Source organism: Rheinheimera pleomorphica, assembly GCF_011634895.1.
Classification (GTDB): domain Bacteria; phylum Pseudomonadota; class Gammaproteobacteria; order Enterobacterales; family Alteromonadaceae; genus Alishewanella; species Alishewanella pleomorphica.
Genome location: NZ_SIRR01000025.1, coordinates 171,688 through 229,358, shown reverse-complemented (window position 1 = coordinate 229,358; position 57,671 = coordinate 171,688). Strand labels below are relative to the sequence as shown.

At 50.3% G+C, this 57,671-nt stretch carries 52 protein-coding genes and 1 pseudogene (1 of these 53 running past the window's edge); 39 read left to right on the top strand and 14 right to left on the bottom strand.

Translation table 11 applies throughout. The annotated features are described in order from the left end of the window. Positions 1 to 1,796, bottom strand: partial view of a S41 family peptidase gene (locus EYB30_RS16040; RefSeq protein WP_166840059.1) — the 5' portion only. The gene continues 1,456 nt to the left of window position 1, outside the view; 1,796 of the gene's 3,252 nt are visible here — the first part of the coding sequence; it begins with the start codon at positions 1,794 to 1,796; the stop codon falls past the left edge of the window. Between the two features lie 152 nt (positions 1,797 to 1,948). Between EYB30_RS16040 and EYB30_RS16035 the strand changes: the two genes are divergently transcribed. The 4 genes from EYB30_RS16035 (at position 1,949) to secF (ending at position 6,041) form a co-directional block, all read left to right on the top strand. Beyond that, a complete protein-coding gene (locus tag EYB30_RS16035; RefSeq protein ID WP_166840056.1) occupies positions 1,949 to 2,629 on the top strand; it encodes a tellurite resistance TerB family protein in 681 nt (226 codons plus the stop codon). A 144-nt stretch (positions 2,630 to 2,773) separates the two neighbouring features. Beyond that, positions 2,774 to 3,082, top strand: coding sequence for a hypothetical protein (locus EYB30_RS16030; RefSeq protein WP_166840053.1), 309 nt, complete (start codon positions 2,774 to 2,776; stop codon positions 3,080 to 3,082). 161 nt (positions 3,083 to 3,243) lie between these two features. Beyond that, positions 3,244 to 5,091, top strand: coding sequence for a protein translocase subunit SecD (gene secD, locus EYB30_RS16025; protein WP_166840049.1), 1,848 nt, complete (start codon positions 3,244 to 3,246; stop codon positions 5,089 to 5,091). 11 nt (positions 5,092 to 5,102) lie between these two features. Next, complete coding sequence (gene secF, locus EYB30_RS16020; RefSeq protein WP_166840047.1) at positions 5,103 to 6,041, top strand: protein translocase subunit SecF; 939 nt, start codon at positions 5,103 to 5,105, stop codon at positions 6,039 to 6,041. A gap of 52 nt (positions 6,042 to 6,093) precedes the next feature. On the opposite strand, the gene EYB30_RS16015 is transcribed toward secF, so the two are convergent. Together EYB30_RS16015 and EYB30_RS16010 are read right to left on the bottom strand one after the other, a co-directional pair. Further along, complete coding sequence (locus EYB30_RS16015) at positions 6,094 to 6,588, bottom strand: GNAT family N-acetyltransferase (RefSeq protein WP_458411342.1); 495 nt, start codon at positions 6,586 to 6,588, stop codon at positions 6,094 to 6,096. Next, the gene (locus EYB30_RS16010) at positions 6,588 to 6,860 is read right to left on the bottom strand and encodes a type II toxin-antitoxin system TacA family antitoxin (RefSeq protein WP_166840043.1); all 273 of its coding nucleotides are present in this window, start codon (positions 6,858 to 6,860) and stop codon (positions 6,588 to 6,590) included. Before EYB30_RS16010 ends, EYB30_RS16015 begins: the two co-directional genes overlap by 1 nt. A 248-nt stretch (positions 6,861 to 7,108) precedes the next feature. Here EYB30_RS16010 and EYB30_RS16005 point away from each other — a divergent pair, with 248 nt between their 5' ends. The 3 genes from EYB30_RS16005 (at position 7,109) to EYB30_RS15995 (ending at position 12,801) form a co-directional block, all read left to right on the top strand. Next, complete coding sequence (locus EYB30_RS16005; protein WP_166840041.1) at positions 7,109 to 8,287, top strand: efflux RND transporter periplasmic adaptor subunit; 1,179 nt, start codon at positions 7,109 to 7,111, stop codon at positions 8,285 to 8,287. A gap of 17 nt (positions 8,288 to 8,304) precedes the next feature. Further along, positions 8,305 to 11,478: an efflux RND transporter permease subunit gene (locus tag EYB30_RS16000; protein WP_166840037.1), complete on the top strand. Its 3,174-nt coding sequence runs from the start codon at positions 8,305 to 8,307 to the stop codon at positions 11,476 to 11,478. 69 nt (positions 11,479 to 11,547) lie between these two features. After that, positions 11,548 to 12,801: an Nramp family divalent metal transporter gene (locus EYB30_RS15995; RefSeq protein ID WP_166840033.1), complete on the top strand. Its 1,254-nt coding sequence runs from the start codon at positions 11,548 to 11,550 to the stop codon at positions 12,799 to 12,801. Here EYB30_RS15995 and EYB30_RS15990 read toward each other — a convergent pair whose 3' ends face one another. Together EYB30_RS15990 and EYB30_RS15985 are read right to left on the bottom strand one after the other, a co-directional pair. After that, a complete protein-coding gene (locus EYB30_RS15990) occupies positions 12,802 to 13,782 on the bottom strand; it encodes a sugar phosphate nucleotidyltransferase (RefSeq protein ID WP_166840030.1) in 981 nt (326 codons plus the stop codon). 143 nt (positions 13,783 to 13,925) lie between these two features. Further along, on the bottom strand, positions 13,926 to 14,282 hold the full coding sequence (locus EYB30_RS15985) for a DUF3718 domain-containing protein (protein WP_166840028.1): 357 nt from the start codon (positions 14,280 to 14,282) through the stop codon (positions 13,926 to 13,928). A 179-nt stretch (positions 14,283 to 14,461) separates the two neighbouring features. Here EYB30_RS15985 and paeA point away from each other — a divergent pair, with 179 nt between their 5' ends. Next, a complete protein-coding gene (paeA, locus tag EYB30_RS15980; protein ID WP_166840026.1) occupies positions 14,462 to 15,769 on the top strand; it encodes a polyamine export protein PaeA in 1,308 nt (435 codons plus the stop codon). Positions 15,770 to 15,819: 50 nt separating this feature from the next. On the opposite strand, the gene EYB30_RS15975 is transcribed toward paeA, so the two are convergent. Beyond that, positions 15,820 to 16,449, bottom strand: coding sequence for a DUF5610 domain-containing protein (locus EYB30_RS15975; protein WP_166840024.1), 630 nt, complete (start codon positions 16,447 to 16,449; stop codon positions 15,820 to 15,822). Between the two features lie 233 nt (positions 16,450 to 16,682). Here EYB30_RS15975 and EYB30_RS15970 point away from each other — a divergent pair, with 233 nt between their 5' ends. Both EYB30_RS15970 and EYB30_RS15965 read left to right on the top strand, forming a co-directional pair. After that, entirely contained in the window at positions 16,683 to 18,887 is a 2,205-nt protein-coding gene (locus tag EYB30_RS15970) for a TonB-dependent receptor (RefSeq protein WP_166840022.1), read from the top strand. Between the two features lie 109 nt (positions 18,888 to 18,996). Further along, on the top strand, positions 18,997 to 20,187 hold the full coding sequence (locus EYB30_RS15965) for an MFS transporter (RefSeq protein ID WP_166840020.1): 1,191 nt from the start codon (positions 18,997 to 18,999) through the stop codon (positions 20,185 to 20,187). Here the strand turns inward: EYB30_RS15965 and EYB30_RS15960 are convergent. Continuing rightward, positions 20,137 to 20,946, bottom strand: a complete 810-nt coding sequence (locus EYB30_RS15960; RefSeq protein WP_241698063.1) for a pseudouridine synthase — start codon at positions 20,944 to 20,946, stop codon at positions 20,137 to 20,139. The genes EYB30_RS15965 and EYB30_RS15960 overlap by 51 nt on opposite strands. 372 nt (positions 20,947 to 21,318) lie before the next feature. Here EYB30_RS15960 and EYB30_RS15955 point away from each other — a divergent pair, with 372 nt between their 5' ends. The 5 genes from EYB30_RS15955 to EYB30_RS15935 all read left to right on the top strand — a co-directional run bounded on the left by EYB30_RS15955 (position 21,319) and on the right by EYB30_RS15935 (position 24,646). After that, positions 21,319 to 21,843 carry an RNA polymerase sigma factor gene (locus tag EYB30_RS15955; protein ID WP_166840018.1) on the top strand — a complete coding sequence of 175 codons (525 nt, stop codon included), beginning with the start codon at positions 21,319 to 21,321 and terminating at the stop codon, positions 21,841 to 21,843. Continuing rightward, complete coding sequence (locus EYB30_RS15950) at positions 21,836 to 22,315, top strand: hypothetical protein (protein ID WP_166840016.1); 480 nt, start codon at positions 21,836 to 21,838, stop codon at positions 22,313 to 22,315. Before EYB30_RS15955 ends, EYB30_RS15950 begins: the two co-directional genes overlap by 8 nt. 9 nt (positions 22,316 to 22,324) lie before the next feature. Next, positions 22,325 to 23,314 (top strand): DUF4097 family beta strand repeat-containing protein, encoded by a 990-nt coding sequence (locus EYB30_RS15945; protein WP_166840014.1) that lies wholly within the window; start codon positions 22,325 to 22,327, stop codon positions 23,312 to 23,314. Between the two features lie 100 nt (positions 23,315 to 23,414). Continuing rightward, the gene (locus EYB30_RS15940) at positions 23,415 to 24,167 is read left to right on the top strand and encodes an alpha/beta hydrolase (protein ID WP_166840012.1); all 753 of its coding nucleotides are present in this window, start codon (positions 23,415 to 23,417) and stop codon (positions 24,165 to 24,167) included. A gap of 65 nt (positions 24,168 to 24,232) precedes the next feature. Beyond that, on the top strand, positions 24,233 to 24,646 hold the full coding sequence (locus EYB30_RS15935; RefSeq protein ID WP_166840011.1) for a GNAT family N-acetyltransferase: 414 nt from the start codon (positions 24,233 to 24,235) through the stop codon (positions 24,644 to 24,646). Positions 24,647 to 24,693: 47 nt separating this feature from the next. Here EYB30_RS15935 and EYB30_RS15930 read toward each other — a convergent pair whose 3' ends face one another. Continuing rightward, the gene (locus tag EYB30_RS15930; protein ID WP_241698062.1) at positions 24,694 to 25,803 is read right to left on the bottom strand and encodes a phosphoribosylaminoimidazolesuccinocarboxamide synthase; all 1,110 of its coding nucleotides are present in this window, start codon (positions 25,801 to 25,803) and stop codon (positions 24,694 to 24,696) included. A 238-nt stretch (positions 25,804 to 26,041) separates the two neighbouring features. Here EYB30_RS15930 and EYB30_RS15925 point away from each other — a divergent pair, with 238 nt between their 5' ends. Then, a complete protein-coding gene (locus tag EYB30_RS15925; protein ID WP_166840009.1) occupies positions 26,042 to 27,355 on the top strand; it encodes a DUF4397 domain-containing protein in 1,314 nt (437 codons plus the stop codon). A 155-nt stretch (positions 27,356 to 27,510) separates the two neighbouring features. Here the strand turns inward: EYB30_RS15925 and EYB30_RS15920 are convergent, their stop codons facing one another. Then, positions 27,511 to 28,962, bottom strand: a complete 1,452-nt coding sequence (locus EYB30_RS15920; protein WP_166840007.1) for an OmpP1/FadL family transporter — start codon at positions 28,960 to 28,962, stop codon at positions 27,511 to 27,513. Positions 28,963 to 29,242: 280 nt separating this feature from the next. Here EYB30_RS15920 and EYB30_RS15915 point away from each other — a divergent pair, with 280 nt between their 5' ends. The 5 genes from EYB30_RS15915 (at position 29,243) to EYB30_RS15895 (ending at position 37,961) form a co-directional block, all read left to right on the top strand. Further along, positions 29,243 to 30,316, top strand: a complete 1,074-nt coding sequence (locus EYB30_RS15915) for an efflux RND transporter periplasmic adaptor subunit (RefSeq protein ID WP_241698061.1) — start codon at positions 29,243 to 29,245, stop codon at positions 30,314 to 30,316. A 48-nt stretch (positions 30,317 to 30,364) separates the two neighbouring features. Continuing rightward, positions 30,365 to 33,619, top strand: coding sequence for an efflux RND transporter permease subunit (locus EYB30_RS15910; RefSeq protein ID WP_166840005.1), 3,255 nt, complete (start codon positions 30,365 to 30,367; stop codon positions 33,617 to 33,619). Beyond that, positions 33,616 to 36,669: an efflux RND transporter permease subunit gene (locus EYB30_RS15905; protein ID WP_166840003.1), complete on the top strand. Its 3,054-nt coding sequence runs from the start codon at positions 33,616 to 33,618 to the stop codon at positions 36,667 to 36,669. Before EYB30_RS15910 ends, EYB30_RS15905 begins: the two co-directional genes overlap by 4 nt. Before the next feature lie 224 nt (positions 36,670 to 36,893). Continuing rightward, positions 36,894 to 37,472, top strand: a complete 579-nt coding sequence (locus EYB30_RS15900) for a TMEM165/GDT1 family protein (protein WP_166840000.1) — start codon at positions 36,894 to 36,896, stop codon at positions 37,470 to 37,472. A gap of 138 nt (positions 37,473 to 37,610) precedes the next feature. Next, a complete protein-coding gene (locus EYB30_RS15895; protein ID WP_166839998.1) occupies positions 37,611 to 37,961 on the top strand; it encodes a DUF4870 family protein in 351 nt (116 codons plus the stop codon). A 48-nt stretch (positions 37,962 to 38,009) separates the two neighbouring features. Here EYB30_RS15895 and EYB30_RS15890 read toward each other — a convergent pair whose 3' ends face one another. Both EYB30_RS15890 and EYB30_RS15885 read right to left on the bottom strand, forming a co-directional pair. Further along, the gene (locus tag EYB30_RS15890) at positions 38,010 to 38,657 is read right to left on the bottom strand and encodes an energy-coupling factor ABC transporter permease (protein ID WP_166839996.1); all 648 of its coding nucleotides are present in this window, start codon (positions 38,655 to 38,657) and stop codon (positions 38,010 to 38,012) included. A 53-nt stretch (positions 38,658 to 38,710) separates the two neighbouring features. Next, entirely contained in the window at positions 38,711 to 38,905 is a 195-nt protein-coding gene (locus EYB30_RS15885) for a hypothetical protein (protein WP_166839994.1), read from the bottom strand. A 134-nt stretch (positions 38,906 to 39,039) separates the two neighbouring features. Between EYB30_RS15885 and EYB30_RS15880 the strand changes: the two genes are divergently transcribed. Then, a complete protein-coding gene (locus EYB30_RS15880) occupies positions 39,040 to 40,071 on the top strand; it encodes a GlxA family transcriptional regulator (RefSeq protein ID WP_166839993.1) in 1,032 nt (343 codons plus the stop codon). 36 nt (positions 40,072 to 40,107) lie between these two features. Here EYB30_RS15880 and EYB30_RS15875 read toward each other — a convergent pair whose 3' ends face one another. Next, positions 40,108 to 40,911, bottom strand: a complete 804-nt coding sequence (locus EYB30_RS15875; RefSeq protein WP_166839991.1) for a DODA-type extradiol aromatic ring-opening family dioxygenase — start codon at positions 40,909 to 40,911, stop codon at positions 40,108 to 40,110. Positions 40,912 to 41,044: 133 nt separating this feature from the next. Between EYB30_RS15875 and ybaK the strand changes: the two genes are divergently transcribed. Both ybaK and EYB30_RS15865 read left to right on the top strand, forming a co-directional pair. After that, a complete protein-coding gene (gene ybaK / locus EYB30_RS15870; RefSeq protein ID WP_166839989.1) occupies positions 41,045 to 41,515 on the top strand; it encodes a Cys-tRNA(Pro) deacylase in 471 nt (156 codons plus the stop codon). 61 nt (positions 41,516 to 41,576) lie between these two features. Continuing rightward, positions 41,577 to 42,053: an NYN domain-containing protein gene (locus tag EYB30_RS15865; RefSeq protein ID WP_166839987.1), complete on the top strand. Its 477-nt coding sequence runs from the start codon at positions 41,577 to 41,579 to the stop codon at positions 42,051 to 42,053. A 58-nt stretch (positions 42,054 to 42,111) separates the two neighbouring features. Here the strand turns inward: EYB30_RS15865 and EYB30_RS15860 are convergent, their stop codons facing one another. Continuing rightward, complete coding sequence (locus tag EYB30_RS15860; RefSeq protein WP_166839985.1) at positions 42,112 to 42,735, bottom strand: glutathione S-transferase family protein; 624 nt, start codon at positions 42,733 to 42,735, stop codon at positions 42,112 to 42,114. A 146-nt stretch (positions 42,736 to 42,881) separates the two neighbouring features. Between EYB30_RS15860 and EYB30_RS15855 the strand changes: the two genes are divergently transcribed. Both EYB30_RS15855 and EYB30_RS15850 read left to right on the top strand, forming a co-directional pair. Further along, positions 42,882 to 43,832: a helix-turn-helix transcriptional regulator gene (locus EYB30_RS15855; RefSeq protein WP_166839983.1), complete on the top strand. Its 951-nt coding sequence runs from the start codon at positions 42,882 to 42,884 to the stop codon at positions 43,830 to 43,832. A gap of 46 nt (positions 43,833 to 43,878) precedes the next feature. Continuing rightward, positions 43,879 to 44,694 (top strand): TlpA family protein disulfide reductase, encoded by an 816-nt coding sequence (locus EYB30_RS15850; RefSeq protein ID WP_166839982.1) that lies wholly within the window; start codon positions 43,879 to 43,881, stop codon positions 44,692 to 44,694. A gap of 12 nt (positions 44,695 to 44,706) precedes the next feature. On the opposite strand, the gene EYB30_RS15845 is transcribed toward EYB30_RS15850, so the two are convergent. After that, positions 44,707 to 45,045 carry a YajD family HNH nuclease gene (locus tag EYB30_RS15845; RefSeq protein WP_166839980.1) on the bottom strand — a complete coding sequence of 113 codons (339 nt, stop codon included), beginning with the start codon at positions 45,043 to 45,045 and terminating at the stop codon, positions 44,707 to 44,709. A gap of 402 nt (positions 45,046 to 45,447) precedes the next feature. Between EYB30_RS15845 and EYB30_RS15840 the strand changes: the two genes are divergently transcribed. From EYB30_RS15840 to thpR, 13 genes and pseudogenes are all read left to right on the top strand, one after another. After that, entirely contained in the window at positions 45,448 to 46,152 is a 705-nt protein-coding gene (locus tag EYB30_RS15840) for a hypothetical protein (RefSeq protein ID WP_166839978.1), read from the top strand. A gap of 134 nt (positions 46,153 to 46,286) precedes the next feature. Continuing rightward, positions 46,287 to 47,951, top strand: coding sequence for a hypothetical protein (locus tag EYB30_RS15835; protein ID WP_166839976.1), 1,665 nt, complete (start codon positions 46,287 to 46,289; stop codon positions 47,949 to 47,951). Continuing rightward, positions 47,948 to 49,780 carry a hypothetical protein gene (locus tag EYB30_RS15830; protein ID WP_166839974.1) on the top strand — a complete coding sequence of 611 codons (1,833 nt, stop codon included), beginning with the start codon at positions 47,948 to 47,950 and terminating at the stop codon, positions 49,778 to 49,780. Before EYB30_RS15835 ends, EYB30_RS15830 begins: the two co-directional genes overlap by 4 nt. Positions 49,781 to 49,792: 12 nt before the next feature. After that, entirely contained in the window at positions 49,793 to 50,539 is a 747-nt protein-coding gene (locus EYB30_RS15825) for an SH3 domain-containing protein (protein ID WP_166839972.1), read from the top strand. 119 nt (positions 50,540 to 50,658) lie between these two features. Then, the gene (locus tag EYB30_RS15820; protein ID WP_166839970.1) at positions 50,659 to 51,162 is read left to right on the top strand and encodes a GNAT family N-acetyltransferase; all 504 of its coding nucleotides are present in this window, start codon (positions 50,659 to 50,661) and stop codon (positions 51,160 to 51,162) included. 202 nt (positions 51,163 to 51,364) lie between these two features. After that, positions 51,365 to 52,402, top strand: a complete 1,038-nt coding sequence (locus EYB30_RS15815; RefSeq protein ID WP_166839968.1) for an alpha/beta hydrolase family protein — start codon at positions 51,365 to 51,367, stop codon at positions 52,400 to 52,402. Then, the gene (locus EYB30_RS15810) at positions 52,353 to 52,538 is read left to right on the top strand and encodes a hypothetical protein (protein WP_166839966.1); all 186 of its coding nucleotides are present in this window, start codon (positions 52,353 to 52,355) and stop codon (positions 52,536 to 52,538) included. Before EYB30_RS15815 ends, EYB30_RS15810 begins: the two co-directional genes overlap by 50 nt. 85 nt (positions 52,539 to 52,623) lie before the next feature. Next, positions 52,624 to 52,752, top strand: a pseudogene (locus tag EYB30_RS15805) (helix-turn-helix domain-containing transcriptional regulator); the annotation flags it as partial. A gap of 158 nt (positions 52,753 to 52,910) precedes the next feature. Continuing rightward, a complete protein-coding gene (locus tag EYB30_RS15800; protein ID WP_166839962.1) occupies positions 52,911 to 53,246 on the top strand; it encodes a type II toxin-antitoxin system RelE/ParE family toxin in 336 nt (111 codons plus the stop codon). 1 nt (position 53,247) lies between these two features. Continuing rightward, positions 53,248 to 53,532: a NadS family protein gene (gene nadS, locus EYB30_RS15795; protein WP_166839960.1), complete on the top strand. Its 285-nt coding sequence runs from the start codon at positions 53,248 to 53,250 to the stop codon at positions 53,530 to 53,532. A gap of 203 nt (positions 53,533 to 53,735) precedes the next feature. Next, the gene (locus EYB30_RS15790; protein ID WP_166839958.1) at positions 53,736 to 54,629 is read left to right on the top strand and encodes an RES family NAD+ phosphorylase; all 894 of its coding nucleotides are present in this window, start codon (positions 53,736 to 53,738) and stop codon (positions 54,627 to 54,629) included. Between the two features lie 185 nt (positions 54,630 to 54,814). After that, positions 54,815 to 57,094 (top strand): YgiQ family radical SAM protein, encoded by a 2,280-nt coding sequence (locus EYB30_RS15785; RefSeq protein WP_166840172.1) that lies wholly within the window; start codon positions 54,815 to 54,817, stop codon positions 57,092 to 57,094. Beyond that, complete coding sequence (gene thpR / locus EYB30_RS15780) at positions 57,094 to 57,615, top strand: RNA 2',3'-cyclic phosphodiesterase (protein WP_166839957.1); 522 nt, start codon at positions 57,094 to 57,096, stop codon at positions 57,613 to 57,615. The genes EYB30_RS15785 and thpR overlap by 1 nt, the downstream gene beginning before the upstream one ends. Positions 57,616 to 57,671: the final 56 nt, after the last annotated feature.

Genomic DNA, 57,671 nt, shown 5'->3' with positions numbered 1-57,671 from the left:
TCTAAGTAAAACAGTGCACCATCACTGGCGACGCTTAAGCTGGCGTAATTACGTTCGGCCACCGGCAGGGCGACGATGCGGTTTTGCAGGCCATTAAGGTCAAGTTTGACGGCTTTAACGGCGGCTTTGCTGCTGTCTTTTTTCGCCTCTTTATTGTCGTCTTTACTGTTTAGTGGCTCATCTCCGGCTTTGGGCAGCAGCGGCGATTTACCGTCAGCGGCCAGCACATAAGCGTAAATAGCACTGCGCACTGGCCGCTCGCGGGTGGATAAATCCAGCCCAACCTGCGATGGCCCGGTATTAACCGAGGCGGTAAAAAACAGGTAATCCTGGCTGAAAACCGGATCGCTGGCGTGGCTTAAGCCATCGGTAATTTGTGTGCTGCTGTTGCTGTTAAAATCGAACAGTTTGATCTGGCTAAAGTAGTTCGCACCAGCCACGGTATAGGCCAGATAACGGCTGTCGGGCGAGAATGACACGATAAAGTCTTCGCGCCGCTGTGAGCTATCCAGTTTTTGGCTGCGCTTTTTCTGTAGATCAAAGGCGTATAAATTCAGGTGATTATCCTGATACACAATGCGTTTACCATCGGGGGAAAAGCTTAGCAGGTTAAAATAACCGCTGTCAGACAGTGGAAATACTTGCGGCGCGCTTAAGCCGTCCTGATTTTCCAGCACCAACTGATGTTTATTGCCAGCATCAGAAATATACGCCACTTTGCTACCGTCCGGGCTCCACAAGCCATCAAATTCACGTACGCCGCTGCTTTGTGTCAGGCTACGCGTGCTGCCATCGGTTACCGGCACGGTAAAGATATCACCGCGTGCCGATACCACCAGCCGCTGCCCGGTGCTGGATAACCGCGCACGGGTTAAGGTTTTGCTGGCATCTTTCCACTGCGGCCGTTTTTGTACCGAAGTGGTGTTAATGTTAACGCTAATCGGTGTGCTCTGGCCGCTGGCAACATCGTATTGGTGCAAATAGCCACCGGCCTCATACACTATGCTGTTACCGTGGCCGGCAGCACTGCGCAGGTCCCAGTCCTGGTTTTGCGTTAACTGCTCTACCTGCTGATTCTGATAGCGAAACAGGTTTACTGCCTTGTTGTCGCGGTCAGATAAAAAATACACCGTGTCATTAAGCCAGAACGGGTTAAAGTCATTGGCATTAGGGTGGGGAATTTTTTCCAGCTGCTGTTTTTCCAGATCGATGATCCACACCGGCGGCGTGCTGCCACCGCGATGCAGCCGCCAGCCGCTGGCACCACGATGAGCCATATTGTTCGGCCGGTAAGCCAGCTTGTTGCCATCAGCATGCAAGTCGCCTTCAAAGGCAACGGCCTGCATCAGTTTTTGTGGGTAGCCGCCATCGACGCTGATTTGGTACAGCTGATTGCTGCGGCTATTGGCAATTTCGCGGTTAGAGGCAAACAACACCGTTTTACCATCCGGGCTCCAGCCGTTTACGGTATCTGCGCCCGGGTGATAGGTCAGCCGCCGTGGGCTGCCGCCGCTGACAGGCATAATGTACACATCGGTGTTGTTATCGTAACTGGCAGAAAAGGCAATCCAGTTGCCATCGGGTGAAAACTTGGGTGCAAATTCATCGGCCGGATGGCTGGTTAGCTGGCGCGGGTTCTGGCCGCTTTTATCGCTTAGCCAGATATCGCCGCCATAAACAAAAGCAAGATGAGAGGCGGAAATGTCAGGCTGACGCAGCAAGCGCGTGCCGTCGCTGGCAAAGGCAAAACCACTGGCCAGTGCACAAAACAGGGCGAGATAACGTGGAGTAAACATAAAGTGTCCTTGTTGTTTTTTCTAAAAGCAGTACCAGTAAAGCACAGGCTTGCGTATTGATAAAACAACAGCTTGTAACAGTTAATGTCTGGCCGGAATTATTTGCTGCTGCTAAGGTCAGACAAACAACTTAGGAAAGATGAGACAGATGAATGAATACCAAAGGATTATTAGATCAGTTATTTAAACAGGGCTCTGAATTACTATCAGGTAACAGCAAAACATCAACCTCAGGCAGCAGTGGCTTAGGCGGGCTGTTGTCGGGCAGGGGTGGTGCAGCTTTGGGGGGCGGCGCGCTGGGTTTACTGCTGGGCAGTAAAAAAGGCCGTAAAATGGGCGGTAAAATTTTAACCTATGGCGGCCTGGCGGCGCTTGGCGTGGTAGCGTACAAAGCCTACAGCAATTATCAGCAACAACAGCAAACTGCTGCCTCAAGATCTGAGCCACAAACTATTGACCGTTTACCAGCACCTCAGGCAGAACAGCACAGCCATGCTATTTTGCGCGCTATTATCGGCGCCGCTAAAGCCGATGGCCATATCGATGACAGAGAACGCGAACTTATCGACAATGAAATTGCCCGTTTAACCACGGATGACAGCTTGCAGCAGTGGTTTGACGCTGAGCTTCGAAAACCGCTGGATCCGGCCGATATTGCTAAAAGCGCCAGCACGCCGGAAATGGCGGCTGAAATGTATTTAGCCAGTGTGCTGGTGGTTGATGAAGAAAGCTTTATGGAGCGCAGTTATTTAACCGAGCTGGCGCGGCAATTAAAGCTGGAGCCAGCGTTAAAAGCCGAGCTGGAGCAACAGGCGCGCCAGGCTGCAGCCTAAGTTTGTCATACATAAATAGTATTTTTTTCTTGCCGGCCTTGTACAAAGGCCGTTAAGAGCCCATTATGCCAACAGCTACGCGTTATTTAGCGTGGCGTTTTTTTTGGCAAATTGGATGATACACAGCTATGCGCTGGACGGGTTATGCGCTGGATTAGTGGCGTTGCGATATTATTTTACATAGCGATACTGTGCACGCCGCAAGCCTTTGCCGTGCAGGATGTACGCTTATCGCCGCTTGCCGACAGCCAGCTTTACGCCCTTAGCCAGAGCCAACAGCAAGCGTTGTTAAACATTACGGCTGACAACGACGATACTCCGCCGTTGCTGCCTGCTAACACTGGCGTGGTATTATCGAGCGCGCTATCCACTGTTACCACTGTCGCCACCTTTGCTGATGCCTCTTCGCCAACCAAACAGCCGCAGCAACCCCGCGCACCACCACGTTCTTAATGCACTTATAAACACTGGTTTTGTTACCGGCAGTTTTGCCTGCTGCGCTGTTAAGCCCTTGCTGTCAGTGCTTGCATAAGCTGTCTGTGCTTTGCCAAACAAACAATATTAGCGCCGTTATGCTGCCTCTGAGCATGCGGCTGTGCATTTAAGGATTGATAATGTTGAATAAAAACCCGCTTTGGCGCTACCTGGTAGTGCTGGGCCTGCTGTTACTGGCGCTGGTGTATGCGCTACCGAATTTATACCCCGAACAACCGGCGCTGAATATTAGCGCCAGCCGTGGCGGCGAGCTCACCCCGGGCCTGGTGCAGCAACTGGCGAATGAATTTGACCGCGCTGGTCTTAAACCTCAGGCACTGGATCTCAACAACGGCCAGTTAGTGGTGCGCTTTAACTCGGCTGATGAGCAACTAGCCGGCCGTGAGCTGGCAAGCTTGGTGCTTGGCAATAATTACATTACTGCGCTTAATCTGGCGCCGACCACGCCGGGCTGGCTAAATGCCATTGGCGCCGGCCCAATGAAGTTGGGGCTGGATTTACGTGGCGGCGTACACTTTTTGCTGGCGGTTGATCTGCAGGCAGTGCTGGATAAACAGCTCAATGACAGCGCCCAGCAGCTGCGCGCTTTATTGCGCGAAAACCACATTCGTTATCAAAGCGTCAGCGTCGATACCGCGACACAGCAGCTTAAGCTTGGCCTGCGTGATAGCAACGATGTTGTAGCAAGCGAAAAACTGATTACTCAGCAAATGCCAGAGTTACAACACAGCGCTGATGGCCTAAACCTTACGCTTAAATTAACTGAAGTACGGCAAAAGCAAGTACGCGAAGAAGCGCTGCAACAAAACCTGACCATTATCCGCAACCGCGTTAATGAGATTGGCGTGGCCGAGCCTCTGGTGCAGCGCCAGGGTGCAGATCGCATCGTAGTGCAACTGCCCGGCGTGCAGGATACCGCACTGGCGAAAGAAATTCTTGGTGCTACCGCCTCGTTAGAGTTTCGTCTGGTTGATACCCAGGCCGATATCACTGCTGCCTTAGCTGGCCGCTTGCCGCCCAATGCTGAGCTGTATTACAGCCGCGATGGCCAGCCGCTGCTGCTGGAAAAACGCATTATGCTGACCGGCGATCATATCAACGGCGCCAGCGCCGGCTACGACCAATACGGCCAGCCAAAAGTGACGATTAAGCTGGATGCCCAGGGCGGCACTAAGCTCTCTGCTGCCACTAAAGATGCGGTAGGGCGGCGTATGGCGTCGGTGTTTATTGAGTACAAACCCGGTGAGGCACTCACAGCAGAGGGGACGCCGGTACTGCTAAAACAGCAGGAAGTGATCAACGACGCCACTATCCTGCAGCGGCTGGGCATGACCTTTGACATTACCGGTATTGCCAGCCCGGCAGAGGCACAAAATCTGGCTACTTTGCTGCGCGCAGGCGCTTTAATTGCGCCGGTGCAAATAATCGAAGAGCGCACCATAGGCCCCAGCCTGGGGCAGGAAAATATCGCCTTGGGTGTCAGTGCTATTAAGTGGGGGCTGGCAGCGGTAATGCTGTTTATGCTGGTGTATTACAAAGCTTTTGGCATGGTGGCCAATATTGCGCTGATGGCCAATTTAATGCTGATTGTCGGTGTGCTGTCGATGGTACCGGGCGCGACCCTGACCTTACCCGGTATGGCCGGCATAGTGCTTACGGTGGGCATGGCGGTGGATGCCAATGTGCTGATTTTTGAGCGTATCCGCGAAGAGCTCAGTGATGGCCGCTCGGTGCAGCAGGCCATTCATCAGGGCTACGACAGGGCTTTTGCCACCATTGCCGACTCCAACATTACCACCTTGCTGGTTGCGCTGGTGCTGTTTGGCGTTGGCAGCGGGCCGGTAAAAGGTTTTGCCGTCACGCTGGCGATTGGCATTTTAACCTCCATTTTTACCGCCGTAGTCGGCACCCGCTTATTGGTAAATTTAATCTGGGGTGGCCGCCGTTTGCAGTCACTGCCAGTGTAAGGAGCGTACAAATGCAGGTATTTAATTTTAGTAAACCGCTTAATTTTATGCGCTTAAAATGGCCGGCAGTGCTGCTATCGGTATTGTTGCTGTGTGGCTCGGTAGCGTCTTTTTTTACTAACGGCATCAACTGGGGGCTGGATTTTACCGGCGGCACCGTCATTGAAGTAGGCTTTGCTCAGGCCGCCGACTTACCCAATGTGCGGCAAACACTCGGCGCAGCCGGCTTTGACGATGCCGTGGTGCAGCTGTTTGGCAGCAGTCGCGATGTGCTTATTCGCATACCACTGCGGGCCGATTTAGTGCAGGCGCAAATTGGTGATGCAGTCGTCGCCGCGCTTAACGCCAGTGATGATGGCACGGTAAACGTGCGCCGGGTGGAATTTGTTGGCCCCAGCGTCGGCGCTGAGCTCAAGCAAGACGGCGGCCTGGCGATGCTGGTGGCCTTAGTTGGCATCTTAATCTACGTCGCGCTTAGGTTTGAATGGCGTTTATCGGTGGGGGCCGTTGTCTCATTGTTGCATGATGTAATTTTAACGCTGGGATTATTCTCAGTGCTGGGGCTGGAATTTGACCTTACCGTACTGGCCGCGATACTGGCGCTGATTGGCTATTCGATAAACGACACCATAGTGGTGTTTGACCGTATCCGCGAAAGCTTTCGCAAATTGCGTGATGCCACTGTTGCTGAAACCATTAACGAGGCGATTACGTCCACGTTAAACCGCACGGTGATCACCTCGCTTACCACAGTGTTAGTGCTACTGGTGCTGTTTTACTTAGGTGGTGCGCTCATTCACGGTTTTGCCACCGCGCTGCTGTTTGGTATCGCCGTGGGCACTTACTCGTCTATCTATGTCGCCAGCGCACTGGCTGAACTGTTGGGCCTTAGCCGTGAAGATATGCTAAGCCCGCCGGTAGAGGCCGAAGGCGCTGACCAGCAAGCATAACCCAGACTCAGCCAGACCATCCGGTCTGGCTGGTTTTCATCACCATCCTGAACTAGCTAAAGCTTGCTCTTACATCTGCAATGCTAATAAACAACTTGTGCTCAGCGTGTTGAAACGCCTGAAAGCCAAAGCGCTGGTAAAATTGTTTGGCGCCGTCTTTGGCATCTACGACCACCAGCGGAAATGCTACGGTGTCACTGGCTGCGACTAACTTGCGCAAAGCGTCTATCAGTAACCATTCGCCAAAGCCCCGACCGTGGTAGCGCTTGTCAACCGCTAAGCGGGCAATAAGGCCTGCTGAGGTTGATGACGAGTGCTTTTTTTGTAACTTATCAGGCAAAGCCGTCAGGACAATTGGTACCATGGTTAAGGTATAAAAGCCGATGATGCGGCTATTGTCGTTATGATCCTCTAACACGAAAGTGCGGCTGTTGTCTTTTTTAGCTTGTTGACTTGCCATCAATTTCAGATAGTTATTCAGTGGCTCAATGCCGCAGTTGAAATGCTTTCTATCGAGTCTGTTTTTGTCCAGCAGCACCGTATTCATTATTGCGTTTTGTGCTCGTAGCGTTCTGCTGCGGCTTTCAGCCTGATGTTTACCTCTGCAGGATTATCCAGCGCTTGCATTAGCAAGCTAGTGTCCGCCTGGCTCAGCTTTAACGCCTGCTCGCGTTCAATCACTTGGTTCGCTTTTTCGATAGCTGCACTTAACACAAAAGAATTAATACTAGACATGCCAGCCAGTGCTGCGGCCTTTGTCAGTAAATCCTGAGTGTCGACATCCACTCTGGCAGTGATGCGGGGCAAAGTCGTTGTCATAGTGTTCTTTCCTGTTGTGCCAAACTGTCACAGCGGTATTATGCGGTTAAACTGTGCAACAAGCAATTGATGTGTCATTTTGGCACACTTGTGCTTTTTTACAAATCTTCATACTTATTTCATCCCGATCGGTAAAAAATATGCTATTTTACTGCGGTTTACTCATATCAATTGTGTTTTCAGCTAAAACTACCGCACCTGCCGCTGCCTAAGTTGCAGCAACAGACGGATCTCTTACAGGTACTTTTATGACAACCAGGTCTGCTTTTTTTCGTGTTGCCATCGGAGCAATAGTGTTGTTTCCCGTTGCGCTGTTATCAGGCTGCTCTGAAGCGCCTGTCGCGGCTGAACAAGGTGGCGGTATGCCGCCTGCCGTTGTCGATGTGATAACGGTAACGCCACAAAGCGTGCCACTGTTGCTACAAAGCCCAGCACTGCTGGCCGGCTCGCGCGAGGTGGAAATTCGCGCCCGGGTAGGCGGTATTTTAGAGAAGCGTCATTTTAACGAGGGCGCTAAAGTCAGCGCTGAACAAAGCCTGTTTAGCCTGGATGCGGCGCCGTTTCAGGCGACGGTAAACCGCAATCAGGCGGAACTCAGTGCAGCCAAAGCACGCCAGGCGCAGGCCGAGCGCACGTTAAACCGCTTGCAGCAGCTGCGCAAAGACGGCGCGGTATCGCAGCAGGCGTTAGATGATGCTTTATCGGCGCTGGATGTGGCCAAGGCTGATGTGAAAACCGCTGAGGCGGTATTACAGCAGGCGCAGCTGCAGCTGAATTACACCCAAGTGCGCTCGCCGATTGCCGGTGTGGTCAGCCGCGAGCTGGTATCGGAAGGCACCCTGGTATCTGGCCCGGACATGCTGCTGACTTATGTCACCCAGCTTGACCCCATGTATGTGCGCTTTTCTATTGCCGAGCGCGAGCAGCTAAAACTGCGCGCCGAAGCACAAAGCGGTGCGGTAACATTGCCAGAGCAATGGCAGGTAAAGCTGTTGCTGGCCGATGGATCTGAGTATAACCAAACCGGTGTGGTGGATTTTGCTGATGTGCGGATTAATAGCCAAACCGGCACCAGCGAAATGAAAGCAGAGATCAGTAACCCCGATAATTTGCTGCGCCCCGGCCAGTTTGTCCGTATTGAGTTGATGGGCGCGGTGCGCCACAACGCTATTGTCGTGCCGCAAAATGCGGTGCTTGACGGTGGCACCGGCAAATTTGTGTATCTTTTGGCCGATGGCGAGCAGGGCGGTAAAGTGGCGCTACCGGCGCCGGTAGAAGTGGGCGACTGGGTAAAACTGAACGGCGAGAATGGTTGGGTGATTACATCAGGTTTAAACGCCGGTGATACCGTAATTGTCGAGGGTATGGCGCGTATTTTCTTCCCGGGCATGCCAGTGCAACTGGCACCAGCTAATACTCAGGGCTAACAGGCAGGGATCAGACTATGTTTTCGCGTTATTTTATTGACCGGCCGATTTTTGCCTTTGTCATTGGTATTTTTATCTGTCTGGCCGGTTTAGCGGCTATGCGCAGCTTGCCGGTAGCACAGTACCCGGAAATTGCCCCGCCTGTGGTGCAGGTAATGGCGATGTACCCGGGGGCGTCGGCTGAAGTGCTTGAGCAAACGGTGGCAGCGCCGCTGGAAAACGCCATTACCGGTGTCGAGGGTATGATGTATATGTCATCCACCTCGACCAGCTCGGGCATGACCACCATCTTTATTACCTTTGAAATTGGCACCGATGTTGACCAGGCGGCGGTAAACGTCAATAACCGTGTCAGCAAGGTAGAAGCGCGTTTACCCGAAGAAGTCCGACGGCAGGGCATTACGGTTGAAAAAGGCTCGTCAAGCTTTTTACAGGTACTGGCGTTTTACTCGCCTGATGGCAGCCGTGACGACTTATGGACCTCAAACTACGTTACCTTAAATGTGCTGGACCGGCTAAAACGTATTCCGGGCACGACTAATGTGCAAATCTTTGGTGCGAAAGATTACGCGATGCGCATCTGGCTAAAGCCGGATCAAATGAGCCAGTTAAAAGTAACAGTACCTGAGATAGCAAGCGCGCTGCGCGAGCAAAACGCCCAGTTTGCGGCCGGTAAAATAGGCGCCACGCCTACCGCGGCCGATGCGCAGGAGTTGGTGTACACCGTAACCGCGCAGGGCCGCTTTTCTACGGTGGAAGAGTTTGAAAATGTGATTATCCGCGCCAATGCTGATGGTAGCACGTTGCGGGTTAAAGACATTGCCCGGGTCGAGCTTGGCTCACGCGATTATGATTTTTTAGGCCAGTACAACGGTAAATCGGCCACCTTGGTCGGTATCTTTTTACAGCCGGGTGCCAATGCGCTGGATGTCGCTGCAGAAGTAAACGCCACTGTGGCTGAGCTTAAACAGCGTTTTCCGGCCGGGTTAGATCAGGCCACGCCCTATGACACCACACGCTTTGTTGAGGTGTCTATTCGCGAGGTGGTCAAAACTCTGGCTGAAGCCATGCTGCTGGTGTTTTTAGTGGTGTATCTGTTTTTACAGAACTGGCGCGCCACCTTAATTCCTATTCTTGCCGTGCCGATTTCGTTGCTGGGCACCTTTGCCGGCCTGTATATGCTGGGCTATTCCATTAATACCCTAACGCTGTTTGGTATGGTGTTGTCTATCGGCATCGTGGTGGATGATGCGATCGTGGTGCTGGAAAACGTCGAGCGCATTATGCACGAAGAGCATTTATCGGCGCGCGATGCAGCAATAAAAGCCATGCAGGAAGTGTCTGGCCCGGTGGTCGCTATTGTCATGGTGCTGTGTGCGGTGTTTGTGCCTATCGCCTTTTTAGGCGGTTTAACCGGCGAGCTGTTCCGCCAGTTTGCTGTGACTATCTCGATTTCGGTTAGCTTATCCGGCGTGGTGGCACTGGTGATGACGCCAGCGCTGTGTGTGGCGATATTACGCCACGAGCATAAGCAAACGGCGAAGTTTTTCCTCTGGTTTAATGCGTTGTTCCAGCGCATTACCGGTAAATATGTCGCGACGGTCGGCTTTTTCCTGCGTCGTGGTGTGCTGGCACTGCTGTTAGTCGGCGGTATGATTTTTATTACCGCCGGGCTGTGGCGCGCTACGCCGGGTTCCTTGGTGCCGGATGAAGATCAGGGTTTTTATATCGCAGCGATCTTTTTGCCCGATGGCGCCTCTTTAGAGCGTACCCAGCGCGTTACCGATGAAGTGATCGCGGCTATTCGCTCTAACCCCGCTAATAAAGATATTGTCAGCTTTGCCGGTTTTGACTTTATCGGCGGCGGTTATAAAAACAGCGCCGCTACCATTTTCGTGACCCAACAGGACTGGGACGAGCGCGATATCAGCGCCAGCGATTTAGTTAACGAGCTGTTTATGAAAACCGGCCATATTAATGAAGCCCTGGTGCTGGCGTTTAACCCACCGCCAATTTTTGGCCTGGGCAATACCGGTGGTTTTGAGTTTTATCTGCAAAACCGTGGTGACGGCGGGCCGGAAAAACTGGCCGAAGCCATGGGCATAATGCAAGGCGCTGCGGCGCAAAGCCCGATTTTAGCCGGCGTACAAACGCTGTGGCGGCCCAATACACCGCAGTTAAAAGTTGATTTAGATCGCGAGCGCGCCAAGGCGCTGGGGGTGCCGGTAAGCGATGCTTTTAATACGCTGGCGGGTACCTTGGGTACATACTACGTCAATGATTTTAATAAATATGGCCGGGCCTGGCAGGTGCTGATGTCGGCCGATGCACAGTATCGCATGCAGCCGGATGACATTAAGCATATCTATGTAAAAAGTAGCACTGGCGAGATGGTGCCGCTGTCGGCGATTGCCAATATCCAGTACAGCTCTGGCCCTGACAATATGGAGCGCTACAACAACCTGCCGGCGGTAAAACTGCTGGGTAACGCTGCGCCGGGTTACAGCTCGGGCCAGGCGATTGCTGAAATTGAGCGGCTGGCCAATACGGTGTTGCCGCCTGATATCAGCTACGACTGGACCGGCAGCGCCTTTCAGGAAAAACGCAGTGGCGGCACCACCGGTTTGGCGCTGGGCATGGCGGTAGTGATGGTGTTTTTAATTCTGGCGGCCTTGTATGAAAAATGGTCGCTGCCATTATCGGTGCTGCTGGCGATGCCGTTTGGCATCTTTGGCGCGCTGGTGGCGGTGTGGATCGCCGGCCTGACTAATGATGTGTACTTTCAGATTGGTCTGGTGACCTTGCTTGGTTTGGCGGCGAAAAACGCCATCTTAATCGTCGAATATGCGCTGATGAAGACCCAGCAGGGCTGGAGCACCGGCACAGCGGCGCTGGAAGCGGCGCGTTTAAGGTTTCGGCCCATTATTATGACCTCATTGGCATTTATTTTAGGCGTAGTGCCACTGGCGCTCAGTAGCGGGGCCGGCGCCGGTGCACGGCACAGCGTTGGTACCGGTGTCATGGGCGGTATGATGGCGGCCACCTTTTTAGCGGTGTTTGTGGTACCGCTGTTTTTCTTCTGGTTAACCGAGCGGCGGATCCGCGAAACGCGCACCAAGCAGCAGTTAGCCGAGGAAATTGCCCAGCAGCACCGGCGTGAGCATCTGGATACCAAAGAAGGCTTATTGTAAAAGCCACTTGCCCTGATGGCGCTGCCTTATGCTAAGGTAGCGCCATGTCTGTTTCGCTAACCTCTACTGATGACAACAAAAACTTCCCGTTTTGGCCCGGCAGCGCTGGTAACGGCTGCCTTTATTGGCCCCGGCACCGTGATCACCGCGTCGCTGGCTGGCGCCAACTTTGGCTATGTGCTGTTGTGGGCACTGCTATTTTCGGTATTTGCGACCATGATTTTGCAGGAAATGGCCGCGCGCTTAGGTATTGTTACCGGCCAGGGCCTGGGTGAAAACCTGCGAACTCTGGTGACACAGCCGCTGCTGCGTTGGCCGCTGTTGCTGTTAGTTATCGCCGCTATTGTCATTGGCAATAGCGCTTATCAGGGCGGTAATATCAGCGGTGCGGCACTGGGAGCCGATGCGCTGTTTGGCCATATCAGTGTTATCCGCCACTGGCAGGCAGCCAGCGGCCTTAACCTGTGGGCTCTGCTGCTGGGTATTATTGCGGCAACAGTGCTGTGGTTTGGCCGTTATCAGTGGATAGAGCGCTGTTTAATTGTGCTGGTGCTACTGATGAGCCTGGCCTTTATTGGCACTATGGTGCTGACTAAGCCCGAAGTCGCGGCCTTGCTGCAGGGCATGTTGTGGCCACAGCTGCCCACTGGCGCCACGCTGACAGTAGTGGCATTAATTGGCACAACCGTGGTGCCGTATTCGCTATTTTTGCATGCGGCCAGCGCGGCGCAAAAATGGCCCAAAGCGCAGCTTGATACGACAACGGCACTAAGCGCTGCACGTGCTGATATTGCACTGGCGATACCGCTTGGCGGCCTGATCTCCATTGCAATAGTGTCTACCGCGGCTGCGGCCTTTTTTGGCAGCGGCCAGCAACTGGAGAATGTCAGTCAGCTGGCGCAGAGTTTAACGCCGCTATTTGGCAATGCCGCCACCTGGTGTCTGGCACTGGGGCTGATGGCGGCGGGGTTATCATCGGCCATTACCGCCCCTTTAGCCGCCGCCTATGCGTTGGCAGGCATTTTAGGCAAGCCGCTGGATCTGACCCAGCCTCTGTTTCGCTTGACCTGGCTGGTTATCATTATCTGCGGTGTGCTGCTGGCATCACTGGGCATTCGCCCTGTGCAGGTGATTTGGTTTGCCCAGGTGGCTAATGGCATTTTACTGCCACTGATTTGTTTGTGTTTATTACTGGCGATGAACCACGCAGTGCTTGGCCAATACAAAAACAGCCGCTGGCAGAATGCGCTGGGCGCTATTGTGCTGCTGATAAGCCTGGTATTAAGCGGCCGCAGCCTGGCACTGGCCTTTGCACTTATCTGATTAGCAATACAGCGCGTGTTGGTGTTGTGTCGGTGTCAGTGGCCGGATGGCACTGAGCCAGCTTTTACTGTGCTTGGGTAATAACGCTGAACCGGCCTGGCTTAAACGTTCACTGCAGCTGCGTTTGCCCAGTATCGGCCAGGCTTGTTGCTGACCTTGTAACCAGTCAGGGTGGCTTAAAATGTCTAACCGGCTGGCAAAATAGCTGTTTAAGGTGCCGACATCACGCCAGTAATGCGGCAGGCTTTGCTCGCCCGGCAAGCGGTTTTGGCTAAAGTCGTACACACAACAGCGGCCTGTAGCGATTAACGTTGGCAAAATGTGTTGGCCAAAATCCACCTCTGTACCCGGCTGAACCTGACTTAGTGCCTGCTCTAACACCGTGGTGCGAAACAAATAATTTCCCATCGACACCAGCGCATAGCCGGGCCGCCCCGGAATTTGTGGCACAGCTGCTTGAGGTTTTTCAACAAAGCCTTCAATACGCTGGTTTTCACCTACGATAAAGACACCAAATTGGCGGGCATGATCAACCGGTATAGCAATAGCGGCGACGGTTAAATCTGCTTGTTGTTGCTGGTGGCAATGCAACATTTGTTGATAATCCATCTTGTAGATATGATCGGCACTTAGTACCGCCACATGTTGTGGCCGGTAGTCACGGATCAGGCTAAGCTCACGTGCCACGGCACCTGCAGTGCCTGTAGTTAACTGCGCCGGAGCCTGGCGTAAAGTCAGGTCACCATGTTGTTTAAAGCGCGCTTGCCAGTGGCGTTGTAAATGCTGATGCAGGCGCTGCGGTTTATATTGGGTTAGTACCAGCAAATGATAAAAGTGCGAATGCCACAGGTTGCTTAAGACAAAATCGATAATGCGGCGGTGATGAACAAAGTTCAGCGCGGGTTTAGCCTGGTTCAGGGTTAATGGCTGTAACCTTTTGCCGGCACCGCCCGCCAGTATGACACTCAGCACTGTACTCATAACCCCCCCGGATCTTCTTGGCATGGTTGATTAATAATTGTACAGTTTGGTGGTGTGCGGCGCTTGATATGTATCAAATGAAAAGTTGATTTTGCTGCAACATCCTCAGATGTTGCAGCGTGTGTCGTAACTTAGCCGGTTGTTTACTGACCAATGCGGGCGCGGATTTCATTTACCAGTGGCGAGGCGCTAAAGCCATTGCTGTTGGCCCAGGCCGGATAATCAAACTCAGCCAGGGTTTTGGCTGGCATTTGTTTAATAATAAAGGTACCTGATTCATAAGCATCACTACGTACGGCAAACTGCAGCATATTTTCATTGTTACACTTTACGCTGTCATAAATGTTGCGCACGTTTAGCTTGTTATCCGTCAGCGTTTTTCGCAGCTGGTTACGGTTATCATCTTTAATATAACCACACAAGCTGGCGGCTAACTGATCATTGGCCAGGGCTGGCCCACTTAATAATATGGCGGCTAACGGAACTAACAGTTTTTTCATAACCCCTCCCAGGGCAGAGTGTATTACCACTGCTAGTATAGTGTGTTGCTGCACAGTGGGTGCTGAAAAGTCGCCGTTTTCGTTGAATATTTTCAGCTGCTTAGCAAGTTTGCCTGGTTAACAGCGTTATACTAGGCGCTATGTTGGTTAGGGGCGCTTTGCCTGACGCAGGAGATAAGATGTCGACGTTGGAATATATGTTATTGATGTTGTTACTGGTTGCCTGCAGTGCGTTTTTTTCGATATCCGAAATCGCACTGGCGGCATCGCGTAAGATGCGGCTGCGGCTGATGGCGACTGAGGGCAATGTTAATGCAGAAAAGGTGCTGACACTGCAGGAGCACCCGGGCAATTTTTTTACCATAGTGCAGATTGGTTTAAATGCGGTGGCTATTTTAGGCGGTATTTTAGGGGAATCGGCTTTTACGCCTTATTTTAGTGGCATGCTGGCTTTACTGTTTGACGGTAGCTGGGTGCACAGTGCCGGGTTTGCGTTGTCGGTGTTTTTTGTTACCTCGCTGTTTATCCTGTTTGCCGATTTAATGCCCAAGCGGCTGGCGATGATAGCGCCGGAAAAAATTGCCACTAAAGTGGTTGGGCCAATGTTGTTTTTGATTACCTTACTGAAGCCTTTTGTCTGGTTGTTTAATAGCCTGGCTAACTTATTTTTCAGCCTGTTTAATGTGCCGACGATGCGCAAAGACGATATTACACCGGATGATATTATTGCCATGATGGAGGCGGGGGCCCAGGCCGGGGTGCTGCAAGAGCATGAGCATCAGCTGCTGGAAAATGTGTTTGATATGGAGTCACGCACCGTGACGTCGGCGATGACGGCACGGGAAAGTTTAATCTTTTTTACCTTGAATGAATCACAGGACAATATTAAAACCAAGCTGGCAGAGCACCCGCACGCTAAGTTTTTAGTGGTAGATGGTGTTCTGGACAAGGTGGTGGGCTATGTTGATACCCGCGATATTTTAATGCAGGTGCTGCACGACCAGCCTATTTCACTGAAAAAAGAGGGCATAGTACGCTCGCCGCTGATTATTCCAGACACACTGTCCTTGTATGAAGTGCTGGAGCATTTTAAATCAGCCGGGGTCGATTTTGCCATCATTATGAATGAGTACGCACTGGTGGTGGGCATTATTACGTTAAAAGACGTGATGAGCATAGTGATGGGCGAATTAGTAAGCTCGGAGGAAGAGCAGATCGTCGCGCGGGATGCCAACTCCTGGCTGGTAGAGGGCTTAACCCCATTGCAGGATGTGATGCGGGTGCTGGATATCGACAGCTTTCCAAATCCGGAAAACTACGAAACCATTGCCGGTTTTATGATGTACAGCTTACGTAAGATCCCAAAACGGACTGACTTTGTGCTGCACGGCGGTTATAAGTTTGAAGTGGTCGATATCGACAGCTATAAAATAGACCAGCTGTTGGTTACCCGATTGCTAAACAGCGAGACGGCTGACAACAGCTAAACCGACAACACCCCATTCAGGTTTTTTGTTCAACTGTTGTCTTTGATGCCTTAGTTGCTGGCACTGACGTCGGGTTCAGTGCCGTTATCGGCACTGGTATCGCTGTCAGTCTCAGCGGCTTTGGCCAGCTCGAACATTTTTTCGCGGAAGCTGTCCAGGCCCTGCATCACCAGGCTATAGGTGCTGTCGACCCCAGTTTCTACTTCGCCTTCATATACCTTCAGACTTTTCAGGATGTCTTTGGCATCGGCAAAGCCTTTTTCAATACCAGGCGTTATCAGGTCTAAAAACGCCGTTAGATTTTCTGCTTCGGTTTTATCCGGGGTTAACTCTTTATAGCGGCTGTAAAAGCCGGTGGCAAAAGCGAGAATACGATCGGCTGTGGCCTCTGGTGAGGTATCTATGCCGCTGTCATAAATTTTTTGCGCCGCGTTTTCACCCATTACTGGCTCAAGCTCGGCATTAATAGCGTCCAGTGCCGTTTTATACAGCAGACTTAACGAGTCATTGTTACTACGCAATGACACCTGCTCATTGGCTTTCAAAATGGCGACATTTTGTGCCTGTTTTGCCTGCGCCGCCACGTTTTTTATCTCACGGTTATCTTCTGCTTTTATCGCATTAGAATTTTGCCGTGCGATGGCTGTTGCTGAGGCGTTATTACCTGATGTAATGGCCATAATACCGCTCCTGATGTGCGCTAAGTAGACTGCTATTAGTATAGCCTGCAGCTGGCTATCGGCAGTGAATGCTAAAACTGTAGCCAAAAGTGAAAATATTCTTATGGTGCAATATCGCCACTGCGTTAAATCTGTCTAAATGCTGCAGCTATCGCTTAGCGGTTAAATATATTCAGATATACTAATAGCCTGCTGGGGTTTTACCCGGTGCAATATTTTGTGGAGAGATAACATTGAATAACCATAATAAAAACGAGAGAGCTAAACTGACAACCCGACTTAGCTTGCTAAGCCTGACACTGAGCACCGTGCTGTCGGGGACTGTGTTGGCGCAATCTGCTGAAGAGACGGCAGATGACAATAGCCGGATAGAAAAAATTACCGTTACCGCAACTAAACGCGCGCAAGTTATTTATGAGGTGCCGGTGGCTATTAGTGCCTTCAGCGGCGATGCCTTAGCACAGCAGGGCATCACAGATTTAACCGATGTAGGTAAGTTTGTACCAAACCTTAATGTAACGGGCTTCTCTGCCGGTCACACTTCATCAGCTAACCCTTTTATTCGCGGTATTGGCTTGCAGGATCACTTAATTACTACCGATCCTGGGGTAAGCGTGTATGTTGACGGCGTTTATTTGGGGCGTCAGGTAGGTCAGAACTGGAACCTGAATAATATTGAACGTATTGAGGTATTACGTGGCCCACAGGGTACGTTGTATGGCCGTAATTCTATTGGTGGTGCTATCAATATTATCACCAAGCAGCCGGATCAGAACGATTTAACAAAAGTGACGCTGCAAGCCGGTAGCCGTGGCCGGTTAAAAGGCGATGTGTTTGTCAATGCCGGCATAACAGAAGAAGTGTCCTTTAACCTGAACGCCGGGTATAACCAACGCGATGGTCTGGGCAAGTTTATTAACGTACCTGACGCCAAATACGATGTTGGTGAAACCGAAGATAGCTACGGTCGTCTGTCAGTTAAATTTGCGCCAGATAAAGATTTCAGTCTGGTGGTTACCGCAGACGCGAATGATGGTAAGGGCGGTTTACGGCCATACACCACGTTAATTGATGAAGTACCAAACGGTGCCTATTATACCGGTGAGCGCTTTGGTGCGCCGCTGCCGTCAGGCCCGCTGCGTAATACCGATGTTGCCGCTAACCCCTATGATAATGCCACTGGCACCAAAGACGTGACGCAGGTGAGTAATAAAGCCAGTGGTGTATCTGTTACTGCCGACTGGAATTTCAGTGATAACTTCTCTACCCGTGCCATTATCAGCCGCCGTTCTTCCGAATATAAAGCCGGTTTGGACGATGACGCGACCATTTACGCCTTGGATCATTACCCGGAGCATGGTGATGCCGATCAGACGTCGGCAGAGCTACAGTTAAACGGTTACTTGGGCGACGTTGACTTTGTTTCAGGCTTGTACTGGTTTAATGAAAAAGGCAGCAACCGCCAGGGCGAGGATTCCCGTTTCAATGGTGGCCCTAATCTGCTGGCGCTGGATCAGGAAGCAACCAGTCGCGCCGTGTTTGTCAATCTGGGTTACAACCTGACTGACGATTTACGCCTTGCCGGTGGGGTGCGCTACAACAAAGACAAAAAGTCTGCTACCGCTGACGTCGGCATTGGCCCTTTTGCCGCACAGGATGACTGGAGTCAGGTCAGTTTTGATTTATCAGCCAATTACCGCTTAGAAAGCGGTATGAACCTGTACGGCAGTATTCAAAGTGGTTATCAGTCCGGCCAGTTCCCGGCGCGGCCTTATTGCTTGTTTGGCAATCCAGAGTGTTTTGTTGCATCTGACAACATTACGGCAGTCAACTATGAAGTTGGCTTGAAAGGTCAGCTAACGGCCGATATCAGTATGAGTATCGCGCTGTTTAATACCGAATATGATGACTTACCTTATCAGGTCAGCACCACAGCAGAGGGCGGCTTTAATACCACTAATCTGGTGGTGAAACAGCGCTCACGTGGTATAGAGTGGGAAAGCACGATTTATCTGACCAACAATTTTAAATTGCATACCAGTTTAGGTTATATCGATGTTGATGTAGATGAACAGGGCGGTGTTAAACCGGTGGCGCCACTGACACCAGAGCTGACGGCATCTATCAGTCCGTCATATGAGTATGTGCTGGAAAATGGCGACAGCGTAACAACACGGCTTGATTATTCCTACCGTGGCGAAATGTACGGCGAGCCAAGCTCCGATCCTGGCCGTTTGACGCTTATTGATAACCGGGAACTGGTTAATGTCGATATCCGTTATGCACCTGCCGATGCTAACTGGACGGTGGCCTTATATGGTCATAATATTTTCGACAAGCGCTATGATAACGCGCGGTTAAACACCGGCGATTATATTTTGCGCATTATGAGCAATGACGCCAGCGAATTTGGTCTTCGTTATAGCATCCAATTCTGATCGCAACCAGCAAGCGGCCGTCTGGCCGCTTTTTTAGGGCATTGATGCAGTCGTTTTGGTTGAGCATTCGTTTTATAATGCGGCCACTGTTGTTTACGGTTGTCACCTAGTGATCGAGTATAAAAGCCCTGCATTTTACCGTAGCACCTTTGCGCTGTGTTTTGCTGCCGTGGTGGTGTTTGCTAATTTACACCTGCTGCAACCCCTATTGCCGGTGCTTAGCCGGGAGTTTGCGCTAACGCCGTTGCAAACCAGCTGGGCCTATGGCGCGGGTACGTTAGCATTGGGGCTGTCGTTACTGGTGTATGCGGCGTTATCAGATGCCTGGGGCCGCAGAAAACTGCTGTTGTTAACCTTAGTTGGCATGACGCTGTGCACTCTGGCACTGACGCAGGTAGAAAGCTTTGCTGCACTGGTGTTCTGGCGGGCGTTGCAAGGGCTGTTTTTGGGCGGGCTACCCGCGGTAGCCATTGCTTATATGGGGGAGGAATACAGCAAACCAGCCTTAGTAACGGCGGTGGGCTTTTATATCAGCGCTAATTCGCTCGGCGGCATTAGTGGCCGCTTAATGGCTGGCGCGCTGGCAGATATAGGCCACTGGCAATGGGTGTTTTGGCCGGTAACGCTGTTGGGCGCGGTAAGTTGCTATCTGATCTGGCGCTTTTTGCCACGGAGTAAGGGCTTTAGCGTTACGCCATTTCGTTTGCGTCAGGCCCTGGCTGATAACCTGTTTCACCTGCGCCAGCCGTTATTGCTGTTAAGCTATCTGATTGGTGGGCTTAACTTTTTTATTTTTTTAAATCAGTATACTTATATCGCCTTTGTGCTGTCCGGGGCACCTTATTATTTATCCAGTTTTTGGATTGGCTTACTGTTTGTTACCTATTTTACTGGCACGGTGGGCTCTGCTATCTCGGGTAAAGTAGCGCTTAAGCTGCCGGTGCTCTTGGGCATGGCGCTTGGCGTACTGATCCTGATACTGGGTACTGTTATAACCTTAAGCAGTAGTTTGTGGCTGATTGTTTTGGGCTTTTTTATTAATGCTTTTGGCTTCTTTTTAACCCATTCGCTGGCCAGTAGCTGGGTGAATCAACATGCCAGCCGGGCTAAAGCCAGCGCCAGTGCGCTGTATCTGGTGTTTTACTATGTGGGTGCCAGCACTGGCGGTGTGTACTTGCAGCCATTCTGGCAATGGCACGCCTGGAGCGGTGTCGTTTGGGGGGCAGTGCTGATGTACGCTGCTACACTATTACTTTGCTTGTGGCTGTGGCAACGTAGCCGGTTGCAACAAGGTCTCTAGCTCTACCGCAGTAACCGGCCGGTACAGGCCGCTCTGCAGGGTGCCCAGTTCAAAGGCGCCTATTGCTATGCGTTTTAAGCTTACGACGTTATATCCCAGGGCTTTACACATATAACGTATTTGCCGGTGTAACCCCTGGGTTAATACGATACGAAATTGTTGTCGGTCAGTTTGCCATAGCTGACACGGCAATGATTGATAGCGGTTTTCCCCCAGCTGCCAGCTAACCCCACTGGCCATCTGTTGCAAAAAAGCGGTTGTTATTGGCTTATCTGTGTCGACGATATAGGTTTTGCTGTGTTGATACGACGGGTGCAACAAGCGTTGGCACAAAGAGCCGTCATTAGTGAGCAGCAACAAGCCGCTGGAATCTTTGTCCAGCCGGCCAACCGCAAATACGCGCTGTGGTAGCTGTTTAAGCAGCTGATATAAGCTGGCACTGTCATCTGGCCGGTTGTTGCAATCTATCCCTACCGGTTTATGGTAGGCCAGGTAACATAGCGCAGGCGCCCGGGCGAGCGGTTGCTGGTCAATGCTAATAAGATCGTCGTCGCCAACGCTATCGGTATGTTTAGCGGCTTCGCCATTAAGTGTAACCCGGCCCTGGCTAATTAAGCGCTCAGCGGCACGGCGCGAGCAATGGCCGCAACGGGCGATATATTTCGCCAGGCGATGTACAGGCTGACAGGACATATTGATATTTTTACGCCGCAGTAGCAAAGGGTAATGGTAACCGATTTGACGCAGAGAAATCATCATTTTGTCACATAGTTACGGCAATCTTAGTCTGGTCTGTTAGCGCAGATCTGTTCCTCCTAGTGCTTAACTTGGCATTACGTTTCGCCGGACCTTGTCCGGCTTTTTTCTGTCTGCGGTATTTGTAGCCTTTCACAAAAACATCTTGGTCAGGTAACAAAACTGAAACGAAGTCGCGGCATACTGCAGCGCGTTACACCTTCCTTCCTGGATTATTTCACACTATTTAGTGACGGGAGCCTGGCTCCCGGATTTCTGTTTTGCGCCGATAAATGGTTTTTCGGCAATAAAAAGTTTTGTGCGGTTTAAACCTTTCGTTTTACGCTGTCGACTAACCTGACATTACAACATGATATTGGCCAAAAAAGGGCGTTTATGGCAACGGAGCTGGCGCAGGCAGTCGCAGCCGCCAAACAGGGTGATAAGCAGGCATTTTATAGCTTGTATCAGCAGTTTATTGGCCGGGTGTATGCCATTTGCTGGCGGCTGCTGGCGAATAAACAAAAAGCCGAAGATGCCAGCCAGGAAGTGTTCATCAAAGTATGGCAGCAATTGCCACAGTTTCGTGGTGACAGCAGCTTTGCGACCTGGTTGCACAGTATTGCGACCCGTACCGCCATCGATATCTGGCGTCAGGAAAAATATTTGCGCCTGACAGACAGTACTGACGACAACGATAGCCTGAGCGAACCCTGGATGGAATGCAGTGGTAACTCGGCAGCGCTGGAACAGGCGATACAGCGTCTACCGGCACAGGCCAGAGCGGTATTTGTGTTGTTTGCGCTGGAAGGTTATCAGCATCAGGAAATAGCGGCGTTACTTGGCATTGCTGAAGGCACCTCAAAAGCGCAGTACTTTAGGGCCAGACAACTGTTACAGGAGTGGTTAGCCGATGAATGAACAGCAATTAGATCAGGCAATTGCACAGTTAAAGGTTGAGCAGATGCCAGAGCGCGATTTATGGCCTGATATTGCCAGCCGTCTGCCAGAGCGGCAGACAGTTAAGCCGCCGCTAGGCTATTGGGCCAGCGCTGCGGCGCTGCTGCTGGTTGGTTTGATCGGTTGGCAGCTGGCTATTTTACCGCCGCCAAACCAAAGTACAGCCGCTATGCCCAGCGCCGAGTTGATGCTGTTGCAGGTGTATGAGCAGCAAAAAGCACAACAACTGGGCCAGGTAAGTGCCATCGCCGAGGGCTTTGATAACTGGCAACAGCAATTACAGATTTGGGATCAGGCCATTGCTCAGGTGCGCCTGGCCCTGCAATTTTATCCGGATGAACCGCAGCTGTTAGCGCAGTTGCAAAACTTATATCAACAGCAGCTTAGCTATATTCAACAAGCCACGCTGCAACAACCTTTAACTCTTAGTTAGGAGACTGCTATGCAACCTGCAAGCAAATTATCAGTAAACAAAGCCTGGGCCAGTGGCCTGTTTAGTATCATGCTGCTTGGCGTAAGCCAGCTGGCGCTTGCCGATCCGCGTCAGGCAGTGGACGAGAGCGTTAGCGTATCGGGCAATGAAAAAATTTATATTGAAGTAATGAGTGGTGAAATAACCATTAAGGCGATAGCCGGCAACACCTTCAGTGTAAAGGGCAAGCTGGACGAAAAAGCCACGGGTTATGAATTTGACAGCAAAGACGGTTTTACCCGTTTTGAAATGACCATGCCGCGCCAGGTGAATTACAACTGGAACGACAAAACCCATGCGGCTGAACTTAGCTTTGAAGTACCAGTGGGAGCCAGTGTTGAATTTAAAGGCGTTAATGGTAATGTCAATGTCAGTGGTATACACGGTAGCAGCCAGATTGGCACCGTAAACGGTGAAATTACCGCCAATGACTTACGCAACAGCGTAAAACTGAGCACGGTAAATGGTGAAATTAAGCTAAAAGGTGGCAGTGGCACAGTAGAGCTGAACTCCGTTAACGGCAAAATAGACGACGAGGGCTCCAGTGGTCGCCTAAGCTACGAGGTCGTCAACGGTGATATTAAAGCCAAAAGCAGTGCCGATGAAGTAAATGTCAGTACTGTCAATGGCGATGCCAAGCTGGAGCTTACTGGCACCAAACAGCTGAAATTAAGCACAGTAAATGGTGAAGTGGAAGCGACACTGCGTAACAGCACAGCGCCGCGTATTAGCGGCAGCAGCGTTAGCGGCGATATTGAGTTAAAGCTCGACACTAACATCAGCGCCCGCTTTGATATTAAAGCCTCAGCCGGTGGCAGTATCAGCAATAAGCTTAGCAGTGATAAGGCCAGTAAAGCCAAATACGGCCCGGCGCGCAGCCTGCAATTTACCTTAGGAAGCGGTGATGGCAGTGTCGAGCTAAGTACAGTAAGTGGTGATGTCGAGCTGGATAAGTTGTAAGCAGCCCTAATCCGTGACATTATTTCGCCGAATTAAGGCCGCATTTGCGGCCTTAAATTTTTATGGCAAAGAAATCTATACAATATTTCGGAATCTTTACTTGAAGTATATAACTCCATTGTTACTTGTGTTGTTCGGCCAGGCTGCAACAGCGGCAGAGTACCTTGTGCTTCGCGATACACACACGCAGCGCGATATTCCTGTTCACATCAGTTACCCGCAGCATGCATCGCTTTGCACTAACCAAAGCCCTTGTCCGGTGGCGCTATTAAGCTCTGGCTACGGCGTGGCGTATGATAACTACAGCTTTATCAGCGACACCTTAACCGCAGCCGGTTATCTGGTGGTGGCGGTGCAGCACGAGTTACCTGGCGATCCGCCGCTGGCAGTGCGTGGCGACTTGTACCAGGCGCGCAGTGAAAACTGGCAGCGTGGCGCGAGCAGCCTTGAGCTTGTGCGCGGTGAACTGCAGCAGCAGATGCCAAATTACAAGTTTACCGCTATCACTTTAGTCGGGCATTCAAACGGTGGTGATATTTCGGCCTGGTACATTAACCATGCTCAGGCGCCGGCGCAGCAGTTGATCACGCTGGATCATCGCCGTGTGCCCTTACCGCGGCTTAAAACAGTGTCGGTATTATCAATTCGTGGCAGCGATTTTTCCGCTGATGAGGGTGTTTTATATACGGCAGAGGAGTTAACGCAGCTGAATGGCTGTATTATTCAGCTTGCCGACGCCAAACATAACGACATGACAGATTTTGGTCCTGACTGGCTGAAAAATGCCTTAGCCAATAGTATCCATGCCTTTGTGGCAGGGGAGTGCTTAAGTAATGCAGCCAGTGCAGAATAAACGCTTTGGCTGAATGTGCCAGCGTCATGGCGTATATAACTGCAAGCGAGCGTTAAGAGAGTAATATGGTTGACTCTATTGAAGATAACAGCCCGGAATTTGCTGAGCTGGCAAAACAGAAAATCGCCGAGTTTAATGCTAAACACTGGGACGCCAGTAAGCGCCAGGCGTTGGGGTTAAAGCGCTTAAATGCTGGTGGCGAGGTGATTGCCATGCTGGCCGGGCGCACTTTTGGTAACTGGTTTTACTTAGAGTCGTTCTGGCTGGACGACAAAGAGCGCGGTAAGGGTTTAGGCAGCGCTATGTTGCTTGAGGCTGAAGCCATCGCCACAGCGCGTGGTTGCCGGTATGTGGTGCTGGATACGCTGGAGTTTCAGGCCAAACCTTTCTATCAGCATCATGGCTATCAGGTACAGTGGGTGCAGCAGGATTATCCGTTTGCCGGCGGGGCGAAATACTTTATGACCAAAACGTTGTGACAAGTAAAACAAAGCCCGCGATGCGGGCTTTGTTGAGTGTTGAGTGCTTAGTGGTTAATTAAGCCGTACTCTTTATCCAGCACGTCAATAATCTCGGCTTTCGGGTTAGCCGACAGCTCGATTTTACGGCTAATCACTTTCTCGGCAATGCCCAAGTATGTGCGTGAAATATCCATCATTACGTTCGTTGGCAGGGCGTTATCGCGCGCTAACGCCGCACGCTCTGGCATGCGGTCTTTATTCAGTAAAATATCCGGCTCGGGGAAGTTATTCAGCAGCCACTGCCTGAAACCTTCTTTTGACTGCTCGACAATGTTGCCTTCGCGCCAACTGGCGCCATCCCAAATACGTGAGCTGTCGGGTGTGCCCACTTCGTCCATATAAATCAGTTTGCTGTTGCCTGCGGCATCTTTAACATAGCCAAACTCAAATTTGGTATCAACAAACATCTGGTCCAGTTTGGCCAGAGCATCGCTTATTACGCCAAAGCCCTGTTTTAACAGTTTTTCGTACAGGTCAATGTCAGACAGCTGTTCAAAGCCAAAGGCGGCGCTATGGCGCTCGATATCAGCGCGGGAAATATTCACATCGTCGGCCTCGGGCACGCCATCCAGGCCGGTTAAAATGCCTTTGGTAGACGGCGTAATCAGAATTTCTGGCAGTTTCTGATCTTTCTGCAAGCCTTCAGGCAGGGTTATGCCGCAAAATTCGCGCTCGCCCTTGCTGTAAGCGCGCCACATGGAGCCAGTAATATATTGCCGTGCTATGGCTTCAATTTTAAGCGGCTTGGCTTTTTGTACTATCCACACTAGTGGATGCGGAATATCCAGAATATGGCTGTCTGCCAACCCATGTTGTTTAAACAGCGAAAACCAGTGGTTAGATATCGCGTTTAGCGCTGCACCCTTGCCCGGTACGCCATTTAAGCCGTTCTCGCCATGCCAAATGCAGTCAAAGGCTGAAATGCGATCGCTTATTACCATAATGGCCAACGGGGTATCGGCGGCGACCGGGTAGTTTTTTTCCCGGATAAGCCTGGCACTGTCGTCGCGGGTTAGCCAGTACACACTGCGCACTTTGCCGGAATGCACCGGTAAATCTGTACGAATAGGCAGATCGTCATTTACTGCCAGAACCTGAGTTGCAAGAGTCATCATCACGTCTTCTGAGGCTGAGAAAAGGCGCGCAGAGTGTAGCAGAATCTGCAGCGTAACTGAATCGGTCTACGCTGTTGTTTGCAGTTCGTTCTGCAGATCGCAATGCGAATTTTGTATAAAAACGGCAGCTTTTGTAATTAACCGTAACCAACTGTTTGTAATGGTAATTTGCCATAGCTTTTCGCCGCTTCCAGCCCTTACTCTGGGCTGCTGTTTAATAATCTTTGGGAAACGTGAAATGAAATTAGTTTATCCAATGGCCTTGTTGGCCTGCGCTGCGGCGCTGGGCTTAGCTGGCTGTGGTGGCAGTAGCAGTGACAAAACTCAGGCAGAAACTTATCTGCAGTTTTACAACGGTGCCGCCAATAGCGGCAATACAGCATTAACCGCCAGTGATACCAGCGTTGGCAGCGCGGCGTACGGCGATGTTAGTGCACTACAAAGTTTAAAGCCTGACAGTTACACCCTGGAACTGACCGATGTGGCCAGCGCACAAACGCTGTTAACTGAAGAAATGCCATTGGCAGAAGGGCAGAAGACGTTAATTATGCTGACTGAGCATGAACAGCAGTTTGACCATATAAAACTCAACTTTAAGCATGATGACGGCCTGGATAAGCAGTTTAAGCTGCATTTAGTGAATTTATCTGCTACGCAGGGTGCAGTGGATGTGTATCTGAGCGCTGAGAACAAAGGTTTTGCCGACGCCGAGCTGTTGGATAGCCTAACGTTGCACGAAGTCAGTTCGCTGACTGACGCCAGGGAAGTTGGTAAGTTTAATCTGTATCTGACCGAGACAGGCAAGACAACGCCGTTATTTATCGCTAACAGTGTTAATTTTGCTTATGCCAATCATTACGTCCTGATAGTACGGGATAAACACGGCCCACTGGCAAACCAGCTGGCATTAGATCTGGTACTGAACTCTTCAACCGTTAGCAGTTATGAGCATAGCAATGCACCCGCGCAGTTCCGCTTGTATAACAGCCTGACACAGCCGGTCAGTGTGGCGCTGGACAACCAGACGGTCAGCAGCCTGAATGCCGGGCAGTTAAGCAGTTATGTTGATATTAGCAAAGGCGATTACAGCTTGTCGGTGCGCGACAATACCGAGCAGCTGCTGTTAAACAGCGCTTTACTCAGCATAGCGGCCGGTGACAGTAAGGCGGTATTACTGTATGCCAATGCACAGCAGCAGGTTGAGGCGTTAAGTATTGCTGAGCCAAACGCCCCGCAATTACAGGCACATGATGTCATAGTGGCAAACCTGGCCAGCGATTTTGACAAGTTGCATGTCTACTTTGTGCGTGATAACGAAACTATTGCTGATGCGCGCTATAGCGTTAAAAACCTGGCGTTTAAAAAGCAGCAAAGTATTAACCTGCCAAAAGACTACTATGCCATTTCATTGGTGCATGTGGCAGAAAATGGCAGTACTACCTTGCTGGATAAGACCGCAACGCAACAACTGGAGCCGGGCAAGCGTTATATGCTGCTGGCCGAGCAGGATGATGCCGCACCGTCAGGCTATAAACTGACGTTGGTGCATTAATAGCACTCGAGTATAGCTGATTTAGTTGACGCATCGGCTTACTCTAAACCAACCGTTGAAGGCATGGATGCCTGAATCGAGCCTACAGGGAGGTATTTACGGCGTGTTGGTGTGAATAAGCCGGTGCGTATGCCGCACCAGCTGCTAGAACAACATTAGAAACGATAGTTGGCCTGTATTGCTAACAACTGGCCTTTATTGCTGTACTGGCCCTGATAACCACTGTTATACAGCGGTACGTCCTGCACATTGTACTCCCGCTCATTTACACTGACATCACCGGTAAACAGGTAGCCATAGGCAAGATCCAGGCTTAGCTGGTCACTAAGCTGCCAGCTGGCACCAACGGTTAGCCATACCCTGTCATCAGTGGGAATGCGCGCTGTTTTATGGCTTTGGCCAATCGGGTTTTCATCATAGGCAATACCGGTTTTCAGCGTGAGGTCCGGCTGGTAAACATAGGTTGCGCCCAGCGCAAAAGACCAGCTGTTATGCCAATACTCCGGAATATAGCCGATATAGCCCGGGCTATTCAGATTAGGTTCGCGCTGGGTGTTCAGCGAAATACTGGGGTTGGCATCGTTGCTGATAATATCAATGCTTTCAAACTTGCTCCACTGCGTCCAGGCTGCGCTAAATTGCAACGACAAGGCTGGCGTTAGCTGCTGATCAATACTAAAAGCCGCGCTGGCAGGAGTGGTTAAATCCAGCTGGCTTTTTTCAATCAGTACATCATTAGTGGCCAGTTTACCCGTGCGGGCATCCAACAGTGGTAATTGTGGCATGCCAGGTACCGGTACCAGATAGGGCTGGCCATTGGCACTGGTGACCGGAGTGTTAGTGATCACCGAATCGCCTTTTAGCGTGTAGTTCACCGCCGAGTGCCAGGTAAAGGCTAAACGGGTGCCGTCGATAGGCTCACCGTGAATGCCTAAGGTATAACCGAAAGCGATGTCATCGCCTTCTACTTCATAGTGGCTTTGGCAGATAGCGTCGTTAAAAATAGCGCCCAGTAATGGCCCGGCTTCACATAAACCGCTGTGATCTTTAAATTTCGACAAGGTGCCCTCGGCGCGGTTTAACGAAATGCCCACACCCACTGACCAGTTGTCATTTAATTTATACGCCAGTGCCGGTTGCAGGCTTAATACCTGTACGGCAGTTTCATCGGCGAAGTAGCGGCCGGCAAAGTCGTCGTCGTAATCAGATGACAAACCAAAGGGCACATAAAAACCAATACCCCAGCTTACTTGTTCTGACACTTTATCGGCGTAAAACACAAAAGGTACTAATTCATTTAAACTATTTGCGCCCTCAGGACGACCAACTACAGACTGACCATTGGCACTTTGTGCGCTGGCATTGCGGTAGTTAGTTTTGGCGTTAATCAGGTTTAAACCGCCAGACAGCTGGGCACCGTCTAAAGCGGTAAGCGCAGCCGGGTTGGAGTACACCAGCGTAGCGTCGGTTAGCTGAGCACCGCGGCCAGCATAGGCATTGCCCATGCTGCTGACCGATTGTTCAAATAATTTATAGCCTTCAGCGTGCGCCGACACACTGGCAAGCGTGGAGAGTACAGCTAATGACGCGGCGGTTTTTCTAAACATATACATACCCTGTTGAATGTAAAAGTGAGCAGTATAAAGAGGTCAGACCTTAGAGTACAGACTCTAAGCCGCAAGCGGCTGTTGTTTGGCCGCTTACGAGGTGGGCTTTAACACCAAAAAATGGTGCTTTTGACCAAATTTAATTGGTACTGAGTGTGGCTGGAAAAATGAATTTATTTTATGTTGTTGAAAATATTCAAGAAATAATGGTTTTAACCGCTGGCATGGCAACTGCATTAGCGATGTTAACTTGCTCAGTTTTTTGTTTTCCAAAGGATGAATGATGAAAACCTCACACAGTTTTAAACTTAGCGCGGCGGCAGCCATTTTAGCCAGCGTGTTATTAACCGGTTGTAATCAGGCCAATAGTTCTACCGCTGCGACTAAGGCTGAAGCGGTAGTCGCCATACCGGTAGAGGCAGCGCTGACCCGTCAGGGACAAATCAGCAGTAGCTATAGTACTACTGCCACGCTGGAAGCGCGTGCCGAGGCCGAAGTGATCAGTAAAGCAACCGGCATAGTGCAAAAAATTCTGGTGGAAGAGGGGGATAAAGTTAGCGCAGGTCAGTTACTGGCCGTGCTGGACAATGAACGTCAGCAGTTTAGCCTGAACAAAGAAAAAGCCGAATTAAGCCGCCTGAGCAGCGAATTAAAACGCATGGAAGAGATGTACCAGCGTCAGCTGATCAGCGCCGATGTGTTTGAAAAACTGCAATGGCAATACGATTCGCTTAAGGCCACGGTAAACCTGGCTGAGTTAGCGCTGAAAGAAACCGAAATTCGGGCGCCAATCGATGGCGTAGTATCACGTCGCTACGCTAAAGTCGGCCAGCTGGTTAACCAGCACGCTACGCAGTCATTGTTTCATCTGGTGTCGAACCAGCAGTTAGAAGCGGTGGTGCACCTGCCAGAGCAACAACTCGCCCAGGCGCGAGTTGGCCAGCAAGCGTTGTTGCAATTTGCCGGTATGCAGCCGCAAACCGCTGAACTGGTGCGTATTTCGCCGGTAGTCGATGCGCAATCCGGCACCGTGCGTGCAGTACTTAAAGTGGCTAACGAGCAGCAACGGTTAAAGCCCGGTATGTTTGCTCAGGTACAGCTGCAGTTTGACGTAAAAACGGATGCGCTGTTGCTGCCCAAACGCGCCCTGATGAGCACCGACAACACCCAGACAGTTTTTGTTATCGATAGCGAGCACAAAGTTAGCCGCAAACAGGTACATCTGGGCTATCAGGCTGATAACACGGTAGAAGTATTATCCGGTCTGGCGCTGGGTGACCGGGTAGTCATTGCCGGCCAGTCAGCACTGAAAGATGAAGCCTTGGTAAATGTGGTAACCGAACGCGAATTTTGATGGCTTTAAACAACTAAAACAATAATAACGCTCACAGGACATGACGCTATGAAGCTGGTAGATACAGCCGTAACCCGCCCCGTTACTATCTGGATGTTTACACTCGGTATTTTACTGTTTGGTCTGGTCGCCGCCGGCCGCCTGGCCGTGAACTTGTTACCGGACTTATCTTATCCCTCCTTAACGGTGCGCACCGAGTTTGTCGGCGCTGCCCCGGCTGAAGTGGAACAACTGGTTAGCAAACCCATTGAAGAAGCCGTTGGCATTGTTAAAGGCGTGCGCAAAGTACAGTCAGTATCGCGCTCTGGCCGCTCTGATGTGGTGATGGAATTTGAATGGGGCACCGATATGGATCTGGCTGCACTGGAGGTGCGGGAAAAGCTGGATGTGTTATTGCTGCCACTGGAAATTGAAAAGCCGCTGCTGCTGCGCTTTAACCCCAACCTGGATCCGATAGTGCGCTTAGCGCTGAGCCGTGAAAATGCCGGCGAAGCGTTAAGCCCGGCACAGTTGGTGAGCCTGCGCACCTTTGCCGAAGAGGATTTGCGCCGTGCGTTGGAGTCCTTACCCGGCGTGGCTGCGGTGCGGCCCGATGGCGGTTTAAGCCAGGAAATTCAAATTTTGGTCGACCCGCAAAAACTCAGCCAGCTGCAACTGGATATCAGCCAGATCACCGACCGTTTACGCCAGGAAAACCTGAACCAGGCAGGTGGCCGCTTAGAGACACCAAGTTACGACTATTTAGTGCGCACCATTAACCAGTTTGCCGATTTGCAGCAAATTGAAAACCTGTATGTTGCCCAGGTGAATAACAGCCAGGTACGGTTAAAAGACATCGCCGAAGTGCGCGACAGCTTCGTCGACCGCCAAAGCATTACTTATGTCGATGGCAAAGAAGCGATAGAAGTGGCGATTTACAAAGAAGGAGATGCCAACACCGTACAGGTAGCAAAAACTCTGCTGGCGCAATTACCGGCGCTGGAAAAAGCGCTGCCAGCCGGTTATCGTCTGACGCTGGTGTATGATCAGTCTGAATTTATAAAGCAAGCCATTGATGACGTTAAATCCGCAGCGGTCGTCGGTGGTTTACTGGCGATGTTGGTACTGTATCTGTTTTTACGTAATGTCTGGGCGACACTGATTATTTCAGTATCAATACCGGTGTCTGTGATTGCCACCTTTAATCTGATGTACGGTCAGGGTATTACGCTGAATATGATGAGCCTAGGCGGTATCGCGCTGGCGGTTGGCTTACTGGTGGATAACGCTATCGTGGTGTTGGAAAACATTGCCCGCCACAAAGAGCAAGGTAAACCGGCATTTGAAGCTGCGAAAACAGGCACCCGTGAAGTGGCAATGGCGATTACGGCCTCAACCTTAACCACAGTGGCGGTGTTTTTCCCGCTGGTGTTTGTCGAAGGCATTGCCGGCCAGCTGTTTCGCGATCAGGCGCTAACGGTCACCTTTGCTTTGTTAGCCTCGTTAGTGGTGGCGTTAACCCTTATTCCTACCATGGCAGCGCGTGAGGGCAGCCGTAAAATGGCTGGTGAACCTGCCGTAGCAATTAGCACTGAAGCTGAAGTGCGCCGCTGGTACTACTGGCCAACCTGGCCACTGCGGATGCTGGGTAAAGCAGTGCGTGGTTTATTGCTGTTATTGGTAACAGCGTTAACGCTGTTATTCCGTCTGGTGAGCCGCAGCTTAGCGCTGCTGTTTAAACCGCTGCTAAACGCCGTGCAATGGTTATTAGCCCGGTTAGATGCCTTTTATCGCCGTGCGCTTAGTGCCGCATTACAGTTAAAAGTGCTGACTATTGCCATTACGCTAACCGCAGCAGCGGCCTGTTTTACGCTATTGCCGCGGCTGGGCGCCGATGTGATACCGGCGTTGAGCCAGGGGGAATTTTATGTGGAAGTACAATTACCGGTAGGCAGTGCTATTGAGCAAACCGATAAGGTGCTGACACAACTGGCAGCCATTGCCGCGGAGCAAACCGCAGTAAAACGCAGTTATGCCCAGGCGGGGACCGGTGCTCAAATGACCGTTGATCCCAGCATCGGCGGCAGCCACTGGGGCCGGCTGAACATTGTGTTACAGCCGGGCAGCAGCCCAGAGCAAGAACAGCAGGTGATAACCGTGCTGCGCGACTATCTGGCGCAGCAGCCCGATATTACGGTTAAAATCGACCGGCCTCAGTTGTTTAGCTTTAGCACGCCGCTTGAAATTGAGCTGTCGGGCTATGAGCTGGCGCAACTGAAAGTAGCCGCCGATAACCTGGTCACGGCGTTGGAAGCCGATGAGCGCTTTACTGATGTTAAGACCAGCCTGCGGCCAGGTCAGCCGGAAATTACGCTGTACTTTAATCATGGTTTGCTCTCGCAGCTGGGCATGAACTCACATGATGTTGCCAAACGGGTGGCGGCTTATGTTGGTGGTGAAGTTGCCGGGCAGTATTCGGTGAATGACCGTAAAGTGGATATCCGCGTGCGCTTAGCCGAGCAGTATCGTCAGTCTGAACAGCAACTGGCGCAACTGATCATTAATCCGGGCAGTGACAAACCGCTGCCGTTATCTGCCGTGGCAGACATTAAGCGCGAAACCGGCCCCAGTGAAATTACCCGCATTGGCCAGCAACGGGTGGCGCTGGTCAGTGCTAACCTGACCTATGGCGATTTAGAGCAGGCAACGCAAAGTGCTGCCGCTATTTTGGCGGCACAAAGTCTGCCGTATGGTGTCACGGCTGCTGTGGTAGGCCAGAGTGAAGAAATGCAGCGTGCTTATACCTCGTTAACCATGGCACTGCTGTTGGCGGTATTTTTAGTGTATTTGGTCATGGCTTCGCAGTTTGAAAACCTGCTGCAACCGCTATTAATTTTGTTTACTGTGCCACTGGCCGGTGCCGGTGCCATTTTAGGCTTATGGCTGACCGATACCCGTTTATCCGTTATCGTGTTTATTGGCCTGATAATGCTGGCCGGTATTGTGGTGAATAACGCCATCGTACTGATAGACCGCATAAATCAGCTGCGCTCTGAGGGCGTGTCGCTGCAACACGCTATTATCGACGCCGGTGCCAGTCGGTTGCGGCCAGTGCTGATGACCACCTTAACCACCATACTGGGCTTATTACCCATGGCGCTGGGCACCGGTGATGGCAGCGAAATTCGTGCGCCGATGGCCATTACCGTGATCTTTGGCCTGGCGCTGGCCACTATGCTTACCCTGCTGTTTATTCCGGTGTTGTATGCCTTAGTCAGTCGCGATAAAGCCTTAAGTTCAACCGCAGCGGAGGCCACAGTATGAGCGCGCAACCTTTATGGCTGACCCGTTTTGCGCTAACCCGGCCGGTGACAATTTGTATGCTGTTTTTATCGCTGCTGGTGTTTGGCATTATCGCCAGCCGTATGCTGCCGCTGGAGAAATTCCCCGGCATTGATATCCCGCAAATTTTTATTAATGTGCCGTATAACAACGCTACACCAACCGAAATTGAGCGGCTGATCACCCGACCGGTTGAAGAAGCGCTGGCCACAGTAACCGGCGTGAAGGAAATGCGCTCCTGGTCTAATGAAAACAGCAGCGAGATTTCGCTGGAATTTAACTGGGAAGAAAACATTAACAGCAAAAGCATTGAAGTACGTGAGCGACTGGACAGTATTCGCCATTTGCTGCCAGACGATGTTGAGCGGGTGTTGGTGTTTCAGTTTAATACCAACGATATGCCAATATTTCAGCTGCGTATTTCCAGCGAACGTGATTTGGCCATGGCGTACGACTTGCTGGAGCGGCAAATAAAGCGTCCGCTGGAGCGGGTAGCCGGCGTATCTAAGGTTGAGCTGTATGGCGTAGAAAAACGCCAGGTCATTATCCGGCTGGACCCGGACAAAATGCGCGCGCTGAATATTGATGCGCAAAGCATAGTGCGGACGCTGCAAAGTAATAACTTTGCGATGACCGCTGGTGAGCTGCGTAACAGTGAAACCAGTATTCTGGTTAAACCGGTAGGAGAATACCAGCAGCTGGAAGAAATTGCTGCGCTGCCGCTGCGCCCGGGGTTAAGCCTGCGCGAAGTGGCTAGTGTGCAACTGGAACTGCCCAAGCGTGAGGATGGCCGTCACTTAGATCAAACCTATGCAGTGGGCATGAATGTGTTTAAAGAGTCCGGCGCTAACCTGGTCGAGGTGGCTAAAGCCGCGCTTGCCGTGGTAGAAGCGGCAGATAAAGATCCGGCCTTTAACGGCATTAGTTTATACATCATGGACGACACTGCCGATGGTGTGACCACCTCACTGGCGGATTTGCTTAGCGCTGGTGGTATTGGCGCGCTGTTGTCTTTTGCTGTGCTGTATCTGTTTTTACGTCATATCGGTACCACTATGGTGGTGGTGTTGGCGGTGCCGGTATCCATTTGTATTGCGCTTGGTGTGATGTACTTTCTTGGCTACAGCCTGAATATCTTAAGTATGATGGGGCTGATGCTGGCCATTGGTATGCTGGTGGATAATGCGGTGGTGGTCACCGAAAGTATTTTTCGCGAGCGCGCGCAGGGCGGTGATGTCAAAGCCGCCACGGCGCGCGGGGTGCGCCGTGTCAGCCTGGCGGTGCTGGCGGGCACGGCAACCACGGCCATCGTATTTTTGCCGAACATTGTCGGCCAGAAGATGCAGCTGACCATCTTTTTAGAACATGTCGCCATAGCGATTTGTTTGTGTCTGGCGGTTAGCTTACTGATGGCTCTGACGCTGATCCCACTGTTAACCACCCGTCTTACAATGCAAGTTACGCAACAGGTTCAGCAAGGTAAGGCAGAGCGGGGCTATCGCAAGGTGCTAAGTTGGGTGATGTATCACCCGCGTTGGTCGGCCTTTTTTGCTGTTTTGTTACTGAGCAGTATTGTTATTCCGATGGGCGCCGTGTCGGGCGGGGATGAAGATGATGAAAGCAGTGACCGCATTTTCTTAAACTATAACGTACAGGGTAATTATGCGCTGGAAGAAGTAGAAGCCGAAGTTAGCATGATGGAAGCCTATCTGTATGCCAATAAAGACAAGTTTGATGTCGAGTCGGTATACAGTTATTACCGCTCTGGCCACGCTATTTCGATCATTATTTTAAAACCGCAGCTTAGCCAGCCGCTGGCAGCGCTGAAAGAGGCCATTCGTCAGGACTGGCCGGCGCTGGTGCGCTCGAAACCCTCATTTGGTTGGGGCAATAACGGCGGTATGCAGGTGCATTTGCTGGGCAGCTCAACCGAAGTCTTGCTGGAACTGGCGCAGGACATAGAGCCGATGCTGTCAGGTATTGCCGGTTTGGAGGATGTCAGTTCAGAAATTGCCCGCGGCCAGCAGGAATTGCAAATTACGCTTAAGCTGGAGCAACTGCAACGCCATGGTTTAACCGCGCAGCAGGTAGCTGGCGCAGTAGCGCTGGCACTTAGGGGCACCAATTTGCGCACTTATCGCACGCTGGAGCAGGGCGAGTTGTTAATGCGTGTGCTGTATGATGAGAAAGTCAGTCATTCGCAGGCTGAGCTGGCCGCCTTGCCTATTTTAAATAAAGACGGTGTTGTTATCAGCCTTGAGCAACTGGCGACGCTGACGTTTGCGCCGCGGCTGGACCAAATCCGCCGTTTTGACCGCCAAACCGGCATTGCTATCCGGATGAATCTGGCAAAAGACTACAAAATGGACACGGCGCGCGAAGATATCAAAAAAGTCATGGACGAGCTGGCATTGCCGGCCGGTTATCGCTGGTCGTTTCAGGGCAGCTTCCAGCGCCAGGACGAGTCGCAGCAGGTAATGCTGGTGAATATGTTGCTGGCGGTCGCGATGATTTATATCGTGATGGCGGCGCTGTTTGAGTCGTTATTGTTGCCAACAGCGGTGATAGGTTCACTATTGTTCTCGTTGGTAGGCGTGTTCTGGGCCTTTCTGTTTACCGGTACCAATATGGGGATTATGGGAATGATAGGCATGTTGGTGCTGATGGGGATAGTGGTCAACAACGGCATCGTGCTGGTAGACCGCATCAATCAGGATCGGCAGGAGCAGCCCGGTGCGATGCTGCGCGAGCTGATTATTCATGCCAGCGAGTCGCGTTTACGGCCGATCCTGATGACGGTTTCCACTACTGTACTGGGTTTATTACCACTGGCACTGGGCGGTACGCAAATTGGTGGCGACGGCCCAAGCTATGCACCTATGGCGATTGCCATTATCGGCGGTTTGTTATTTTCTACGTTAACCAGCCTGGTATTGGTGCCGTTAACCTATTGGGGGCTGGTTAATCTGACGGCCGGTTGGGCAAGCTGGCGGGCTAATGCTAAGCGCTGGGCGGATAAAGTCTGGGCTTAAGCTTTACCTTTACAGTCGAGCGCATTCTGATTAAAATGCGCCGTCCTTAAGGGAGTAATCTGCTGCGGTGGTTTATCGCAGCGGTGTGGTCAACATACTTGTGATGCAATGCACATGGCCACAGCGTTCAGCGCCCGCTGAATTGATGAGACTTAAGACACAATAGCGGCCCACAGCGGGAGCCGCTGCTGTGTCTTATGTAGATTCCCGCTAAGGTATTGTTAATGGAAGCCTTATTCTCCTCCTTTACTGCTGTTGCCATTGCCGAAATAGGCGATAAAACCCAGCTGTTGTCGTTGTTTCTGGCGGCCCGTTTTCGTGCCAAAGGTGCCATTATTGCCGGTATACTGGTGGCGACTTTACTGAATCATGCGGCTTCAGCCTGGCTTGGCGTCTGGGTAGCACAATTTATTCCGACAAACTGGCATAACTGGCTGCTGGGCGGCAGCTTTATCGCGGTAGCGCTGTGGCTGCTTATACCGGATAAAGACGACAGTGAAGATACCGGCGTGCTGCGTTTTGGCGCCTTTGTTGCCAGCTGCATACTGTTTTTTCTGGCCGAAATTGGCGATAAAACCCAAATTGCGACGGTGTTGCTGGCCGCCAGCTTTGATGAAGCAGTCTGGTATGTCATTTGGGGTACAACCCTGGGCATGCTGGCGGCAAATGTGCCCGTGGTGTATGCCGGCAGTTGGTTATTACAAAAAATTCCGCTGTCTCTGGCACGAAAAGCCGCTTGTGCGGTGTTTATGTTGCTCGGGCTCTATATTATCTGCTCCGATCAGTTAACAATGTTGGGATAAATGGCTGTTTTCGTTAGTTAAACCATTGCTTAAGCTCATATTTAGCGCTATGTTGCCTAACGAGACTGTCGTGTTGGTGTGACATTTTACTGATACCGGTTTTACTAAAATAACAATAGTCGTAAAGGAGAGCGTGTCATGAATGACATTAATGCAGCACCGGCGGTCAATTCATCTACTGCCAAGCTGGTATATATTTTGTATCTGGTGGGGTTGGTATTTGGTATTACCGGTATCATCGGTGTGATTGTGGCATACGTTAATAAAGGTGATGGTCCGGACTGGTTGCAAAGCCATTATCGTTTTCAAATCCGTACCTTCTGGATGGGTTTTGTCTTCCTGTTGGTGGGCAGTATTTTATCTGTCGTATTAATCGGTTGGCTGGTGATCTTGTTCTGGATTGTCTGGTTGATTATCCGCTGCGTGAAAGGCTTAAAGCAGCTGGAATTACAACAGCCGCTGCAGGACGAAAAAACCTGGATGTTCTAAGCGTTACTGGGACAGAAAAGCGAAGCCGGGTGCTTCGCTTTTTTATTGCTAACGCTCTGCTGATAAATATTCACGATCATAAAAGGTACGCAGCCAGTGTGGCCGGTAAATGGCCATCAAGGTGACTGCACTACCATTGAGCAGCGCTTCGGGAAACCACAGCAACAACGCTAATAACCAGTAGTTATCAATAATTTCGTTCCAGCTGTAGCGGCCTTCCAGGCCAAACCAGAGCGCCGTCAGACTGATTTGTAACACTATGGTCAGTGCCGCAGCCAAAAAACCGGCAACAAAAATATACACAAACAAATGCCGGCTTAAATAGCGGTAGCTGGCCAGAAAGACAGCGTAGCTAAATAAACCGGGCAGGATAAAGCTGCTTAAGGCATACAGGCCCACGTCTTGCCAGACCAGCTTGCCAAAGGCGATCAGCAATAACATGGGTAGCAGACAAATCCAGCTGGCAATGCGCCAGCCATGGCACAACACCAGTGTTGTCACCAGCAAAAAATGCAGGTTCAGGCCATCTTTAATGCCGGCTTGTACACTCCAGAGTAAACTTAAGGCCACCACAGAAGCAAAGACAAAGTGCTGATAGCCCGGTTCGGCGCGTAATTTAGGCAGCAGTTCCCGTGGGTAGTAAATGACCAATCCTGTCAACGCAAGCAACATACCGGCTAACTGCCAACTGCTCATAACCTGTTATTCCACTTGTTATCGTTGGCGTTATTGTAGCGGCTAGCCGCACGTCAGTCACCGCTGCTGTCGTCATCGCGTACTTCATAAAAATGTGCGGCGCCCAGAGCTGTGCTTAGCAGTAGCAGCGGAATAGCAAAAAAGTGCATCATCAGCGACAGCTCTGCGGCAAAATTAATCCAAAAAAGTAGTAACCAGCTGATAAGCCAGGCGGCGACGGCCAGCCATTTGAGGTTAAGGTTATTCATACTGCCTCCTGCATTAGGTGATTTGATACTGCAACGCCAGTCTAGTCCTTGCCAACCAGTGTTTGCAGTGTCACTATTGATAAAAATAAGGTGAATAGTGACAGGCTGTTGCCGCGCATAGTAGGAGATACCTAATGAAACAGATTGCTGTGTTAGCCACTAACAGCAGTATCAGTAGCGATGTTTTCGGTTTGCTGGACTTTTTTGAGTACTGCAATGTGCTGTGGCGTTATCAGCATGGCGAGCACTGTGCAGCGCTGTTTCATTGTTATCTGGTGTCACCGGATGGCATGCCGCTGACGCTGAGACAGGGGGTAACACTGGCCGTGCAGCCCCATAACTGGCAACAGGCTGATGCGCTGATCCTACCAGCGGCGTATGCTTATAGCCGTGCTCAGCTGTCGGCACTGGCACAACAATCAGCGGGGTATTTTTCCGGTTTGGCTCACGCATTGGATAATGGCAGTATTATCGCCGCACACTGCACCGGCACCTTTATTCTGGCTGGCAGCGGCTTGCTGGCGCATAAAAAGGCGACCTCCAGCTGGTTTTTTAAAGACGTGTTTCAAAGCCTGTATCCGACGGTACATTTGCAGCTGAATAAACTGCTGGTACAGGATGGTAATTTGCTTACCGCCGGTGCCACCACAGCCTTTATGAACTTATGTCTGGCGCTGACCGAACGCCTGGCAGGAGAGGCCTTTGCCCGTCAGATTGGCAAAATCATGCTGACCGATCCTAACCGCAGCTCACAAATTCCCTATATGGATTTATCGGTCGGCCAGCAGCATAGCGATTTGCTGATTGCTCAGGTGCAAAAACAGCTGATTAACTCACTGGCACAACCTTTTGCACTGGAACAGCTGGCCGCGCAGTTCCATCTTACTAAACGCACGCTGTTGCGCCGGTTTAAAGCCGCACTTAATGATACGCCACTGAATTATCTGCAGCGCTTACGGGTAGAGCAGGCTAAACGGCTGCTGGAGACGACCAATCAGCCGGTTGAACAAATAGTGCTGCAAGTGGGCTATGAAGATGTCAGCTCGTTTCGTAAGCTGTTTTTGCAGTACACCGAATTAACGCCCAGCCAGTACCGGCAGAAATTCAGCCAGGGAGATACCTTTCATTGTTGCCCGGCAGAGCCGGCTAGCAGCAGGGTCATCTGATGGCGCTGCTTTTGTGCATTTAATTTTTCGGCAGATTTAATCAAACCAGCCAAACGCCAGTACTTCGCGGTTAAGCACATCGGCCTGAAACAGTAGCTGAGCTGTACTGCCTTTAGCCGCACCCAGACACACCATCAGCGGTAGTAAGTGCTCTTCGCGCGGGTGTATCAGACGGGCATTGGGCGCGTTTAGCCAAGCAGTCAGCCGGCTTACCTGCTGCGAGTAGCTAAGGGCACTGCTCAGGCTGTCAATTAAGTATTGATTAAACGCAGCCACTTGCTGCTGGCTCACCCGATCGGGTTGGAAAAACGCGCGCATATTATGAAAGCTCATGCCAGAGCCGATAATCAGCACATTTTGCTGGCGTAGCAGGGCGATGGCCTCACCCAGAGCGATATGCTGCATCGGTTCTAAGCTTTTCAGTAACGAAAGTTGTAATATCGGTATATCGGCTTGTGGCCTAAGCAGCATCAGCGGCACAAAAACACCGTGATCCAAGCCGCGACTGTGGTCCAGTTGTGCAGCAAAGCCATGCTGTTGCAACACTGCGGCAATCTCATGTGCCAGAGCTGGCGCGCCCGGCGCCGGGTAGCGATACTGATAGCTTTGTGCTGGAAAACCCGAGTAATCAAACAATAACGGTGGGGTTTCAGTTGCTGTCAGCGCGGGTTGCTCGGTTTCCCAATGTGCACTGATCACCAGTATCGCCTGCGGTGTTGCCAGCGCACTGCCAAGCTGGGTTAAAAATTGCGTCAGTGCCAGATGATGTGGGTCGGCTAATAAAGGTAAAGGGCCACCGCCATGTGGCAAATAGAATACCGGTGCTAAAGATGAGGTCATTGCGTTGTACCCGTTGGCTAAATACTATTGGCAGGCTACGCTTACAAACCGTTCGGAACAACTGATTAAATACTGCGAAATGTCAGCAGTTTTTACAAATAAAATCGAATGATACTGGCAAGGAGCAGCATGTATGACACCCGCCATCGAGTTAGCTAAACAGCAGGGTATCGCTTATACCGTGCATCATTATCAACATGATCCGGCATCGGTTTCTTATGGCCTGGAAGCAGCGGAAAAGCTGGGATTAAACCCGGCGCAGGTATTTAAAACCCTGGTAGTGCAATTAGACGGTAAACATCTGGCCGTGATGATATTGCCGGTAAACCAGCAGCTAAGTATGAAGCTGGCAGCAAAGGCGCTGGGCGCGAAGAAAGCTGAGATGGCCAATGCGACTGATGTGATGCGCAGTACCGGCTATGTGCTGGGTGGCGTTAGTCCGCTGGGGCAGAAAAAAGCCTTGCCGACCATTATTGACAGCTCAGCAACGCAATTTAGTACGATTTATGTCAGCGCCGGTAAACGTGGGTTGGAAATTGCGCTTGTTGCAACGGATTTGGCCGCGCTACTTAAGGCGGAATTTGCAGCGATTAGCCAGCAGTAAATAAAGGTTGCGGTATTGGGTGCAGCCGGTTAGTTTGGCTGTTTTATTGGCGGAAGCTGTCATGCCCAGTGTTACCATTTTGGTTGATGTACAAAATATCTATTACACCAGCCGCGAGGCCTTTGGCCGCAATTTTGACTACAACGCCTTCTGGCGTCAGGTAACGGCCGGGCGTACTGTGGTCAAAGCCATTGCCTATGCCATTGATCGTGGCGATGAAAAGCAGCGCCAGTTTCAAAATATTCTGCGTGCCATCGGCTTTGAGGTAAAACTAAAACCCTTTATTCAGCGTGCTGACGGCAGTGCCAAAGGCGATTGGGATGTCGGTATAACGTTAGATGCAATTGAATACGGCCAGCACAGCGATGTGCTGGTACTGGCCTCTGGTGATGGCGATTTTGGCCTGCTGGCAGAAAAACTCATCACTAAATATCAAACCGAAGTAGAGATTTATGGCGTGGAAGGCTTAACTGCTCAGGCGCTGATTAAAGCCGCCAGCCGCTTTATTGCTATTGACGAGGCATTGCTGCTGCCCTAGGGGCGCACTATTGCGCCCGTTTAACGTCCGTGCAAAGTAAAAACCTGCGGCTGTAACCTTAAGCTGGCTGTGGTACCAGCGCATCATCTAACTGATTGGCTCTAATGGCGGCAGGCCGGGTTTGTAAGCGTTGCACATATTCCATAAACGCTGGCCGCTTTTCCAGGGTGTCAAACATCATGCCCCATTCAATATGGCTGCCGACATACACATCGGCGGCGGTAAATTGCTCACCACAAATGTAAGGCCCGTTCGTTAAGGCTGTTTCCAGTGCATTTACCGTATCCTGATACAAACCACAGCCAACAGCCTGAGCGTTGTCGGCATCCAGCTGCCAGCCAAAGGCTTTGGCGCTGGTGGCCATTTCCAGCGGGCCGGCTGTAAAAAATAACCAGCGGTAATAAGCCGCGCGCGCCGGGCTATTAAACGCTGGCGCCAGCTGTTTATCGGCAAACTGATCGGCCAGGTAGGCGCAAATGGCGGCCGCTTCGGTTACTACCACATCACCGTGGGTAATTACCGGCACTTTACCCATCGGGTTTAGCGCTAAAAACGTCGCTGCTTTTATCTCGCGGCCATACTGCAGCACTTTTACCTCGTAGGGTACGCTAAGTTCTTCCAGCAGCCAGCGGATAATACGGCCACGTGAATTGGGGTTGGTGTAAAGGGTAATGGCTTGCATGTTGTCGCTCCTTGTCAGGGGTATCAAAGGCGGGGTATTCCGCTACTCACGCAGCATAAAACGCATATAGGTCATAACCTGTCCTAGTTTTCGGTTATAGTTGTCGGCATGAAAAAATGTATTTCAATTAACAGACGGAGCATGGCATGAGCGGTCCAACCATCCGGGTGCTGAGCCTGTTAGAGTTGCTGCAAAGCCATGGCCGGTTAAGTGGCACTGAACTCGCTGCCAGGCTGGGGGTGGATAAACGCACGGTGCGTCGCTATATTCAGGCGCTGGAGCAACTGGGCATTCCGGTAACTACCGAGCAGGGCTGCGATGGCGGCTATATGTTGGTGGCCGGTTTTAAATTGCCGCCGATGATGTTTACCAATGACGAAACTCTGGCATTGTCGCTCGGGCTGTTGGCGGCGAAAAATTTACAGTTAGCTGATACACAGGCTGCTGTCAGCAGTGTGCAGGCTAAGCTGGAGCGGGTGATGCCGGCGAAGCTGAAATCCCGCGCCCGGGCTGTTGCCGATACCATTAAACTGATGTTGCCGTCGGCAGAGGCCGGGGCCTCCGGCCAGCAGCTTGGGCCTTTGCTTGATGCTATTGAACAGCAGCGCTCGGTCAATATTCGTTATGCGTCATATCAGCAGGCGCCGGTAGATCGACATGTTGACCCTTATGGTTTGTTGTTTCGCAGTGGCCGCTGGTATATGAGTGGTTATTGTCATTTAAGAAATGAGCTACGAACCTTCCGGCTGGATCGTTTGCAGCATATCGAATTGCTGCAGCAGAGCTTTAACCGGCCTGCGCAATTTGATTCGGCTGAACATTTTACCCAAAGCCTGTATGGCATACCGGGCAATTTAGACGTACAGGTGCTGTTGCATACCGATAAACCTACCGCAGCACAGGCGATGGGGGAAACGGCATCGATGTTGAAGCCACAGGCAGATGGCTTGCTGCTAAGCACTCGCACCGACAGTTGTTATTGCTTAGCGCAGTGGTTAAGCCAGCTGCCGTTTGATTTTAGTATTATCGAACCGCCAGCGCTGAAACAGGCGTTAAAACAGCATGCAGCACGCTTGATGGCGTTGGCCGAGCGCTAGAACATGTCATGCTGTTGATAGCGGCAGTTGTTATGTTTGGAGAATTATGATTGCTATTAATCTGGGGCCCTTGGCGCTACCGGTGCCGCCACTGCTGCTGTTGTTTAGTGTAGTCGTGGGGCTGATTGTTGCGGCGCTGGAGGCAAAGAAACAGCACAGAGCGGTTACCGATCAGTTGTTGACCGTATTGCTGGCCAGCCTGGTGTTTGGCCGCATTGTTTTTGTGCTGCGGTTTAGCCAAAGCTATGATTCGCTGTGGCAAATGCTGGATTTTCGTGATCGCGGTTTTGATCTGTCGGCGACATTACTTGCGGCCAGTGTCATGCTGATGCTGCAACTAAAACGCTACCCACAGCAACGCAAGGCGTTGCTAAGTGGCACGCTGACGACTGTGCTGTTATTCGCAGTATTAATGACTGTCGTTACCAGTGGCCGCCAGCAGGCACAGCTGCCAGATATCACGCTGGCCCGCTTAGACGGCGGCCAGACGAATTTGCAGCAAAATAAAGGCCAGTTGACGGTAGTAAACCTGTGGGCTAGCTGGTGTCCGCCGTGCCGACGTGAAATGCCGTTACTAGCCAGAGCCGGACAAAACAACCCCGATATTCAGTTTGTACTGGTAAACCAGCAAGAATCCGCTGACACTGTTAAACAGTATCTAACGACATTGCGGTTGCCCTTGTCTCAGGTATTACTGGATAACCGCGGGCAACTGCCGCAGCACTTCGGCGCTTACGGTTTACCGGTGACGCTGTATTTTGACCAGCGTGGTCAGCTGGTATCCAGCCATATGGGCGAATTGTCTGACGCTACTCTGGCCGCAGCATTAGCCAAATTGCGTAATAGCCAGGCAGCAGATTAAAGCGCTGAAAGCTTACTTCGGTTTAGTTAGCAGCGCTTTTAAATCGGCAAAAGGGTTGTGCGTTGCTGGTGCCACTTTCTGCTCAGTAGTACCACCATACAGCACAAATTCGTGAAATTTATTGTGCTCGTTATCATGGCAATAAATACAGAGTAACTCCCAGTTGCTGCCATCACTTGGGTTATTGCTGTGGTTATGGTCAATATGATGCACGGTAAGCTCGCGCAAATTGGAATGCACAAACTCGCGGGCACAACGGCCGCACACCCAGGGGTACATTTTTAACGCCTTATCGCGATAGCCTTGTTCCTGCTGCTGATAGGCCGCCGCGCCGCTGTTGGTTTTGCTCATATCTGTCCTGAAATTCTGCTGCTTCTAAATACTATCGATGATTTTCTTATAAATTCTGTATAAATCACACTACCGTAATTGTTTGTTAGCAATACTTATCGTATTGAACTATACCTTGTTGCAGTTGATATGTCTGCACTGTTAGGTTTTGTGAAATGCGGTAACGAGGCAATGTTTAGCCAAAACAAAATCATATTAACGGTTTTAGCCTGCTGTCAGCTCTTATAGTTCGATTGTTCGATTCAATTATTGTGTTGTTGCTATACCCTGGTACTTATCAATAGTAAAAAGGATGTTGCTATGTATCCTGCGTTTCGGAGTAAAACAGTCTGCGCTGGAATTCGCATTATACCGCTAATGTTAACACTGCTTTTTCCTGTTCTACTAACCGGTTGCGCGGGCATGGATGTACAGGAAGTGTATTATGTTGCCGTACCCAGCGGTGATAACACAAACTATTACCGTGTGCGGGTTCAGGCTAATGCTGAGCTGGGCGACGCCAATTATGACGCTGCATGGTTTTCGGCCCATTCAGTTGATGCACTCTATGGTGATGCAACAACGTCAAATGCCGCCGAATCGCTTAATGTCGAAAATGCTATTCGCTCCACACTAAACGAAGAATTAAAAAAGGCGTACAAAGCCTACTTAACTGTCGCGGCAAACCCCAACGCCACTAATGCCGACCTGGCAATATGGATGCAAGTGTTAAAACGGCTGCGTGCTATGCCCGGCAGCACGACAGCGCTGCCGACCGGTGCTATCGAGTTAGAGTATAACCCGGCTGAAAACCTGATTACCCGCCGTGCTGGCCAGAAACTGGTTATGGTGCTGTCGTCTGATCCGACGCAGGTTATTAACGGCATTAAAGGCTTCTCGCAATCGACTGAAACCAGTGCATCAGTGCTGAAGCTTACTGATGTAATACAACAACAGCAACAGAACCTGTCGACGAAAGAACAGGCAGAAATCGCTGCCGCAACAGATAATTTTACGCTTATTGCCACGCAGCTTAATCTAGCCTTGGACAATGCCGCCACAGCAGAGCAAGACGAATTGCTGCGCCGGGTTATTTCACTGCTGACGGTTGCGGAGAGTGTGCAATGAAAACACTTAAATTGTTCGCTGTCTGTGGCTTAACCGCTGTGCTGTTAGGTTGCGCCTCCGCCAAACTCGTCGTGGAGGTTGATTTATACGATGAAGACCCCCGTATGCTGTTACCGCCGTCTCCTCAGGATAATATGGCGTTATACGCTCAGGCTGAGGTATTGCTGCAAGAGGCCAGAGCGAATAGAAATGCCTCTAAGCAGTGGAAAAGCGAAGTGCTGAATATTTATAAGTCACTTTGGCTCAGCGCTGGTGGCTCAGCCACAGATGATGGCTCAGATGCAAAAGCAAACAGTACATCTTGTACAGCTGCATTTTCAGCCGGCCATCCGCTGCAGCACCTCAGCGCGGCCATCATTAACAACAATAACTGTGAAGAAGAGAGTATTAACGCACTCACTGCTACGCTCCAACAGCTGTTAACCGAGATTAATCATTATAACGATACCTATTTGCACGTTATTGCTACGGCAAAAAACACCTATGCCACTAAATGCCTGGCTAAATCCGATGTTAGTCTGCAGTCCAATACCAGGGAAATTTACCAGTCAACTGTTACCGAGGTGACTGCGACAAGCAAAAAACTGACAGAGCGCGCTGTAATTAAGGATACCGTGCCACGAACAATAGATGTCAGTTGTACAGAGCAAATAAGGTTTAAAGATGCTGGCCGGGAGAATAAAAATAGCCAGACGCCAACATTAGATTATGAAAAAAGACAATGCCATAAAAAGATTGGCAACAGATACGTCATTGTTCCTTGTGACAGACATACTGCAGATAACGAAGTTTGGCTGACAGAATCTCAATTTATTGAAAAATCTCTGGCGGGTGAACACTCATTGTTCGCTTTGCAACATCAGGTATTACAGCGGCTATCCCAAGTGGTGAACGCCTTTAGCGCGTATCAGAATCTGCCGAATGTTTATGTCGATTGGGCATCGCTTGAAAGTCTGGTCCACGCAAAGTGGATGCAAGCTGGGAGCAATAAGCTGGAGCAGGAGCGCTTGTATAGATTAGTGGATGATGCTCGGGGGCGGATCCAAAACCTTTCAGACCGTTTAGTTTTACAAGATGAACAGAAACACGCTCGCGCGAAAGCCCGTCAGCAAGACTTGACGGCCTTGCAGCGCGGGCAGATTAAAATAGATTTTGTCGGTTTTAATCGAAAAATGCCTTTTGCTGGCAGCATTAAAGAGCTGCTGGCACAGCAAGCGAGTAATACCTCGGGATTATACGACTTGATTGACCGGCTACAGGATGTCGGGGATCCAATCTGGCGCACCGTGACGGACCCGCTGAACGAACATCATTGGAACAAAAAAGTCGGTAAAACTTTTGTGCAGGCACAGGGGAAAACATCGATGGTGATAGTGCGCGATACGCCACTGCATTTCAGAGCACATCACGTTGAAAATGACCCGTCAAACCTGATTAGGGGGCAACTGGAAATTGCCCGGGCAGTAGGTGATGCGGCTATGACTATCGCAGGCGTTAAACTAGGGGGAACGGCCTCCGCTTCTGCCCCTAATGCTGACAACGTCGACATTAATTTTACAGTGGAGTCTGCGGCCAGTGAACTTGAGCAAAATAAACAAGTGATAGCGCAAAAGCGCAAAGCATTAGTTGGCATGATTGCGCAGTTGCGGGCATTTCAAAAAGATCTGGATAAGTTAGAAAACGATACGCCAGGGAATAAGCAAAAACAAAAAGAATACGAAACGGCATTAAACAGTATTCGTAATCAGATTATCGGCGTGCTTAGTGGTTATAAAACACATTTTGAGGTCGCTAAATGAACAAGCCTCAAAATTCATCGTCATCAGATAGCAAATCAAGCAGCGTACTACTGAGCATTGAACAGCATGCTGGCTGGCTGGCGTTGTTCAGTTATTTCATTACTGTATTAGCATTTTTCCTCGAACAAGATAGCTGGACCTGGCGGATAACCGGCTTGCTACTTAGTGCGGCAGCTACCATTTTGGTATTCACCCGGGCTCTCGATTATAACGGTGACGGCGTTGATGTCGATAAAAACGGCGCGCCAGATCCGGTAAGCGAAGATAACTATGTCATGAACGGCATTTTTCGTTTTGCTTATGGCTTTATTCTGCTAATGGGGTGTGTGCTGATTTATCTAAGCGTTAATAAAGACGTTTTGTTGTTTGACCCTAAGGTATTACTTTCTGAAGTTGAAAAAGCCGCCGCTGAGCCAAATACGCTTGCAGCGGATCACGCGCAGCATACGACAAAGTTAGCAAAGACTACTACGCCAGCCGGGACAACCGAAACGACAACGCTACACACAAACCTGACGCAAGAGCACAATATTGCTGAAAAGCCGGCGAATAAAGCTGACGGGAGCAGCATTGAATACTTGCTAAATACCAGGCTGAATACGCTGGTGGCCATAGTTAAAGGCTGTGACTATCGCGCTGTCGAAAAAAGCAAAGCTGATATTCGCCGCCAGGATGGGCGCATGCCATTGCAGGCAGAATGCGGAGATATCCCACCGCAGTGGGTGCTGAGTATCGGTGGTAACATTCTGGCTTGCCATATTCTGGATAATTGTGCCGAGGCCATTTTAGCGATAAGCCAGAAAAAAACTGCGCCACTGAATTTAAATACGCTCAATCTTCAATTAGCGCACAATACCGAGCAGAAAAACCGGCTGGAAAATTCGATTGCCCAGTATGAAATGCGTTTAGCCGGCTTTGAACTGGAGCAACGCTTGGTGAGTAATAAGCAGGAACTGCAGCCAGTAAAAGATATCAAGACTGCATTGAAAACAGCAAGAGATGAACTAGCTAAGGTGACAGCCGAGATAGCGAGAAACCAGTCGGATATCAGTAGCACAAAACAACAACTAAAACAGCGACAACAGGCAGCGGAAGACAGATTATTGCTGGGTGCGCCCATTACCGGTGGTGTAGTGGTGCCGGTGTATTTTTTAATTCTGGCTCTGTTAGGTGCACTGATAAATATGGCGCGTAAAATACCAGAGTTTCAGCGCCGGGTTAGCAGCAGCTATCATCAGAATTACAAATATTGGCTGGCGAAAAACCCTGATCTTGCGTTACCCATGAGCGGTGCTTATGCCCGGGAAACGGTTATCTTTCAGGTCGTGCAGGTATTATGTGCGCCAGGGGTGGCGATAATTGCGTTTTCATGGGCTAAGCCCGAAGCGATAGGTGCCAATGTTGTGTTAGCTTTTGCGGCCGGTTTTTCATCTGAAATGTTTCTGATGGCAGTGCGGGGCGTGGCAGAGCGCATGATACATGGCGGCACACGCAAAGTGGAGGCTGACACGCAAAACCCGTTGCCGGCAAGTAAACCGGCTGAGACAACTGAGCCGGTGGACACACCACCTAACCCTACCTTACAGATCCACAGTCTCTCTTTGGTGCCACTACAAAAAAACCAGAAAGTAAAATTTGTCCGGGTAAAACAGTTGCCAGACGGCACTGTGATTGAACTGCTAACTGCAGGCACAATCAAGAATATAGCCGGTAAAGACATTACGGTTAGCTGTGAGATTAAAGGCAAAGCTATGGATGTGGTGGTGTCCAGAGGTGACATAGCACCAGCAGAGCAGGTCGGTACGCAACAAAACGATCTTAAAGGCTAGGAGGCATTACAGATGAAACGGGGACAAACCACAGCAAGAGCCGGCCTGTGCCTGCGCGATGCGCCTAAAGTAGGTAATATTATTGACGCATTAAAATATGGTACACAGCTTGAGGTACTAAGCCAGGAAACCTGGTTAAAAGTAAAAACAGAAAACGGCCAAATTGGTTATGTACTGGCGGATTATGTCGAGTTGTCTGAGTTAAAAGCGGTGGCTATCGAACCGGGCAACACTGCCCAACACACGCAAATAATGACCTATCATCCTAAAACATCCCGAATTCAGGGGCAGCCGATTAGAATTGACCGCCAATTTGAACATGTTATCGAATGGCTGGAAGAGAAATTACAACAACACGACATTTCAATGTGGGTGACCAGCTCGTTAAGAGAGCCGGGCAAAGCGGTTTCCGCTGCAGTTGTTAACCCTGCTACACTGTCAAACCACTTTATCGGGCATGCAATAGACATCAATTTATTTACTGAAAATCAGTGGTTTAATTCAAGCAAGTTAAACAGGCTAAATATAAAAGATGACTCTTTGCAAACGTCTCTGACGCCATCTGATGAAGAACGGGTACGACGTTTTCTGCATGATGTGGTTTATGCATCATCAGCAAGCAAAATACAGACAACATTGCGCTGGGGGGGCAATTTTAGCCCAAGCGATCCGGTGCATATTGATGATGGGCTTAATATTTGGGATAACGCTAAGTACTACGCTAAGTTACGGCAAATCTGGCCTGAATATGTGCTCTGATGAGAGCGTGGGCTTTACAGCCTGACCAAGGTGACATCTTAAGGCAACTGAGATACTTTGATACGATACCACTTTGATAAGACAGCACTTTAATGATTATCACTTCGACGCGTCTGCAGATGACGCCCCTTACGCCAGGTGACTGGCGGTTATTTCAAACATTACACAGCACACCTGAGGTTATAGCGCAGTGTTTTGATGCACCAACAGAAACCGAGTTAAAGCAAAAATTCGACGCCCGTCTGCAGCCGTGGCACAAAAACGCTAACCACTGGCTGTGCCTGGTAATGCGCTTGTGTGACAGCGGCCAGGCTATTGGTGTTACCGGGCTTAGTATGTCGGAGGATAGGGCTGAAGTAGGGTATTTGTTGCTGCCACCGTATCACGGCCAGGGCTTTGGCACTGAATCACTACAAGCTTTAATCCATTGGGCGCTGAGTGAACAGGGCATTAGCCGTTTTCAAGCGCTGGTTACCGAGGGCAATGTTGCATCAGAGCGGGTATTAGAAAAAACGGGCTTTAAGCTGGTGGCTAAGGTGCCAGACGCCCATAGCCTTGGCGGCAAGCGCTATGCGGATCATGTTTATCACTTTGATGCGGCTTTATACTGCCAGCCTGCTTAAAACCTGAGGTTTGGCAACCAGGCTAGCCAATGTAGGGGCGCATTATTGCGCCCTTGGTTTTTGCAGCAAATAAAGCCTTGACCAGCTTTGGGTTTTCGGTAAATGTAACAGTCAGTTTTAATTTTAATAACGTATTTTCCCCTTAGTGATAAGTTGGCAGTAAAAACGAATACTGCACTTTTGCTAATATATGGAGGTAACGATGAACACTGGTTTTCTGATGTTAACGCTGGTGTTTTCAGCGGCGCTCATCTGTTTTAAAGGATACGCCGCGCCGCTTGAGTCAGCCTTACTGGACGTCAAAAGTGTAAAACACCAATATAACTGCTTTAGCGCGGAGTTTTCTTCATACGACTCCTGGCTGGATTTTCTCCGTGCTCGAAAAGAAGCGCAGTTTAAGCGGCAAGGCGTTGAGAATATTGCTAAAGCATGGGAAGACTTCGAAAGTAATTTTTCAAAGACGTTTCAGCGCACAAGTTTTGATGCGGCAAAACAGAACCTGGATTGTCGGTTTTTAACCTACGAAGTGAACGGGCAAGACATACACGGTGTTTTAATCGCTCCCAAAAAAAGCCTCAAACAAACGCAGAACATCCCAGTTATCATTTATAACCGGGGCGGCACACGCAACCTTGGCAGTTTAGTCTTTGGTCATGTGGCATACGAGTTATTCCCGATAGCACAGCAAGGCTTTGCCATCATTGCCAGTAATTATCGTAAAGACGAGCAATATGGCGCAGATAATATTGATGAAGTCACCGCATTATTTAACATCATTGAAAGTATTCCGGTACTTAAATCAGATAAAGTGGGCGTCTATGGGGTTAGTCGCGGTGGATTAACCTCCTGGCAACTTGCCAAGGCGGTTCCGGAAAAAATTGCCGCTATAGTCACAGTAAATGGTGTTACCGATAGCCGGCTGTGGGCTGGCAACAGAGCTGGCATACAACACAATATTTCTTTGATTGATGGCTATAAAGATAATCCAGATGACGTATTTAACCGCCTTTCGCCAGTTAATTGGGTAGAGCAGATACCAGCAGCACCAATATTGCTAATGCATAGCCGGGATGATGAAAAAGTTAATGTGATGCATGCAATGAAATTTTCCCAACAGCTGATTAATAACAACCGGTTTTTCAGCATGAGAATTTTTGCAGACGGTGGGCACGATCTGATAGGCCGTAAAGATGAAGCAAGAGACGAGCTTATCCAGTGGTTTTCGCGCTACGTTAAGTAGTTTATTGCTGCTATTTCTGACGGAATGGCAACAGGTTGTAGATCAGGTACTGCACTTCTTGCGCAGCGGCAGCTTTTTTGGTGACAACGCACAGCAGTTTGCCTGCCCGGCGCAGTTAAAGCCGAAGTTGAGTTGATTTAAAACTCTGACTTAGTGTTTTCGCCCTACGGTTGGCAGCGGCTAAAATTGCCTCGATAGCCGTGAAAAATTTGAGAACTTAAATGACAACAAAACTGTTTGACTATGATGTAGCAGAGCACCTGCGTACACCAGAGGAAATGGCGGCCTATCTTGAAGCCTCAATAGCTGAATGTGATGGTGATGCCAGCTTTGTCGCCAAAGCACTTGGCTTGCAATTCAGCGTCAAGCCAGCAGCTTAATCACCACGTCAAACTAACTTTAGTCACACTATCGCGCCCTATGTTTTCTGGTAAATAAGTATTTAATTGGATAATTGAACTTTAAGGTGTACCATGTACATCTTTGGTGGCTTACAAGGAGGTAAGTTTTGACATGGCATGCCATCGAGTTTATCGAAACATCGCTGTTTACCAAGCAGATTAAGCAAATTGCTACTGATGACGAGTTGAGGGTACTGCAGCAACAGCTTATTGCTCAACCGATGAAAGGCGATCTGATCACAGGTACTGGCGGGCTACGCAAGGTGCGTATGGCAACTGGCGGGCAGGGTAAAAGTGGTAGTGCCAGAGTCATCTATTTTTTGGCAACGGCAGAGATTATCTATTTACTGCTAGCTTACGCCAAGAGCGAAAAAGACAGCTTGACCGCAGCTGAAAAAGCCGAGTTAAAGCAGTTAACCAAGTTACTTAAAGGTGAGGTGTAGTATGAGTATCTTTAACGAACTAAAGGATTCTCTGACCGAAGCGGTGGAGATTAAGCAAGGCAGAAAAGAAGCAAGCCGGGTGACCCGCTACGAAGTAGCTGATGTTAAAACCCTGCGCGAAAGTTTGGCCGTTACTCAGGCGCAGTTAGCCCAAGCACTGGGTACCAGTGTTGATACCATTAAAAGCTGGGAAAGTAAGCGCCGCAACCCAACCGGCCTTGCTGCTAAAGTGTTGGCGACTATTCAGGACAACCCCGAGTTCTACCATCAACTGGCCGCGCATTAATTTGGCAGGCACAAAACCAACGTACGGGCGCATTATTGCGCCCTTAGTTTTTGCAGCAAATAAAGCCTTGACCAAGTTCAGTTTTTCGGTAAATGTAACTTAAGTTTAAGACTAGTTAGCTGTTCTGGGTATCGGCTAGATGGTTAAGGCCAATTGTGAAAATTAGATCTTCCTTTGAAGTTCCCGGTTAATCAAGGTTTTCTATGAACGACTTGCAACATCCTGACGTGCTGAAGAAGATAGTTGAGAAACTAAAGCAGGCCTCTGCTCTGGGACTATCCCGAAGTGAAGTTGGAGCGATGTTTAAACAACTCATAAGCACCTATTCTTTGCTTGGTATAACAAGGTCACATCATCAGATTTGGTATCGAGCACGCATATGTGAAAATGGAGAAATATTCAACAACGTTGATCAAATGATCTACCCTAGAAACGGTTCTCCATCATTTAATCGTGCGTCTTTCCCGAATACTAAAGTACTTTATGCTGGCTGGAATAGTCGTTTGGCACTAGAGGAAATTGGTGCAAAAGCTGGGGATTTGGTTCAACTGATAAGACTTCGAGTTAAATCTCCAATTGAGTTTCCTTGTGTAATTATTGGGGAATACCAAGCAATTTTTAATTCAGGCCGTTCAATTATTAACTCTGAAAAAATTGAATTGGCTGTTGAAGAAAGTCTAAAAATGCATCCGGCGTATGTTTTTGCGCAAGCATTCGTAGATTCTGCAATTGCTGAAATTTTTCGTTCGGATCCAATTGCAAAAGACTATTTTGTATCTGCAACGATTGCAGAAGATTTTATACTGAATAAGGTGCAGGGACTAATGTATCCGAGTGTGCGAACTGCTCATTGTGTAAATCTTGCAGTTAGAGCAGAAGATTTTGATAAGAACTTTGAAGTTCTCGACACGATGGTTGCTAAGGTTGCTGGTTATCACGGTTATGGATTGTATGCTTTAGAATCTTTAGCCCAAACATGCGAAATTTCAGCTGATGGTTCTTTCATTTGGGACTCTAAAAGAGAAATAATTTCTACACTTGGCCGCCGTCGCGATGAACAAATATCTGCCGATTTTGTTGGTTGGAGGGCTCAGTAGCTGAACACAATTTTGATGATGTTGATCACAAACCGAATTCAAGTTCACGCTTTTCGTAAAGCATGACGTAGATTCGCCTTTCCCCACTACACCTTGTATAATACGCGCCCTTGATACACTCTGGTGCTTAATTTATGTCCACTGTTGCTACTCCCGTTTCCCGCAAATCTGCCCCTGTAGCACGGATGGCGCCTGAGCGCGATTTATTCTCCTACCCGAAATACTGGGCCGAGTGCTATGGCACGGCGCCGTTTTTACCGATGTCGCGCGCCGAGATGGACAAACTGGGCTGGGACAGCTGCGATGTGATTTTGGTAGTAGGCGATGCTTACGTTGACCACCCCAGCTTTGGTATGGCGGTAGTAGGGCGCATGTTAGAAGCCCAGGGCTACCGCGTGGGGCTTATTTGCCAGCCGGATTGGCACAGCAAAGACGACTTTATGCGCCTGGGTAAGCCAAACCTGTTTTTTGGCGTCTCGGCCGGCAATATGGACTCGATGATTAACCGCTACACCGCCGATAAAAAGCTGCGCCATGATGATGCCTATACACCGGGTGATATTGGCGGCAAGCGGCCGGACCGCGCGGTTACCGTATACACCCAACGCTGTAAAGAGGCTTACAAAGAGGTGCCGGTAATTATCGGTGGCATAGAGGCCAGTTTGCGCCGTATTGCGCATTACGATTACTGGTCAGAAAAAGTGCGCCGCTCGGTTATTTTTGATGCCAAGGCCGATATCCTTATTTACGGTAACGCCGAACGCCCGTTGGTGGAAGTAGCGCACCGCATTGCTTCTGGCATACCGGTAAGCGACATTCAGGATGTACGTGGTACGGCGGTTATTCGCAAAGAGCCATTGCCGGGCTGGCGCGGGGTTGACTCTACCGCCATTGACAAGGTAGGTAAAATTGATCCCGTACCTAACCCTTACGGCGCCGATGATGTGGGTTGCAGCAGCTATTCTGAATTTGCCAAAGCCGGTATTGACCTGACAAAACCGGCGGAAGTGGAAGCCAAGCCGATACTGGTGCAGCCGCCACGGCAAAAGCCGTGGGAGCAAACCTACGTGAAGCTGCCGGCCTTTGAGCAGGTAAGCGTAAATAAGCCGCTATACGCCCATGCCTCACGCATTTTGCACCAGGAAACGAACCCGGGTTGTGCCCGCGCTATTATGCAGCGCCATGGCGACCGGCATATTTGGGTCAACCCGCCGGCCTTTCCGCTTTCTACCGAAGAGATGGATTTGGTGTTTGGCCTGCCATATCAGCGTGTGCCGCATCCCAGTTATGGCAAGGCGAAAATTCCGGCCTACGAGATGATTAAAACCTCGGTGAATATTATGCGCGGCTGCTTTGGCGGCTGTTCGTTCTGCTCTATTACCGAGCATGAAGGCCGTGTTATACAAAGCCGGTCGAAAGAATCGATTATGCAGGAGATCAAGGATATTCGCGACAAAGTACCCGGTTTTACCGGCGTGATATCCGATTTAGGCGGCCCGACGGCCAATATGTACCGTTTAAACTGCAAAAACCCGAAAGCCGAGCAAACGTGTCGGCGACCAAGCTGCGTGTACCCGACCATTTGCGAGCATATGGATACCGACCAAAGCCCGACGGTAGAGCTGTACCGCGAAGCACGTAATTTACCCGGGATTAAAAAAGTACTGGTGGCGTCCGGTGTGCGTTACGACCTGGCGGTAGAAGATCCGAATTACGTGCGCGAGCTGGTGCAGCACCATGTCGGTGGCTATTTAAAAATTGCGCCGGAGCATACCGAAAGCGGCCCTTTATCGAAAATGATGAAACCGGGCATGGGCGCTTATGACAAGTTTAAAGAAATGTTCGACCGCTTTAGTAAAGAAGCCGGTAAACAGCAGTTTTTAATTCCGTACTTTATTGCTGCCCACCCGGGCACCACCGACATGGACATGATAAACCTGGCGCTGTGGCTTAAAGAGCGTGATTTTAAACTGGATCAGGTGCAAAACTTTTACCCCAGCCCGATGGCCAATGCGACCACCATTTACCATACCGAAATGAACTCGCTGAAAAACATCAACAAGGCCAATGATGAAGTGGTGGCCGTGCCCAAGGGTGAGCGCCAGCGCCGTTTGCATAAAGCCATACTGCGTTATCATGACCCCAAAGGCTGGCCACAAATTCGCGAAGCCTTAATAAAGCTGGGTTTAAAACACTTAATTGGCCGCAGTAAAGGTTGTTTGGTGCCGGAAGAGGGTAAAGACGAGCAGTTTAAAAAGCCGCTTAAAGGCGGTAAACCGGCGCTTAGCCGTCATACCGGTTTAAACCCGGCGGCGAAAGCCATTGCCAGGCGTAGCCAGAGTGAAACGCCGGTAAAAGGCGACAAGCAGGGCAAAAAGCCGTTTAACAGCAAGGATAAGTCTGTCTCTGGCGGTGCTGGTGGTAAAGCCAATGGTACTAAACGTCCGCCACGGTCGAAAGGCTAATGCAGCGGCTGTTTTTCAGCCTTAAATTCTCCCCGGCGCAGCAACAGCAGTTGCTGCCGTACCAGCAGCAGGCGCTGAGTGTATGCCCCGGTGCCAAAGCCGTTGCTAGCGATAACCTGCATTTAACGCTGTTTTTCTTAGGCCAGGTTGATAGCGAGCAGCGCCAGCGTTTAATTAACTACGCTGCGCAAATAAATACACCGGCGTTTCAGTTGCAGCTGGATCATCTTGGCTGTTTTGCCAAACCGAAAATTGTCTATCTGGCGCCATCACAAATCCCTGATGCCCTGTTGCAATTACAACAGCAGGTGGCGCAGTGTTGTAAAGCCGAGGGTTTTAACGATATTCATGATAAATACCGGCCGCACATTACCCTGGCACGGCATGCCGCGTGTGATGCGGCATTGCAGCAGCCGGTGGCACCGTTAACGCTGCAGGTTAGTGAGTTTGCGCTTTATCAGTCAGCACAGTTTGACGGCCGCTTGCAGTATTTGCCGCTTTATAACTTTATGCTGATATAACAACTCTTTAGCCGTAGGGGATTAAGAGTTTAAATACAAACTGCTATAGTTCATCA

Coding starts and splice junctions, on each gene's coding strand:
- EYB30_RS15875 (WP_166839991.1), bottom strand. CDS start 40,911: ATGACCTCATCTTTAGCACCGGTATTCTATTTGCCACATGGCGGTGGC.
- EYB30_RS15815 (WP_166839968.1), top strand. CDS start 51,365: ATGAACACTGGTTTTCTGATGTTAACGCTGGTGTTTTCAGCGGCGCTC.
- EYB30_RS15865 (WP_166839987.1), top strand. CDS start 41,577: ATGCCCAGTGTTACCATTTTGGTTGATGTACAAAATATCTATTACACC.
- secF (WP_166840047.1), top strand. CDS start 5,103: ATGCAGGTATTTAATTTTAGTAAACCGCTTAATTTTATGCGCTTAAAA.
- paeA (WP_166840026.1), top strand. CDS start 14,462: ATGTCGACGTTGGAATATATGTTATTGATGTTGTTACTGGTTGCCTGC.
- EYB30_RS15990 (WP_166840030.1), bottom strand. CDS start 13,782: ATGAGTACAGTGCTGAGTGTCATACTGGCGGGCGGTGCCGGCAAAAGG.
- EYB30_RS15855 (WP_166839983.1), top strand. CDS start 42,882: ATGAGCGGTCCAACCATCCGGGTGCTGAGCCTGTTAGAGTTGCTGCAA.
- EYB30_RS15930 (WP_241698062.1), bottom strand. CDS start 25,803: ATGATGACTCTTGCAACTCAGGTTCTGGCAGTAAATGACGATCTGCCT.
- EYB30_RS15850 (WP_166839982.1), top strand. CDS start 43,879: ATGATTGCTATTAATCTGGGGCCCTTGGCGCTACCGGTGCCGCCACTG.
- EYB30_RS15845 (WP_166839980.1), bottom strand. CDS start 45,045: ATGAGCAAAACCAACAGCGGCGCGGCGGCCTATCAGCAGCAGGAACAA.
- thpR (WP_166839957.1), top strand. CDS start 57,094: ATGCAGCGGCTGTTTTTCAGCCTTAAATTCTCCCCGGCGCAGCAACAG.
- EYB30_RS15830 (WP_166839974.1), top strand. CDS start 47,948: ATGAACAAGCCTCAAAATTCATCGTCATCAGATAGCAAATCAAGCAGC.
- EYB30_RS16030 (WP_166840053.1), top strand. CDS start 2,774: ATGCGCTGGATTAGTGGCGTTGCGATATTATTTTACATAGCGATACTG.
- EYB30_RS15915 (WP_241698061.1), top strand. CDS start 29,243: ATGATGAAAACCTCACACAGTTTTAAACTTAGCGCGGCGGCAGCCATT.
- EYB30_RS15790 (WP_166839958.1), top strand. CDS start 53,736: ATGAACGACTTGCAACATCCTGACGTGCTGAAGAAGATAGTTGAGAAA.
- EYB30_RS15935 (WP_166840011.1), top strand. CDS start 24,233: ATGGTTGACTCTATTGAAGATAACAGCCCGGAATTTGCTGAGCTGGCA.
- EYB30_RS15960 (WP_241698063.1), bottom strand. CDS start 20,946: ATGATGATTTCTCTGCGTCAAATCGGTTACCATTACCCTTTGCTACTG.
- EYB30_RS15810 (WP_166839966.1), top strand. CDS start 52,353: ATGAAGCAAGAGACGAGCTTATCCAGTGGTTTTCGCGCTACGTTAAGT.
- EYB30_RS15925 (WP_166840009.1), top strand. CDS start 26,042: ATGAAATTAGTTTATCCAATGGCCTTGTTGGCCTGCGCTGCGGCGCTG.
- EYB30_RS15825 (WP_166839972.1), top strand. CDS start 49,793: ATGAAACGGGGACAAACCACAGCAAGAGCCGGCCTGTGCCTGCGCGAT.
- EYB30_RS15895 (WP_166839998.1), top strand. CDS start 37,611: ATGAATGACATTAATGCAGCACCGGCGGTCAATTCATCTACTGCCAAG.
- EYB30_RS15860 (WP_166839985.1), bottom strand. CDS start 42,735: ATGCAAGCCATTACCCTTTACACCAACCCCAATTCACGTGGCCGTATT.
- EYB30_RS15885 (WP_166839994.1), bottom strand. CDS start 38,905: ATGAATAACCTTAACCTCAAATGGCTGGCCGTCGCCGCCTGGCTTATC.
- EYB30_RS15985 (WP_166840028.1), bottom strand. CDS start 14,282: ATGAAAAAACTGTTAGTTCCGTTAGCCGCCATATTATTAAGTGGGCCA.
- EYB30_RS16035 (WP_166840056.1), top strand. CDS start 1,949: ATGAATACCAAAGGATTATTAGATCAGTTATTTAAACAGGGCTCTGAA.
- EYB30_RS16015 (WP_458411342.1), bottom strand. CDS start 6,588: ATGAATACGGTGCTGCTGGACAAAAACAGACTCGATAGAAAGCATTTC.
- EYB30_RS16005 (WP_166840041.1), top strand. CDS start 7,109: ATGACAACCAGGTCTGCTTTTTTTCGTGTTGCCATCGGAGCAATAGTG.
- EYB30_RS15995 (WP_166840033.1), top strand. CDS start 11,548: ATGACAACAAAAACTTCCCGTTTTGGCCCGGCAGCGCTGGTAACGGCT.
- EYB30_RS15975 (WP_166840024.1), bottom strand. CDS start 16,449: ATGGCCATTACATCAGGTAATAACGCCTCAGCAACAGCCATCGCACGG.
- EYB30_RS15955 (WP_166840018.1), top strand. CDS start 21,319: ATGGCAACGGAGCTGGCGCAGGCAGTCGCAGCCGCCAAACAGGGTGAT.
- EYB30_RS15880 (WP_166839993.1), top strand. CDS start 39,040: ATGAAACAGATTGCTGTGTTAGCCACTAACAGCAGTATCAGTAGCGAT.
- EYB30_RS16010 (WP_166840043.1), bottom strand. CDS start 6,860: ATGACAACGACTTTGCCCCGCATCACTGCCAGAGTGGATGTCGACACT.
- EYB30_RS15900 (WP_166840000.1), top strand. CDS start 36,894: ATGGAAGCCTTATTCTCCTCCTTTACTGCTGTTGCCATTGCCGAAATA.
- EYB30_RS15840 (WP_166839978.1), top strand. CDS start 45,448: ATGGATGTACAGGAAGTGTATTATGTTGCCGTACCCAGCGGTGATAAC.
- EYB30_RS15890 (WP_166839996.1), bottom strand. CDS start 38,657: ATGAGCAGTTGGCAGTTAGCCGGTATGTTGCTTGCGTTGACAGGATTG.
- ybaK (WP_166839989.1), top strand. CDS start 41,045: ATGACACCCGCCATCGAGTTAGCTAAACAGCAGGGTATCGCTTATACC.
- EYB30_RS15920 (WP_166840007.1), bottom strand. CDS start 28,962: ATGTTTAGAAAAACCGCCGCGTCATTAGCTGTACTCTCCACGCTTGCC.
- EYB30_RS15835 (WP_166839976.1), top strand. CDS start 46,287: ATGGCGTTATACGCTCAGGCTGAGGTATTGCTGCAAGAGGCCAGAGCG.
- nadS (WP_166839960.1), top strand. CDS start 53,248: ATGAGTATCTTTAACGAACTAAAGGATTCTCTGACCGAAGCGGTGGAG.
- EYB30_RS15945 (WP_166840014.1), top strand. CDS start 22,325: ATGCAACCTGCAAGCAAATTATCAGTAAACAAAGCCTGGGCCAGTGGC.
- EYB30_RS15910 (WP_166840005.1), top strand. CDS start 30,365: ATGAAGCTGGTAGATACAGCCGTAACCCGCCCCGTTACTATCTGGATG.
- EYB30_RS15820 (WP_166839970.1), top strand. CDS start 50,659: ATGACGCCCCTTACGCCAGGTGACTGGCGGTTATTTCAAACATTACAC.
- EYB30_RS16000 (WP_166840037.1), top strand. CDS start 8,305: ATGTTTTCGCGTTATTTTATTGACCGGCCGATTTTTGCCTTTGTCATT.
- EYB30_RS15785 (WP_166840172.1), top strand. CDS start 54,815: ATGGCGCCTGAGCGCGATTTATTCTCCTACCCGAAATACTGGGCCGAG.
- EYB30_RS15905 (WP_166840003.1), top strand. CDS start 33,616: ATGAGCGCGCAACCTTTATGGCTGACCCGTTTTGCGCTAACCCGGCCG.
- secD (WP_166840049.1), top strand. CDS start 3,244: ATGTTGAATAAAAACCCGCTTTGGCGCTACCTGGTAGTGCTGGGCCTG.
- EYB30_RS15950 (WP_166840016.1), top strand. CDS start 21,836: ATGAATGAACAGCAATTAGATCAGGCAATTGCACAGTTAAAGGTTGAG.